Genomic DNA, 57,214 nt, shown 5'->3' on the forward strand with positions numbered 1-57,214 from the left:
GCAATCCGCTCGGCATCAAGGGCTGCGGTGAGGCGGGTGCGATCGGTTCGCCACCGGCACTGATGAACGCGATCACGGATGCGATCGGCAACAACATGCTGACGATGCCTGCCACGCCGCAGAAGGTGTGGATGGCAGCGCAAGCAACCCATTGAGGAGGAACGGCCATGTATCAGACGAACTATCACCGCGCCTCAACAGTCGATGAGGCCGTCAGCATGATCGCGGGTGCAACGGAGGGCAAATATGTCGCCGGCGGCATGACGTTGATCGCAACGATGAAGCAGCGGCTTGCCGCACCGAGCGATCTCGTTGACCTGCGCCATGTTGAGGCGATGAAAGGGATCAGCGTCGAAGGCCGCAGGGTGCGGATCGGCGCGGCAGTAACGCACGCGGAAGTGGCTTCTTCTACAGCTATTGGCGCGATCTGCCCCGCTTTGTGCAAACTCGCCGGACGGATCGGCGATCCGCATGTGCGGCATATGGGAACCATCGGCGGTTCGATCGCCAATAACGATCCCGCTGCCGACTATCCGGCCGCGACGCTGGCGCTGAATGCCCGCATCATTACGAATAAGCGCGAGATCGCAGCCGACGATTTCTTCACCGGCCTTTTCGAAACGGCGCTTGAAGACGGCGAACTGATCACCGCAATCACCTTCGAGGCACCGGAGAAGGCGGGTTACCTGAAGTTTCCGAATCCGGCGTCCCTTTATGCCATGACCGGAGTCTTCGTCGCGAGGGGACTGGGCGGCGTGCGTGTCGCCGTCACAGGAGCTGGTTCCAACGGTGTCTTCCGCCAACCCGCCATGGAGCAGGCGTTGAGTGCCAACTGGTCATCGGGCGCGATAGCGGGCGTCAATGTCGATCCGGCAGGATTGATGTCGGACCTGCATGCCAGCGCGGAATATCGCGCCAATCTGGTGAAGGTGATGGCGAAGCGCGCCGTTGCTGCGGCTGGTTAGCACGCCAAAAGGGAGCCGGCTTCGGGCTCCCTCAATCATACGAAAATGCGCTCCGGACGAGCGTAGCTGACGTGTGGTCGCGTACTTTTTATCTGGAATCATTCAAAAATATGGGCCATTTGCCGCAGTTGATGTTAAAGCGTGATGTAAGGGTTGACGCGCGATCGTCCGCTCAGCAAAACCGTCGCGCGATACTGGAGCACATGCATGGATTTCGAAGGTTTTTTTAGGAGCGAGCTGGACGGGCTTCACGCCGAAGGCCGCTACCGCGTTTTTGCCGATCTCGAGCGTCACCGCGGCCACTTTCCGCGCGCCACGCGCCATACGGCGGACGGTGCGAAGGACGTCACCGTCTGGTGCTCCAACGACTATCTCGGCATGGGCCAGAACCCGAAGGTGATCGAGGCGATGAAGAACGCCATCGACCACTGTGGCGCGGGTGCGGGAGGCACCCGGAATATCTCTGGCACCACCCACTACCACGTCCTGCTCGAGCGCGAGCTGGCCGACCTGCACGGCAAGGAAGCGGCACTGATCTTCACCTCCGGCTACGTCTCCAACTGGGCAACCCTCGGCACGCTCGGCGCCAAAATCCCCGGGCTGATCATCTTCTCCGACGCGCTGAACCATGCCTCGATGATCGAGGGCATCCGCCATGCGAAGTGCGGCAAGGTGATCTGGAAGCACAACGACGTGGCCGATCTCGAAGCCAAGCTGGCGGCCGCCGATCCGAAGGCACCGAAGCTGATCGCGTTTGAATCCGTCTATTCGATGGATGGCGATATCGCGCCGATCAAGGAGATCTGCGACCTGGCCGACAAGTATGGCGCCATGACCTATCTCGACGAAGTCCATGCCGTCGGCATGTACGGCCCGCGCGGCGGCGGCATTGCCGAGCGCGAAGGGCTGATGGACCGGCTGACGGTGATCGAAGGCACGCTCGGCAAGGCCTTCGGCGTCATGGGTGGCTATATCGCCGCCTCGGCGGCACTGTGCGACTTCATCCGCTCGTTTGCCTCCGGCTTCATCTTCACGACGGCGCTGCCGCCGGCGCTGGCGGCCGGTGCGGTGGCCTCGATCCAGCACCTGAAGGTCAGCCAGATCGAGCGCGCCCGCCATCAGGACCGGGTGCGCAAGCTCCGAACGCTGCTCGATCAGCGCGGCATTCCGCATATGCCGAACCCGAGCCATATCGTGCCGGTGGTGGTCGGCGATGCGGCGAAGTGCAAATGGATCTCCGATATCCTGCTCGACAATTTCGGCGTCTATGTCCAGCCGATCAACTATCCGACGGTGCCGAAGAAGACCGAGCGGCTGCGCATCACCCCGACGCCGCTGCATTCCGATGCCGACATCGAACAACTGGTCACGGCACTCCATTCGCTCTGGTCGCGCTGCGCGCTGGCAAGGCAAGTCGCGTAAAGTCGATCAGCTTTTCCGTTGAATCAGGGCCGCCGTTAGGCGGCCTTATCGTTGAGCGCAACCAGTTTCGCTGCGAGCCTGCGGGCCTCGGCGTCGGCCGCAAAGACGTCATCCATCGTGTGTGCGCCGTCCGTGGCGGTCATCCTGTCCATGACTGCTTCGGCAATATCGGCCATCTGCAGGAAGCCGATCCGTTCTTCGACGAAGGCATGAAAGGCCACTTCCTCGGCGGCGTTCATAATGGCCCCTTGCAGGCCGCCTCGCTCCAATGCCGTGCGCGCAAGCCTGAGAGCGGGGAAACGCTTTTCGTCCGGCGCTTCGAAGTCCAGACGAGAGAGTTTTGCAAAATCCAGGCGCTCGACATTCAGCTTCGGCCGACGCGGATACTCCAACGCATAGCCGATCGCCGTCCGCATATCCGGGCTGCCGAGCTGGGCGATGATGGATCCATCCGTATATCCGACCATGGAGTGGACGACGGATTGTGGATGCACGACCACCTCGATCTGGTCCGGGCGGACACTGAAAAGGTGCTTAGCCTCGATCATTTCGAGTGCCTTGTTGAACATCGAGGCGCTGCCGATGGAAATTTTCAAGCCCATCGACCAATTCGGGTGGGCGCGTGCGGTCGCCGCAGTCACATTTGCCATCTCGGCACGCGACCATGTGCGGAAAGGGCCGCCCGAGGCCGTCAGGATAATCCGTTCGACGGCGTGCCGCTGATTTTCGTCAAGTGACTGGAAGATGGCGCTGTGTTCGCTATCGACCGGGATCAGCCGCCCGCCGCCGTTCTGCACTGCCTTGACGAAGAGATCGCCCGCCGAAACAAGGCATTCCTTGTTGGCGAGGGCGATCGTTGCGCCCTTGCGTGCTGCCGCCAGTGTCGGCACCAGCCCCGCCGTGCCGACGATGGCGGCCATGACCCAGTCCGCTTCGATGTCGGCGGCTTCCGCCAGTCCCGCAGTGCCCGCCGCAACTGCGATTCCGCTGCCGGAGAGCTCGGCTTTCAGCGATTTGTATTTGCCGTCGTTCGCAGTAACCGCGAGCCGGGCGCCGGTCGCTTTTGCCTGCTGTGCAAGCAGCTCAACGTTTTCATTGCCGGTCACTACGGAAATTTCGTAGTTCTCCCGGCCGCCGAGCTGCTGGATGACATCGAGCGTATTTTGTCCGATCGAGCCCGTCGAACCAAAGATGCTGAGGCGCCGCGGCGCATTTCTGCCGGTCGTCATGCCGATTTTTGCCGAAAATTTCCCATTAGCCTCTGGCTCTACAAGGCTTTGAAATGGGCGGCAAGTGTGCAGTGCAGCACTTTTCTACCGTTGAGTGGTTTACAGAACGAGCCTCGGATGTGATCCTGATGACAATTCCTGCAGGATTTCCACAGGATGCCGCAGTTGTTCAGCAGTCGCCTGCGACTGCTGCCGCGCTGCATGGCAACGGCATCTTATGCCGGGCCAGTTCATAAAAATGGGAGGAGTGAGAGGACGCGCGAAAGCGCGCATCGCGCGGGTTTTTGCGCATTGCGCGCTTGGCGCGATTGGATTTTGATGACTATGTTGAAGAGAGCATTATTATTGTCAGGCCTGTGCCTTTTGGGGGCTCTTCCGGCCAAGGCGGACAATCTTCTGATCTGGACTCCAGTGCGGGTTTCCGAGCAGTCTTACAAGACAACGATGGGCTTTCGTCTTCCATCCGAATGGGAAACGAGTGCCGGCGCCGACCTGGCGCTCGCGTCGACCGATGGCGAGGCCATCCAGCCCGGCTCCGAACAGGCGACGCTTTGGGGGAAGATCACAAAGGCCCGCGTCACACCGACAGGCAAGGCGCAGCAGGATGCAAGCCTCCGGATCGATACGCTGCGCGGCAGCGGTTCGCTGATGCTCAGCCGCTCGCGCAGCTTCATCCTATCGGACTCGCTCGACCTGCAGACAAGCCGGTTTGTCAGCGTCGATTACGATGCTGTCGAAACACGTCAGACGTCGGTGACGGCAACCCAGGCCCTGAAACTGATCTATCCGGGGACTGGAACGTCGATTTCTGCAGGAAGCAGCGTGACGGATTTCGGCAGGGATTTTTCGAGTTCAGTCGGTGTCAGCCAGACTATTCTTCCGAACCTCAATCTCAATGCGGCGGTCACCAATCCGCTTTCGTCCGGCAGCTCGGCCAGCGTCAACGTTAATTACCGGGTAAGCTGGTAGGTGCCTTTCGGCGGCTGAAACCAAGCTGGCTGTTTTCGCGTTTCTCCGCAATCCAACAGGAGGAACGACCATGATCTTCAAGGAGGCTACATTCCACGGGAAGCAGCCTGGAATAGCGGCGGAATCGGTCAATCATGCATCGCTTGAAAGGGCCGTGGCCGGCGCGCTTGCGACGGCTGGCGGCATCGACGCTTCGGACGTCGAAGTGACGGCCGAAGGCGACGACATCGTGCTCACCGGCGCGGTTGGCACCGTCGATGAAATCGAACGCGCAACGGCTGTCGCACGAGGCGTTCCGGGCGTACATGCTGTTCGAAACCGGATCTTGCTTGGCTGAATAGGCCACGAAGTGCCGTCAGCCATAAACAGACTACTGGAAAGTAGGGGCTCCTTGGCAACAGCAGTTTGCGCCCAGCCGAATCAGCCGGCAAAGCGCTCGGCAAGGAATACCGAGCCGCTGCCGGCCCCGCTGGCGCGGTCGGTCTTTTCGGTGGTGATCGGACCGGACGACTGATGAGCGATTGCGAGCAACAGGCCGCTGATCGCGATATAGGCAATTGCTAGGATGGTCATCTTTGTACGCATGACGAAACACTCCCATTTCGCTCCCAACGCCGGCCATGTTTCAAAGTTCCCCCAACGACATCGTGAGCGTGATGGCCGATGTTGCTTTTCCGTCACTTGCCGGGGGAAATGGATATCGGGTCAGGCCGATTTAGGCTGTGCCCTCGAAATGCCCGTTTGCGATGTGAGCAGTGTTGGCTGCCCGCACTTGCAACCAGGCGCGCGGCGTTACGATGTGCAGATAAGTGAAGACAGTTTGGATCATTCTTCGATGAGACACGTTATGTGTTTCAGAGTTTGTTCTTCGCCGGCTGAGCCCAATGCTATTCCCAGCCATGATTTTAGAAGGAGACCATGATGAAAAAGACCATTGTGATGATAGTTGCTGCGGCATCGCTGGCCCAAGCATGCGTGACGGCTGCAACTGCGGCCGACGTGATCCGGACCTACCAAGAGCCGGACGTGCGCGGCGGGGTCAAGATTGGCTTCCTGACATGCGATATCGGCGGCGGCTTCGGCTATGTACTCGGTTCAGCGAAGGAGGCAGATTGCGTCTTCACATCGAGTGCCGGTCAGGAGATTTCTGACCACTATACAGGCGACATCAGAAAACTTGGCATAGATCTCGGGTTTACGACCCGCAGCCGTCTTGCCTGGGCTGTCTTCGCGCCGACTGCCGGCTATCATCGCGGCTCGCTCGGTGGCCTTTATGTCGGCGCCGCGGCGGAAGCGACGCTTGGCGCAGGTGTCGGTGCGAATGTCCTGGTCGGTGGTACTGCTGGATCGATTCATCTCCAGCCTCTCAGCGTAACAGGCCAGCTTGGTCTCAACATTGCAGCGGCCGGCGCGTCGATGACGCTCACCCCGGCCTGACAAGTTCCGTTCTGCCCCTTCCGTCACAACGGGGGGGGCTAGGCTAACCCAGATGAGGAGTTTGATGTTTTTAGTCGGCAAATATAGCAAAAGCGACCGCTGGACCATGCAAGGCTTGCGGTCCGGGCTGTTTATGTCGGCTTGTGGTGAAGTCAAAATCGTAAGCGCAACTGACCACACGTGGTATCTTTCGACGTGCGGGAATCAACAGCAGCGGCATTAGAAGCTCTTTGCGGCCTCATGTCACGTCCTGAAATGTGCTGATATCGCACTGGCGCCTTACGAATTAGGATATACTATAGTTAGTTTGATTGGAGCCAAACGACCGGTGGATGCACATTTTTGTGCATTGCCATAGACGGCCGACAGGTGTCCAATCAATCCACGAAACATATTGATTCTCAACGAAATGTCGTTGCCATTGCAGTGGTTCGGCTATTTCGGGAGCCTGTGGCATAAACCTTGAATGGAGGGCCCATGCTGAATGAATCCGTGTTCGATGCGTTTACGCGTAACTATGAAACGCGGCGCGAAACAGAGATGTCCATCGCAGAATACTTGTCGCTCTGCAAACAGGAGCCGCTTGCCTATGCCAATGCGACGGAGCGTCTGCTTGCGGCGATAGGCGAACCGGAGGTATTGGACACCGCCAAGGATCTGCGCCTCGGTCGGGTCTTCATGAACAGGACAATCCGGACCTACCCAGCCTTCGTCGGCTTTTACGGCATGGAGGAGACGATCGAGCGTATCGTTTCCTTCTTCACGCATGCCGCGCAAGGGCTCGAGGAGCGTAAGCAGATCCTTTATCTGCTTGGTCCGGTCGGCGGCGGCAAGTCTTCGCTCGCCGAGCGGTTGAAGCAGTTGATGGAAGTTCATCCAATCTATGTGCTGAAGGCAGGCGACGAGGTCAGCCCTGTTTTTGAAAGTCCGCTCAGCCTCTTTGATCCAGCCACGATGGGCTCCCTTCTCTTTGAAGAATTCGGCATCCCAATGCGGCGGCTGACCGGACTTATGAGCCCATGGTGCCTAAAGCGGCTTGACGAGTTCGGTGGCGATATTTCCCGTTTCCGCGTCGTCAGATTGCAGCCTTCACGGTTGCGCCAGATCGCGATCGCCAAAACCGAGCCCGGCGACGAGAACAACCAGGATATTTCTTCGCTGGCCGGCAAGGTCGATATCCGCAAGCTTGAAACTTATTCGCAGAACGATCCGGACGCCTACAGCTATTCCGGTGCACTCAACCGTGCCAACCAGGGCCTGCTCGAATTCGTCGAGATGTTCAAGGCGCCGATCAAGATGCTGCATCCCCTGCTGACAGCGACGCAGGAAGGAAATTACATCGGTACCGAAAATATCGGCGCCATTCCCTTTTCGGGCATTGTTCTAGCGCACTCTAACGAGGCCGAATGGCAGAGCTTCAAAGCAAATAAGAACAATGAGGCCTTCATCGACCGTATCTGCGTCATCAAGGTGCCCTATTGCCTCCGCGTGACCGAGGAGAAGAAGATCTACGAGAAACTGATCGAAGGATCGGAACTCGCGGATGCTCCCTGTGCGCCGGGGACGCTCGAGATGCTGGCGCGCTTTTCGGTGCTTTCGCGCTTGCGCAAGCATGAGAACTCGACATATTTTTCCAAGATGCGCTCCTATGACGGCGAAAGCCTGAAGGAAACCGACCCGCGCGCCCGCAGCGTCCAGGAATATCGGGATGCGGCCGGCGTTGACGAGGGAATGGACGGAATATCGACACGTTTCGCCTTCAAAGTGCTTGCTTCGACCTTTAATCATCACACGAGCGAGGTGGGGGCCGATCCGGTTCATCTGATGTACGTTCTGGAACAGGCGATCCGCCGCGAGCAGTTTCCCGACGAAGCCGAGAAACGCTACATGGAGTTCATCAAAGCCGAACTTGCGCCGCGCTATGCGGAGTTCATCGGCAACGAGATTCAGAAAGCCTATCTGGAATCCTATGCGGATTACGGACAGAACCTCTTCGATCGCTACGTGGACTACGCCGATGCTTGGATCGAGGATGTAGACTTCAAGGATCCGGATACCGGCCAGCTCCTCGACCGGGAGCTGCTTAACCAGGAACTAACGAAGATCGAAAAGCCGGCGGGTATCGCCAACCCGAAGGATTTCCGTAACGAAATCGTCAAGTTCTGCTTGCGGTCGCGGGCGAACAACGCCGGGAAAAACCCGTCCTGGACGAGCTATGAAAAGATCAGGGAAGTGATCGAGAAACGCATGTTCTCTCAGGTCGAGGATCTGCTGCCGGTCATCTCCTTCGGCACGAAGAAGGACGGCGAAGCCGAGAAGAAGCACAGTGAATTCGTTTCGCGCATGACCACGCGCGGCTACACCGAAAGACAGGTTCGGCGCCTCGTGGATTGGTACATGCGCGTGAAGCAGGCAAGTTAACGCTCACGCGGGAGCCATCATGCACATTGTCGACCGCCGGCTGAATCCGCGCGGTAAAAGCTTAGAAAATCGTCAACGGTTTCTTCGGCGCGCGAAAAGCGCCGTGCAGCAGGCGGTGAAACGTTCTCTGCAAAGCCGTAATATTCGGGATGTGCTCGACGGTGGCGAAATTACCCTGCCGATTGACGGTCTGACAGAGCCGGGTTTCCGTCGGGGCGAGGGCGGCATCAGCGATCAAATTCTGCCGGGAAACAGAGCTTTTGTTGAAGGGGATATCATTCCCCGGCCGCCGGGCAGAAGCGGGGGGAGACCGAAAGAGGCAGGCGAAGGCGATGGCGAGGATGGTTTCCGTTTCGTGCTGACGCGCGAAGAATTCCTCGACGTCTTTCTCGACGATCTGGAACTGCCTGATCTTGCCAAGCGGCGGTTGACCGAAACCGAAGAGGAAAGTCCCGTGCGGGCCGGCTATTCGGTGTCCGGTTCGCCGTCCAACCTCGCCGTCGGCCGCACGACGCGGATGGCTATGATGCGGCGGATCGCGCTTCGCCGCCCGCGCATCCAGGAGATGGAGGCGCTTCGGCGCGAGATCGAGGAATGCGAAGACGACGAGAAGCGCGGGGCTCTTGAGGCTAAGCTCAAGGCGTTGACGGAAAAAAGCCGCCGCATTCCCTATATCGATCCGCTCGATGTGCGCTATCGCCGCTTCGAAACCGAACCGAAGCCGGTGGCGAAAGCCGTTATGTTCTGCCTGATGGACGTCTCCGGTTCGATGTCGGAGCATATGAAGGATCTTGCGAAGCGGTTCTACCTGCTGCTCTACCTTTTCCTGTCGCAGCGCTACAAGAAGGTCGAGATCGTCTTCATCCGCCATACGGACAAGGCCGAGGAGGTAGATGAGGAAACCTTCTTCTATGGTCCGGCGACGGGCGGAACGCTGGTATCAAGCGCGCTTGCGGCGATGCGAGCGATCGTTGCGGCGCGTTTCGACCCAGCCGAGTGGAATATCTATGCCGCCCAGGCTTCCGATGGTGACAACTCCTATTCGGACGGTACCATGACGGGGCAACTTCTGCGGCACGAGATTCTGCCGCTGTGCCAGTATTTCGCCTATATCGAGGTCGGCGAGGAAGATAGCGACTCCTCTGTCTCCCGCTCGCCGCTCTGGACGCTTTACGAAGGTATCCGTTCGGAACAGGTACCCCTTTCCATGCGCAAGGTGTGCCAACGAAATGAAATATTCCCGGTCTTCCACGAGCTTTTCCAGAAGCGTGATGCACAGTCGAAGGTTGCGCCATGACGACTACGGCCATGTCAAAGGAGCGACTGCTGTTTAACGGTTCCGACTGGGATTTTCCAACGCTGCAGCGCATTCATGATGCCTGCGAGGAGATCGCGCTCGGCGAACTCGGCCTGGATGTCTACCCAAACCAGATCGAGGTCATCACATCGGAACAGATGCTGGATGCCTACTCATCGACCGGCATGCCGCTCTTTTATCGTCATTGGTCATTCGGCAAGCATTTCGCTCATCACGAGGCTTTCTACCGCCGTGGCATGCGCGACCTTGCCTATGAAATCGTCATCAATAGTTCGCCCTGCATCTCCTACCTCATGGAGGAAAATTCGGCGACGATGCAGACATTGGTCATCGCGCACGCCGCTTTCGGGCACAACCATTTCTTCAAGAACAATTATCTCTTCCAACTCTGGACGGATGCTGATGGCATTCTCGACTACCTCAATTTCGCCAAGGCTTATATCGCCCGCTGCGAGGAGCGCTACGGTGAAGTTGAGGTCGAGCGTACGCTCGATGCCGCGCACGCGCTGATGTCGCATGGGGTGCACCGGCACGCCGGCAAAACGAAGGTCGACCTTCGTGACGAGGAACGGCGGGAACAGGAGCGCCGTGTCCATGAGGAGCAGGTATTCAACGATCTTTGGCGCACTGTTCCCGCCGGCAAGAAGCGCACGGCAGCCGATGTCGGCTTGGAGAAGAGACGCCTCGCCCTTGGCCTTCCTCAGGATAACATCCTCTACTTCCTCGAAAAATCAGCGCCGAGGCTGCAGCCGTGGCAGCGTGAGATTCTGCGCATCGTCCGCCATGTCGCGCAGTATTTTCACCCGCAACGCCAGACCAAGGTGATGAACGAGGGAACAGCCACCTACGTCCACTACCGGATCATGAACAGGCTTCACGAGCGCGGGCAGATCAGTGATGGAAACTTCCTCGAATTCCTGAAGTCGCATGCCAATGTCGTGTTCCAGCCCAACTACGACGATCGCCGTTTCTCGGGCTTCAATCCCTATGCGCTGGGTTTTGCAATGATGCAGGACATCGAGCGGATCGTGACTGCGCCGACAGAGGAGGACAGGGCGTGGTTCCCGGACATTGCCGGACGCGGCGATGCAATGTCCGTATTGCGTGACATCTGGGCCGATTACCGGGACGAGAGTTTCATCAATCAGTTCCTGAGCCCCAACCTGATCCGGCAATGGCGTCTCTTCCATCTTTACGATGATCCGGAGCAGGAAGAAGGAATCCTGGTTTCAGCGATCCATGACGAACGCGGCTATCGGCGCATCCGCCGTCAGCTTTCCCGCGAATACGACATCGGCTGGATCGACCCCGGAATAGACATCGTCGATGTCGACCTTGCCGGTGACCGCCGCCTTCTCTTGCGCCACAATGTCACGAACGATTGGTTTCTTCAGGAAGCCGATACGAAGCTCGTCCTGCAGCATCTCGCCAATCTTTGGGGCTATGATGTTTTGCTTCAGGAAATCGATAGTTCAAATGAAGTGGTGAAGGAACACACGGCGAGCCCCCGCAAGCCCATTCAGTGATACACCATTGTCATTGAGGGTTCTCTCTGGACGAAAGTGTTTTGGTGATCCCGGCGCGATTCGAACGCGCGACCCCCAGATTAGGAATCTGGTGCTCTTTTATGAGTTGATTACCTCATACCGAAGCGTACCGCCCCGGCACCCCGTCGTGAATGGGCAGCTAGGCCATACTTGGCCTTGCTGTTCCCAAGCCAACGCTACGAGTGAATGGCCCTGTCAAGGCCGTAGAGCGTAGCGTGCCTTTACAGGGACAGCCACGAGTGGCCGAACAAAATAAGTATCCGCCTTAGGCGGATTCCGTTTGAATACCCTTGTCGGTTCACGCGAATTTCGTGACGGGAAGGGCGGCTGCGTGCACGGGTTAAACGGTGTCCTGCCCAGCACGCCGTCTATCAGAGGCAATCGTCCCTTCCGGCAAGGGCAGGTCACTAGGCCAATAGCCCAAATTAGTAGGTACGAATTCGTCACTTGCCCACAGTGTTTTTGCAACAAACTGGAGTGGGTTACTGACGTTCAGCGAGAAACCTGCTTCAGTAATCTTCGAAAGTGCCTCGTATCGATCAAGTGGCTTTCTCTCTCGGATCATGAACTCACGAGCGAGACGTGTAACCATCCGATAAGTTGGCTCTTTTTTGATCGCGCGGGTATGGGAAGTGCGAGAGGAGCTTCCTTTCTCGCGAATCATTCGCTCAAGGGAACGAACGATCTCCTCTTTCTGAGCCGCTTCGTCTGCCAATTGTGCGATGATACCGCGTGTCTTTTTGATGTCAGCTTTGATCGAATTAACGGCTGAAACAAGCTCTCGGCTGTCGGCATCGTCAATCGTCAATTCAGTCACCAGAAGCTCCATCAGTCGCCCGAATCGCAGAACGTACCGGCATTCTAGTGACTTTTTCGACCATAGGATAGCGCAAGGCGAGTGTTTCGCTTCATCAGAGCGCTACAGCCTCGTTATATTTCTGAGCGTCAGATCGCTATCTCAGTGTCGCAAAGCCCTCTCAAATATGGATTTTCTGGAGAAGAAGCCATCGTTCCGACTGTTGTTTATCAGACGTCGGTTTGCTTAGGAAGCTCCTCGCAAGGAAATTTAAAATAAATACCCTTGGGAAATTGAATCCAAGTGCGGATACGCACGTAAATCACAGAGTGGGAATTTCCTTCATGCCGCTCCCGCTGCGGAAAAGGGAACTTTAATGTTGTCGATCTGGGGATGATGTACTAGCGTTCGGGTCGAATCGATTTGGGCAAGACCCGGATCGGTTTAAAAAAATGGGCGGCCGCGCTGGAACGCATGCCGCCCGATATCCGTCATCCACAGGTCTGGGAAAACCGATATGTCTCATTAGCTACCACAATCTCCAAATCTACTCAACGGCAGAACCGGCACGTCACTCGTGTCCCGCCTCATCGACAGCGCTTGTCTTAAATGGGCGGTGCGACCCCGTTTGCGGTCTGCCTTCATTTTCATCGTCTCTCCCGCCTTGCTGAAGGCAGGAAGCGAGAAGAGTGCTTCGCGCTAATTTGGAGTTCAAAACTGATGCAAAGTCCGAATGGCCATACGGCCCCACAGCTTACTAAGTTTTATTTGAACAACGACACTGTCGATTGGGGTCCCCCACCTGATGCGCTGATCCGGGAGCCGGGAAGGCAGGTCGCATTCATGCGGTTGTTACTGACCCATTCCTCGATCGCGAACCGAGAACGAGCGTTTTGTCCAAGAGGCGTTGACGACAGCAAGACTTCGCTCCGCGACGAACGACCCAACTGCAATCTCTGCCTTTTTCCGCTTTTCCGAATTCCACGTGTCGGGGGCGCATCATGAGGGCAAAAGCTCATGCACTCCAGCACGTTCCGATGCATTATTCAGTCCGTAAAGAGGATCACCGAGCCTTTGGTGGAGAGACCTCCGTTCTCTACTTGAAGAAAGCGGAGGGTAGTTGGTTCCGATACGAGCCGCTCGTAGATTTTAGTCATGCACACTCTCTGTCCAGTGATGCATCAAGGCGCAAGGCTGCGCGGGGCTTTGGCTTTCTCTACGACTATGTCATGCAAAGTAAGGAACGTTATGTCGAGCGGTTTGGCGACGACTGGGCCAGCAACTGGAGACTGATTTTACAGGATTTCGCCAATTCAGTTCGCCACGGCACAATTGAAGCAGATTTCACTGACTTGACAGGTCTCTTTTGGCCGCCAATTGCCTCCGAACCGGTTCTGTCCGGTCTAGGAACGTGGCTGGATAAGTTCTTCGACTGGATCATTGATCAGGAGAGAGCAGAAGAGCTAGCTGAGGTCTTGCCCTTTTTCCAGGGAATTAATCCGGGGACTTTTGGAGTCGCTACCAAAGTTCAGAAGGCCAAACGATACCGTTTTCTCGCGCATCTGAAGCCGCAGGCTCGACCTGCTCGCGAGAGAGCGGCGTTGGGGTCGGGAATTTTTCGGAAGCAATCACGCCAAGGTTACGAAGGTCCCAATTTGAATGCTGTGCCATTATCTCCCGTATACGCTTTTCCACGCGAGCACCTGGTGTCCTTTATTGATCGTGGCTTCATAAGAGGCGGCCGAATAACTGATCCCCTTGAGAGAGAAGATCACACCGGCCGCATGTACGCGCTCATTTCGACGGGTGGACTCCGTGGAAGCGAAAGCCTCCATATGTGGGTCAACGATCTTCAGGTTCTAGACGGTTCGGTCAAAGGTTTCCTCCGGCACCCTGAAAAATTCGTCGAAAGCTGCGGCAGAAGCAGGGCGCAGTTGCTTTTAGAACGTTACGGCGACCGTCCACGAACGGAAGGTTTCGGCCGTGAGAAAGTCGGATTCAAAAACCCTCGTTTGAACAAACAGCATTGGGCAACAATTCATTGGCTGCCGGTGGACGGGCTCCAAGATTACTTCGTGCAACAACTTCGCTTCTATGTGGGGGTTTATCGGAAGGAGATGATGGATCGTCGCCGTAAAGAGGGAAAAGGCGATCATCCTTTTTTGTTGGTGAGTAGTCGCAACTGCCCAGAAAAAGGTCAGTTTGTCGGCGATCCGATATCTTTGTCTGCAGTGGCGGGACGATGGAAGCGAGCGATTGAAGGCTTAGACGAGGGTCTAAAGTATGGAAAAGAGTTCGGCACTACGCGACATGGTACCAGACATCTGTTTGGCCAAACCCTGGAAGGAATCGGAACGCCTATCCAAGATATAGCGGCTTTCATGAACCATCGGTCTATCTACAGCCCCCTCCCATATCTTGCTCGTTCAGACGAAGATGCGCACGCGGCTTTCGAAGAAAATCGGCAAAATCGTCCCGAAGTGTCTGCTGCCTTGGGAAGCTTTAAACAGGCGCACGGGAGGTAGCAACCGTGGAAGTCAAATTCAATGAAAGTCAGGAGTTGGAAATCGAAGATTGCGATCTCGATGAGCTGATCGAAGCTGCCTTCCGTGACCTGACTTCCATAGACGTAAGAAAACGCAGACAACTCGCCCAGTATCGCGACGAAAGTAAGTTGCTCGAAATCAGCGAAAAGGCATCATTTCTCGCTGGTATGAACGCTGAGGGTTTGGTGCGTCTTCCGATACGTGCCTTCGGAAGGGTTGGCGATCACTTGCCAGGCAGTGCCGTTGACTCGATTACATCGTCGTCGCCTCTTGCCAAGTCGTTGCTCACCATCTTGGCGGCACATGGCGTTCCTTCGAAAATCATTGGAACGCTAACTTCTAACATCAACAAGGATTATGAGGCCGAGTTTCATAGGGTCATCGCTGGTTTCGCCATGTCGATCACTGGGGCACGGGATTGGGCCGATCTTGGGGAAGCAGGCATTTCTAATCTTCTACGCGCTTACGCGGTGCCCAAGACCCGTAGCTTTAGAAGAAAGGATTTGTGGGGGTCACGGTTTGATGTAGCGGGGAGGTTCCTTCGAGAAATTGCTCGCGTGTTCGGTCAAATTCTCGGCAGCCCTCGGATTGCTGGATTTTACCGTGCAGACCGCCATCGCAAATACACTCCCGAAAATGAATACGGATCGGTATCGGGGGTATTTGAAAACCCTCCGCCTCACTTGAGCACTTGGATGGAGTTGTACGGGGCGTGGAGGAGAAGTGTTACAGCCGTATCGAAAGCACCCACGTACGCAATGGGCAGGTTGCTGCTTTGGCTAGATCAAGGATTTAAGGTTGAGGAAGTCGAGAATCCGAGACTGTTTTTATCTACCAAAAGGCATGCTAAGCTCATCGACTTCATATTCGAACAACGCAAACTTAATAAGCAAGATAGATACAGCTCTGCAACCCTTAATGAGTTGAATGAACTTAACCGATTTTCAGAATTCATTTCTGAAAACACGGGGTTGATTGACGACGGAGAGCGCGTTTTTCATTTGGTAGCCCCGAGCGATATTCATGCTTATAGCACCGGGCTCAGTAACAGTGGGAAAATCAATAACTCAGGCGAAGGATCGTCCTTACCTCTTCCGCCTCTCATATACGCCATATTTCAGAGTCTTCTTCTGGAAGGCGAAAACGGCTGGCCGGGCACCCACGAGTATTGTCGCTTTTTTCTTGAGGGAAAAGAGCGCTACTGCCCGGTACTTCCGAATCTTCTTTTGCTGTCGTTCGAACTTCCAGGACGCTTCATCCAGCTCATCAGTTTAGATAGCGGCGAAGGGGATGTGGAGCGGTTTGATGGACGTTCTTTAATCTGGAAGAAGACAAATACTTCCGTCCATGCGGGATTTTGGCTTAAGCACCGACGGACGAAATCGCGTGGATATGCACGAAAGACAAGAAACGACAAAATCACCGGCTTCTTTTTCAATACCAATAAAACGGGAAAGCCATTTGTGGTTCCGTGGCAAAATGCGGCAGCTCATCGTATTTGTCATGATGTCCGAGAATTTTGTGAAAGATGGGTTCCAATACCCGGTCCGCTTTCTCCGAAGATGTACCGAAAGGAACTAAAACGAAGCGACGAAGAGTATGCCGAAAAACTATCAGATATCTTTCCGTTGTTTCGGTTGCCCGCTAAAGATAGTCAAATAGGAGGACATCCACCAAATTCCCACGTGAGGCGACGGTTTTGGCTCGATGCAATGTTAGAAGTTCAAAACCGGTATAATTCGAGCGTGCCACCGGCGGCCGAGCTTCACTTTGTCACCGTTGACCGCAGCGGTAAGCCTATTAAGTGCGAGTACATGCCGCACGGTATGCGTTCGGCAGGCATTATCCGACTACTGAGGGAAGGCGTTTCAATCACAACCGTCAGCAAATTGCTTGTGGGTCACGCAGGCATTTTGATGACGCAGCGGTACAATAACCCCGATCCTGCTGATGTACACGACACGTTGGAAGGGAATCGACTCGCCCGCGAGCCGAAACGCGGAAACCTGACGGAGTCGTTACGACGAATGTCCTTCGAGGAGGCCAGCCGTCGCACGGTGAGCGGCTCAGAAGAGATTCTGAAAGTCGCCTATAATAACAAGGCGATGTGGGTAGAGCGAGATGTGGGGTTGTGTCCGTGGATGGGGCAGCGTTGCAGCGACGGTGGAGAATGTGTGCGGCGGGACGTGCGAAAAGGCATCGACAAGTCAGTCTACAAAAGCGTGGATGATGGCAACTGTCTAGCGTGCAGGCATTTGATAACCGACCCGGACTACATTGACGGCATATACGCGAAGATAGAGGTTCTCACTCGACGATATGTTATTTTGACACGCCGATACAACGAGGCTTCAAAGAAGCTCTTTGAGCTTGAGAAACGATATTCGGAGGAAGATGTCGGTATAGATGAAGCGGCTGAGTTGGATCGCCAGAAGAGAAAAATAGAAGTTGATCTGAATGATAACATTCAGGCGCGGACTACTATCTGTGAGACCATTGCTTACGGTCAGCGTTACATCGAACAACTGAGACTTGTTGAAAAATTCGATGATCCATCGGACGTGTCGGATCGAAAAGTCGTCCATCCGGATAACGCGCTGTGCGAATGGAGCCAGGTCCCCGAAAAAGACGAATGGGTATTCCTGTCTGATTTCGAGCATCTCACCCGCATCATGCACAGCTCTACCTTCTTTACGAGCGCCTACGATGCTGAGGCTGAAGCCAGTTTCAAACTGATGTTGGACCAACTCGTTTTAGAGGCCGGCTATCGGCCGATTTCATTGAACCGCCGCAGTCAGGAAGAGCAAAAGAATGACTATCTCCGGGCGTCCAGGCTGATTCTGAACAACATAAGCCGACAGGAACTCATAGCAATGGAAGCAGGGACCCTTACTCCAAACGACCTGGGGTTCGCGAAGTTTTTGAAGTCCCTCAAGTTGGAAAGATTGTCAGCGCCAAGCGGCGCTACCAAGTCGCTTTCCAAACATCCTACGAAGTCATTGGCGGGCGCGTGACCAATGAAAAAGCAGAAGAACACGGAAAAGGTCGCTGAAATTATCTCAACGGCGCAGAAACTCTCGGCCCTTGTGATCGAACAGGAGGCAAAGAGTGACATTTCTCGGAACAACCTGGAGCAAATCGCATCAATAGCCGAGCTGCTAGTTGCGAACCCGCGTCCCATGGAACCAAGTTATGACAATGTGCTGGAGCGCGGTAACGTTGTTTATACCCAATTTCCGGCACGGCAGACTTTGAAAAATCGGTATCGGATGATGATCGCAGTCTGGCGCGGAGCCTATCACAATATTCTTCATCTCTTGGCCGAAGAGACAATGCAGAAGGCGATGAACCAGGCAGTTCCAAGTGGAATAGGGTCGAACGCTGGAGCAACTATTCATATTCTTAGAGAATATATAGTTCGCATGAGAGCTGATATTGACCAGCTGAAGCATGATCTGACGGCGGCACAATCTAGGCTTTCAGTTTCGAAGCAGGAGGGCCAACTGAGGCAGAACGGACAGCGGGGGCTAGATGGCGAAATCGTCGGCTTCTTGCCCGTAAAAAAATGGCTGCTACAGCTAAACAGTCCCGACTCTTTGCTTGAAGAGGACGTAACTGGTTTACGGCTAAGCAGGTTGGCTAGGCCGGGTCGACTGGTGTTGGACAGCAAGGTTCTCGCTGCCCTTAGATCGCTGTGATGATGCTGTCCGACACAACGCGGGTTTCATCCTCACACAGGAAAATGGTGTCCACGAGAGGATTCGAACCTCCGACCCCAGGATTCATACCACTTCGACTTTCGCCGCCGCACAGCGTTCGTGGTCTGGACTGTCCCTTCACCATGGGTCCGAGAACCTTTAGGTGCTGCCCATCCAGTCTCTACACCTTCACCAGATTTCTCCGGGGCTTGGCTCGGGATTGGCATGCTGAAAACAGCGAAGCGTTCCCCGACTTTGAGCAGATCGATTGCGTAGTTTCCCGTCGCAACCCCCAATTTCTTCAGGAATCCTGTGCTCTATCCTGCTGAGCTACGTGGACACTGAGTTTGCTTTTAGACGAGCCGAAAAAAATCGCAACCCTGGTGATCACGGAAAGCTTCGGAAATGATGACGATACGGGAACTTCTTGAGCACGATCCGGAATTCAGAGCGGCAGTTAACCGAATCCAATATCAGCTTTCCACTTCGACGGCGGCATCAAGTTTTGCCAATTTGCTCGAAGAGTGGGATCGGGCAAATCGTTCGGGCGATCCGGACACACTGGTTGCTAAGTTTTTAGATCAACTTATGCCAAGCTTGCACGAAACGCTTTCGCAGAAACCAAACATCGACCATCTCAAAAATGCGGGTCGCGATCCTCTAAGGGGCCTTCTCCAAGGTGACCGGTCTGATGCCGAGATTTCCTTAGAAGGCTGGGACGCGGCGGATGCGCGAGCGGAAATCGGAGGAATGTTTGAGACGCTCAATCGTTTTGGTTTTCCGGAGAGCTTGGGACCAAATTTCTCCGATCCTCGCGTTGTTTGGCTTCAAGAGCATGCTAACAGTGAAGAAATCGAGCATATGAAGCCCGACGAATTCGTCTACGAACTCGATTCCTTCATTGCAAATTTGGCGGATACCCGGCTCGTTTTCTTGAAAGCTGGGTTGAGGCCTACTTGATAACGTTGGGCAGCCATGTGCTGAGGGGAAATTGGGCGATGATCTACGTGGAGGATATATGATCAACGATGATCGCATCTGCACCATAAGAGACATTATCTCTGATTACGTCAAAAGCCCATCGCTCCAGCATCTCCGCGATCCCCATTCCATCCTTAACGTTGCGAAAGCTATTGTAAAACAACTTGATCGTGAGAGCGGGATTTGGAAAAAATGGGAGGGAGAGCGAGATGCCCTTCTGAAGGCGTCCCTTGGATGCTGGATACCTGTCGAAGAGCTTCAGAGTTATCTTAACACCCTTCCCGGGCCTAGACTTACCACGACCGATGTCTCTCAACGTCAACGTGCCTATTACGAGGAGCCTTACTTAACATATCCGAATGATGACGTGAAAGAAGGCTGCCTCATCTTGTTTAATGAGGAGAAGGCATTGGGCACCGAATTGCCAGCAATCATTGGGAGGCTTGCTGAACACGTCGAAGCGGAAGAGGAACGTCTTCGCCTTGAGCGTGAAGCCCGCTACAAAGCCATACGCGAGAGCGAGAGGCTAGCGGCCGAACAGCGGCTTTTATCCGGAGCTGACTGTAAATGGACGCATCTGAAAAAATCACCCGAATGTTTTTGCCGCGCAAACGGTCGGACTTACCGCCTGACGCCGACAAAGGACAAGCGGTGGAACCTCCATCGGGTCGACGGCCTATCCCCAGACGAGAGGGGCAATCTTATCGGCACCTATGGGGGTAGGGGTGACGCTACCAAGGTTGTGGCGAAAATCGCATACGAGACAGAATATCGATGAGGCTTTGGTGGTCATAGCAGGTTCCCAGCAATTACGGCAGCGCTGCAGCGCTATTTCCACTCCGATGAATGCTTGCGGGCCATTATCGTCCCACCATCCAATCAACGTCAGATAATCACCACGCGCTAACGGTCTAACTGAACATGAGCCGCACTTTTTCCCGACAGGAACTCTATGACCTCATCTGGTCAACGCCAATCCTCCAACTCGCTGAGCGGTTCGGAATATCTGATCGGGGCTTGGCGAAAACTTGCGAACGGTTCCATATCGCGGTGCCAGGTCGCGGGTACTGGGCCAAGGTCGAAGCCGGTCAGCCTGCAACGAAAACACCTCTTTGGAAAACCGACAACCCCGCCTATCAGACCATCGAGATCGGCGGGGCCCAGCATCAAGGCAATCCGCAACTGGCGTTTGCCGCTAAGGCAGCCCAGGAGGCTGTACTAGCCGCCAGACAAGAGCCTGTCGCAAAGCTCAAAAGACCTGAAGTCCGGAAGGCCGCTGTTGAGCCCAGTGCGGCAACCAAGCGCGAGACGGAGGTCGAGTCACCCGCGCCAGTGACGTTCGAGTTAGTAAAGCGGCCCCATGCAACGATCATGGGCGTCGTGCTCGAACTCCGAAATGCAATTCCCGACCGTGATGGCGGGATTTTTATAAAAGGTATTCGAATCCACGAAGGATCGCGGACGAGGACCATCGCTTTCCTACACCACCTTGCTCTTGCCCTCGAACTTCGCTCGGTTTCAATCGGTCAAAGCGAAACGGGACTTAGAGCAGAAATCCTTCCGGACATTGTACGCTTCGAAATTCTTGAGGGACGCACGCTTGAAAAACATGAGCCGACGCCCAGCGAGCTAAGAAAGGATATGGACTTTCAGCGGCGGCGGGATTTGGCGAATCGTCGCGGACAATGGTTGCCACCCGAACATTTCTATCCTGAATACGACTACCACTACTCATCCAAACTTTCTTTCGAGGTCCATAACTGGGCGGATGGGGCGAGAAAAAAGTGGTCCGATGGCAAGCGGCAGAGGCTTGAGGGTGTTCTTGATAGTATTGCTGACGGCGTTCTCTATCACCTACACTTTGACAAAGCTCGCCGGGAGAAAAGGGAAGAAGACGAGAGACGGTGGCAACATATGGCCCGCCGTCGCGAGCTTCAGAAGCGGCGGAATGATCGGGAGCAAAAACGAATTCGCTTCCTTGCTGAACTCGCGGCCTATCAGCAAGAAGCCGCTAATCTAAAAGCTACGATTGCGAACGCTTCCACGGTGTTGGCGCAGTCTGAACCGGAATATCGGCGAATGGTTGATTGGGCCAAAGACCGCCTTGCTTATTTGGAGGCACAGAATGCGGTCGGCCCCCTCGCATCCAATCTAAAATTGCAGAATTTGTTTCCAGAGAATGATGAGCTGTTCGATCCTGAGGGCGATCCTTCTTGAAACTTGCTTTCACCGCATAATTAGGGCCCACCTAACCGTCACATGATACGCCGGAGATTATGGAGGGCCTTGCGCTCGGTATGCCGGGAGCATCATGTCGGACTAGGTCATCCGGCGGCCCTGGGCGGTCTCGCAACTAAGTTTTTGGCCCTCAGTAATTCCCAAAAGTCCGGAGCGCTGAACCGTCAATATGTGGACGACCTTTCCTATGACCTCGGTTCACGAGGTGCGAGAACACAAAATATCCATGCGGGTCAGCCGTTAAAGTTGTATTCTGCCCAATATCGAATCGGGAGGGCGGTCATGCGGTTAAAGAGTGTTAAGTTGTCTCATTTTCGAGGCTATCGAGACACGGTGGTAATTCCTGTCGAGGAGGCGATGACGGGCATCGTTGGTAGGAACGATTACGGCAAATCCACCATCCTTGAGGCGTTGGCTATTTTTTTCGAGATTGACGGTGCCAAGCCGGACAAGTCCGACGTGAATTGTTTCAGTCTCGCTGATGGCGTCGAAAGTTTCGAAATCGCCTGCGAATTTGACGACCTACCCGGTGCCCTTGTTTTGGACGAGAACGTCGAGACAACGCTGGCGGGCGAATATCTCACAAACGCTTCTGGACATTTGGAAGTAGCCAAGAGCTACAAGGCAAGTTCGGGCAAGCTTGAGAGAACTGCCATTCGGTGCATGCACCCAGCGGATCAGGCGCTGAGCGGTTTGCTCGCCCTCAAGATGGCTGATCTTAAGAAATTAGGTGACGAGAGGGGCGTATCGACTGATGTTCCGGACAAACGCGTAGCATCCCAGTGGCGAAACGCTATCCGGATGGCCGCTGGCGAAATTGCGCTACAAGAAACGTTACTCGATGTGGACAAGGGCCTCTCTTCCGAAAGCAAATCGATCTGGGGGAAAATCCAAGATCAGCTTCCCACCTTCGCCCTCTTTAAGTCGGACAGAGAGAGCAGTGACGGTGATGTCGAGGCGAAAAATCCGCTCCAGCAGGCTGTAAAAGATGCTCAGGCGGCTTTGCAGGATCGGATCAGTGCACTTGAGAAAGATATCGAAAAGAGTGTGCTTGATGTAGCGGGGCGTACCCTCGAAAAGCTGCGGGAGATGGCTCCGGAGTTGGCGAGTGAGCTTGTGCCCCGTTTCAAAGAGAAACCAAAATGGGCATTCAGCTTCAGCCTGGATGGTGAGAACGGCATCCCTATCAACAAACGCGGAAGCGGCGTCCGTCGTTTGATCCTTCTGAACTTCTTCCGCGCGGAAGCGGAGAGGGTTGCAACGGGTACAAAGCGAAATGTGATCTACGCTATCGAAGAGCCAGAGACGTCTCAGCATCCGAATTATCAGATAATGTTGATGAAAGCGCTCCTTACGCTTGCTGACCAGCCCAATCGGCAGATTCTCGTTACAACACATGTCCCAGCACTCGCCGGGTTAGTGCCTGTCGAGGGAATCCGGTTCGTAACGAAGAATGAGGCAGGAATCCCCATTGTGAAACTCCCTACCAATGACGTTCTCAGAGAGGCAGCGGAAAGCCTTGGTGTCCTTCCAGAAACGGGGATGGAAAGAGCGAAAGCGGTTGTTCTGGTCGAAGGAAAATCGGACGTAATATTCCTGAAGCACGCGGCCCGCACTCTGAAGGATGGTGGCCACGTTAGCGCAAACCTAGAAGACGTCGGCGTTGTCCCGATCCTCATCGGCGGCTGCGGCAGTGTTAAACACTGGGTGACGCTTAACCTCGCCAACGATCTGGGCCTCCCGTGGTGCGTATTCCTTGATTCTGACATCGGCGGCGACGCCGGACAGGTCAAGTCTATCCAAAAGCGCCGACAGGAAGTTGAGGCATCGGGACGACCATTCTATTCGACGCGAAAGCGGGAGATCGAAAACTACCTTTGCCCCGACCTGATCCAAGCGCTTACTGGCGTGCAGGTAACATTTACGGAAACTTGCGATGCGAAGAAGATCATCGGCAACGCCGCCGGTGTTAAGCCCGATGATGTGATCGAACGGTTTTGGCCCCATATGACGGCCGACAAGATCATTGCTCGCTCACAATTCCGAAACGGCATTGAGACGCGGTCGGAAATGAAAGACGTAGTCGAGAGCCTGCTCAGTTTGGCCTAACGGATTTAGCGAAATTGTATTGTTGAAGGTTCACCAGCTCGGAGCGTTGAGCGAACTGGCGCGGTGGTATATCGCTGTCCGAAGCGGCTGGGTTGGCCACGCATGTATCGAGTCGATTGGCGGTGCAGGCATTTTCGCAGTCAAGAATGACGGGACAGGGTATGGGTAAATACGACGATCTTCCTCGCGAGCAGTTAATTGAATTGCTCAACAAGCGTGACCGAACCAAGAAGCTGGGATTGGTTTGGGAGCGGGATGAGATCGAGGCCGATAATGCGGTCGATGCCAATTTCGTGGCTGCCAGCATCATTCCGGAGCTTTCAGACAAGCCTGCTCCGTGGCGCAACATGGTGATCGAGGGCGATAACTACGATGCCTTGCGCTGGCTCCGCATGACAATGGCTGGACAGATCAAGTGCATCTACATCGACCCGCCCTATAACACCGGCACAAAGGATTGGGTCTATAACGACCACTACGCCAACCCCGAAGATGCCTATTTCCATTCGACCTGGCTAGAATTCCTGTTCCGCCGCCTGACGCTGGCCCGCGACCTCCTGGCCGAGGACGGGGTGATCCTCGTCTCGATCAATGATGATCAGCGGGCCAAGCTGGAACTTCTGATGGACGAGGCTATGCCTGGTATGCGGTTGGGCTCGTTCGCTTGGCGAACGCGACAGGGGTCGAATGCCGACCATCGGGCATTTCTTAGTTCGGATCACGAGCATATATTGATCTATGGAAAAGATGGCTTTCGTTTCACCGGAAATGAAAAAACCTATGATATGTATAAGTTTTTCGATGCTGCGAAAGACGACTGGTTCCGGTTAAGTGATTTGACACTCGGCTTCGACTACCGAGAGCGTCCCAATCTGTATTATCCGCTTCATGATCAAGCTAACGATATCTGGTACCCGGCAAATCCAAATCGGGTTTGGGTTTATCCAAGCAGAGTCCGCTCAAAGTCTGCCAGAACTAGGTTTATCGAAGACTGGATAGAAGCAGGGCACATTCGTTTTCCCGAGAATGCCGAATTCCGAGTATTCGACACGCTCGATGATCTTCAAGCCGCCTTTGCCAATGGTGAACTTCCTCAATCTGGACGAGCGCCAATGATCCGTCCGGAGTTGCCCGATTTTAACTTTTGGATCGGGAAGAAGATCGGTTATGGCACACCAGCTTTCAAACGCTACAAAAAAGACCTCCGGAATCTTCGGCAACCTATTTCCACATGGATAACTCCGCGCTCAGAGGCTGGCACGACAACGGAGGGTGCGAATGCACTCGTAGTCGGCACCAACGATGAGGCCGCCAAAGAAATCAAAGCCGTTTTCGGTTCCAAAGCATTCAACTATGCCAAGCCCGTCTCCCTGATCCGTGAACTGGTCCGGCAGTCCACCGGCCCCGGCGACATTGTGCTGGATTTCTTCGCCGGGTCCGCAACCACTGCGCAAGCCGTCATGGAATTGAATGCGGAGGATGGCGGGGATCGGCGGTTCATTATGGTGTCTTCCACCGAGTCGACGGCGGAAGAGCCCGACAAGAACATCTGCCGCGACGTAACGGCAGAACGCATCCGCCGCCTGATTGCCTCGGAAGACAAGAAATTCGCGGACCTTGCCGCCGAATTCGCGTATCTGCGTTGCCGCGAGATCGAGTTTGAAGACCTGGACCAAGACCTTACGCCCGCCGAGGTCTGGGCGGCCCTCGAAACCCTGCATCGCCTGCCGCTGACCCGCTACAGCCAAGCGCCGTGGCAGGAGCACAAGACGGAAAGCCAGACCCTGATCTTTGCGGATCGGGTCGGGACCGAATTGCTCGACCACCTGAGCAATGTGGCGGCGCGGCGCGAGAATGCCTTTGTCTATGCGTGGGCACCGGGCCAGATCACTGCTGTTCTGGGCGATGCGCTGGACGTGCGATCCGTGCGAACTGAACTGGTCGGGAGGTTCCGCCAGTGAAGAATGATGCAGATTTCCGCCTGTCACTGGCCCCGTATCAACAGAAGGCCGTGGATGCGATGGCCGAAACGTTGCGCACCGTCTCTGCCCTGCATGAGCGCGAACCGCAGCACCGCGAACGGATTTCCCGCGAACTGGGGGTGATCTTGCTGCAAGCGCCGACCGGATCGGGCAAGACCCTAATGCTGGGGAGAGCCTTGGAGGCCGTACGGGGGCAGCTTGATGCCAAGACCGTCTGGTTCTGGTTCGCACCCTATGCGGGACTTGTGACGCAGACCCGGAGCGCCCTGACAGCCCAATGCGGTGCGTTGCGTCAACGCGACGTCTATGCCGACCGCGAGGCAAGCGCTGCGCGTGATGGTGATGTATTCGTTCAGACCTGGGCCTCGGTCGCCGTCGTCAGGAAGGAAAGCCGCAAGGTCCGCACAGACAAAGAAGCGTCTCTGTCGGTGGACAGTATGATCGCCGAACTGCGCGAACGGGGTTTCCGAATCGGCGTGGTGATCGACGAGGCGCATCTTAATTTTGGCTCGGGCGCTGCGGCGACGGCGGATTTTTTCCTGAATGTACTGTCACCCGACTTCACCGTGCTGGCCACGGCGACGCCAAACGATGCCAAGCTGGAAAAGTTTGAACGTGACGCCGGATTGAAAGTGGCGAGCCGGGTAACTGTTTCGCGCGATGCGGTGGTGAAGGCGGGGTTGAACAAGATCGGCCTCATGGTGGGGGTGCTGCGATTCAAGGAAGAGGACCGAGCGCTGATTGACACCGAAGTGGCGACCTTGACGGCGGGATGGTCGCAGCATTCGTTCATCAAGGACAAGCTGGCTGAGAAGGGCATCAGCCTGACGCCGCTGATGCTAGTGCAGGTTGAGGATCAGCAGGAAGGGAAGGAAGACCCGGTTGGGCGGGTTAAGGAGCGGCTGATCGAGGTTGGCGTGCCCGAGAAGGCGATTGCCGTTCACACCTCGGGCGAACCTGACCCGGCCTTTCATACGCTGGCCTATGACCCCGAGATAGAGGTTCTGGTGTTCAAGCTGGCGGTGGCGACAGGGTTTGATGCGCCACGCGCGTGGACGCTGGTTTCCGTGCGACCTTCGCGTGGACGCGATTTCGGCTTGCAGATTGTAGGCCGGATCATGCGTGTGCATCCCCTTGTGCGCCCGCTCCATGGGACCGAGCCGCTGCTGGATCGCGGCTATGTTTTTATGTCGGACCCCGCGTTGCAGGTCGGGCTGGATGAGGCCGCCGCCGATCTTAAAGCGGTGCGCGAGGGAATTGCCGTACTGACTGACACACTCGACGTGAATGTGTTGGGGAACGATCCTCTGGCGGCAGAGAGCTACGAGGCAAGAGCCCTACCGCCCCCGCCCGTGCAGGCCGTATCGGGCGAAACCGTGGCAGATCGGGTTGAGCGGCAGGTATCGATGGGTCTTCTCAACCCTGGCTACGCGACCGCCTCAACATTGCGCCAGCAGAGTGCACTGAGTGCGGTTGAAGGGTTTTCCGCCCCGTCTCAGCCGCCCTTGTTTCCTGAACTCCCCGATGTGCTTTCGCCACGCGTGACATCCGCTCAGCCAGCGCCGCAAGAGCATCAGGTCAAGTATCTGCTGCGGACAGACTTGGGCATCCCGACCGCGCTCATAAGGGAAGAACTTCCGAACCTTTTCGACATTGAAGGCGACCTCTGCCCTCAGATCGCCCGCGAGTTTTGCCGCATTGTGCCGATGACGTCGATGTTGCTTACAGTGAATAGCAACGCCGAATTGTCCATGCGTGACCTGTTCAATGCTAGTCAAACCGATCAGCGCAATCTGAGCGTCAGAATGTCTGCGGCCCGTATCGCAGAACAAGCCCAAGCTCAACTCATGTTCAATGACGGGATCGACCCTCGCCGCATCCGTGAAGCAGTAGAAGCTGAGCTTGCACGGCTGTGCCAAAGGGACGGTATTGCGGCCACAAGCCGTGACATTCGCAGAACGATTAACCTGGCCATCCTGCGGCAGCCGCAGGCGTTGAAAGAGGCCGTCCGCATAGCGCAGGGCTATCACATCCGTCTCGAAGGGAACGAGCCGATACCCACAGAGCAGTTCGGCCCCAAGGATGCCACCAAGGCAAAGAAGGGGGCTTACGGAGCCTTCATTGGCCGCTTCAACCGACCAGAGCGGGCTTTCGTTGAGATGCTGGATAACGACGATACGGGGCGTATCAAGTGGTGGCTGCGAAATTCAGAAAACGAAAGATGGGCGACTAGGCTTATATTGCCGACCGGCAAACGATTTTTCCCGGATTTTGTTATCGGAATAAACGGCCGGAAAACCAAAGACAGTATTGCACTGGTCGAAATTAAGGACGACGGAGACACTGGTAGGCTTCATTCTGACAGCAACGCCATCAAAATCCGATCCGAACACAGCGAATATAAAAAGGTATTTTGGTCGTTCCGCGAGGCAGAAGGAGTGTTTCTGAAGGCTGCTTGGAATCAATCTTACAATCGTATATTCAGCAATGGCCCATTCGAGATAGAGGATATGGTTCTAGTCCAGTAGGACTAATCCGGCGACCAAAAGAGGCAGACAGTATCGCTCAAGAGCACTCGGGACGCTCTTAAACGGCGTAAGAATGCCGTTTATGCTAACAGAGAGGTTCACCTCTGCTACAGTGTTCGTCCAAAGGCCAACCACTGAACCCATTCTCCTCATTGGCCCGCGGAGCCCTCATTTCGTTAATCAAGAGATCACGCGGTCTCCGTTCGACAGTCCGTGCTGTCCGATTCAAGCGGCCGTTGAAAGCCGACGTCGAGCGCCCGATAGGTTAATTCTCATCTGAATCACTTCCCTGCTCAGGCCCCATGCATCTGAAAGCCTCGCAATCGTGTATCCGCCGCTTACCATCAGTCTGTGGGCGCGAACGGCTGCATAATCCGATAGGAGCAGTGTCGGGCCAAGGCGCTCCGCCTCAAGCTCGTGAATCGCTGAGAAATCTCGGAGCCCATCCTGGAGGAAGGGGTTTGCCGGTGGGTGACGTAAGAGAATATGAGCCAGTTCGTGCGCGATGTCCGATGCTTGCCGCTTTGGGTCGTTCCCATCATTGGTCACAACGAAGGCGGCAAGCCCATCGAAACATACGGCGGCAGAGAAGTCGTGGCCGCCCTTCTTCTTGTATAAGAGGTCCTTCTCAGCGCAATCTGGCAACTGTGAGAGCCGATAAATCGGTACGCCCAGATGTTTTGCAAGCAGCCATGGACTCATCGGGTCGCCCTCAGACAAACCAAGTTCGCCTCTTAGTTCCACGGCCCATCGATTGGCCTCAGCCACAAATCCTTTACGCAGTTTACTCGCTACCAACCTGTTTCTCCTTGCGGAACTGGGCGTAGGCTGCCTTGAGCATGACCTCGATTGCCTGAGCGCCCTCCGGCTTGAGATTCTTGTCAGCTCTTAAATGAGCGACGATCTCGGCCAACGGTTCGGGGGGGTTATGGCCATCGTCGTCGTAGTTTATGAAATCGTTTGCGCTTAATCCGGACCACCTGCAGAGGGCTGCTAACGTATCGACATCTGGCCGTTTTCCTTGCGCAATCCTAGTTAAGGTCGACGCGCTTACCTCCGCCTTTTCCGCGACCGCCTTCCAGGTCAAATCCTTTGCATATCGATGTGCATCCAACGCGTTGAAGAACGCTTGATTGTGGAATTGCTCTTTCATTGTAATTTCACTCTTGCAATCTCCGCTCTATCTCGCAATATTGAGGTCGATTGCGAGTCTGCAATCAATAACCTAACTCGCAACCGAAAGGAAAGCGAAAATGTCGACTGGCAAGAACCAGTATGTCGTCCGGAACGGCGACAAGTGGGGTGTTCGTGGTGAAGGCAATCAGCGCCTGACTCGCGAGTTTGACACCCAGAAAGAGGCGATCAACTACGGTCGTGGCATCGCGCAGCGCCAGGAATCGGAACTGCGTATCCAGGGCCGGGATGCCCGCTTCCGTGAAGCCTACAGCTACGGCAACGACCCCTATCCTCCCAAGGGTTGATCGTGCATTTTCGTCCGTCGGCCTCGCTATCGAATTAAGCCGTGGCGGGGCCGCCGAAAGAAATAGGAGAAAAACCATGAACTTTCTGCATAACGATCTGGGTTACCTCCACGGTAACAAAACTGTCGAGGTTACGCTCGACAACGCCGCAAATGTAAAGCTGATGGATACTGGCAACTTCAGTCGGTATCGCGCGGGCGGCGGCCATAGCTATTACGGCGGTCGTGTTACGCATTCGCCGTTTCGCGTAGCGGTTCCGCGCGGCGGCCACTGGCACATAGCAATCGACCTTCGCGGCTACGCAGGAAGCGTTCGCGCTGGCGTCCGGGTTCTCGGGTGAGATCAGCTATGAAGAAATTCACGCCATTTCGCCCACTGAAACCGTTGAAGCCGATGGACCGCATGCAGAATATGCGCACTCTGAGACCCTTAGGTGCTACGAAGTGGGTCAAAGCGCATTGGCGCTATGACTACAATCGCCGGGCTTGGGAATGGGTGCTCGGTCATTGGAGCAAGTAAGAAGTCGAAAGGCCAAACGCGGGGTATTTCGGCCTTTCGACACTCTCCGACTTTTCGTTGTTCTGGCGTCCATTGAGACCAAGCGACTCTCCGTCCTCTTCGACTTTGGTCGCTTCGTAATGGTCTGACGATGCGCCAAGATGCGTCGCAGCCAGGGACACTCTGTGACCTATAAAATCACCACTACAATGTCCGCTGTTTCGCGACCTAAGCTGACGCGGAAGCCTTCTCGGATTGGTTTGGCGGCGAATGGTTCGATCCACAGGACGCTGGGCGAGGTCAGATGGCACGGTGGTCGGGCGTGCAGAGCGGGATGCACGGTGGTAGCACTGGTTGCTGACGACTGCGAAGGGACCCATCAAAATGTTTAGGACCGTTTGTCGTTTCAACTTAGCGGAGTGATATCCTTTTCGAGTTCGGCTACTTCCTTTCTGATCAGTTGAAAAAATTTACGATTAATCCGCTCGATAGCCCAGTTTGCCACCACCGAACGGTCGATGACCATCATGGTGGCGATCAGATCGATCTTCTGATCGGTGGAATATTCGTCAAACCTGGGAATGTAACGTGATGAGGCAAGGTTGAAATTGATCTCGTGATACGCCTTAACAAATCGCTTTGGAGTGCCCAACTGCTCCATCCCCAACTTACGCCATGTTTTCGCAATAAAGCTGTCGAGCCGCTGAAGCTGCTTTAAATCGTCCGTCATCGAAAAGAAGAACATCCAGCCCATTCTTCGGCCATCAAAGATGCATCCGGTGATTTTGAGATTCAAACGGGTGAGAATTTTGGCGTGATTTGCATTGAATTTTACGCCGGTCATCACCGTCATCACCTTGTCGATGATCCTCCTGTATGAACTTTCTCGCACCGACGTGACTTCGGGCGCGAGATGGAAGCCAAGATAGTCTACTCCTTGGGAGAGCGGGACAATTTTGGTCTTTGTTTTGTCTTCGAGACGATGACACTCCAGCCCAATCTGCGCCAACCGCCCTTTTATCAAACGAAAGTTCCGCTTAGCATGTGTCGTGGGGCATACGATCAAAATGTCGTCGACATATCGGAAATATGCAAACCGCGACCGGGCGAATTCATCAAATTTCAGCATATAGATCGACGACAGCACGTTAGAGATGCTGAGGCCCTGAGGGATGCCAATCGTGTTGGGTCGGGTTTCCTTGCTGGCTGAGGTTGGAGTGCTAACCGCTTGCATGATTAGATTAAGGAGCGGCTTATGACGAATGCGAGTTCTTAATCGGCGAAGTAGCTCGTCGTGACGCACAGAGGGATAGAAGTTCTTTATGTCAATTTGAATGAACGAGTAGTCATCTCCAAGTGGCGCGATCAGAGCAGCCACTTCGTCTACGATATGATGGGCGGGTGGGACCCTAGAGTCAGGGAAAACCGACATCAAAACATTCGTTAGCGCACGTAATGCGACCCGATCTCTTACCGTGGCAACAGAAATTTGCCTTGGCGGTTTATCGGGGCCTTTGAGTACGAGCTTTTGTTTAAATGTCGTGAAATTGTACGACCCAGCGAGTGCCCTGTCAGAAATTCGATTTACCCACAGATCGAGGTTTGCCGCGACTAACGATGGATGAACGCCATCCTTTCCAACGGTATTCGAGTGGAGAATGCGTTCATTGAATATTTCAGCCAGGCGTTGGGGTGCGAACTCGGTATTGAAGTTTTCGAGCGCGGTCACTTGCAGACCCATCCAGAGAGCAAAGGCCAAGCGAGAAAGATCAACGGTGCTGCAAACAGGAGGGTGACGCAAACATAGTAAAATGTGTGACGAAAAATATAAGATCGCCACATGTAAGGCGTTGGAATAAGAGGAATATCCCCCATGTTCAGCTTTTTTCCCTCCCAGTACGTATGGTTTACGATTAGATCATAGTAATCTTTTTCGGAGTGGTTCGGATAAATCTCAAGAATTTCCAGATATTCTGTCAGCCTGTCGTCGGCTCCAAGATTTTTGCTCTGAAGTTTCTGAAGCTTTAGATAGCACTCTCGAAAGATGTTGGCGCGGGTTTCGAAGCGAAAGCCACCAGCGACAAGGGACGCAACCAAAACCACGACCGACGCCGATAGGTTTATTCCCTCAAGCATTGGATAGGTGATCACATAAAATTTTGAGAAAACAGATAGTATTACTGTGAATAGGGAATAGTAAGTAACGGAAATATAGCTGACGTTCTGATTTCGAATAGCTTTTCGCTCGGCAATCATTCTTACGCGGGAGGTGATCCAGATGCGGTCGTCAACGTTGCTCAATTTCGTTCCCGTAAAATTCGTGAAAGGTGTCCGGACGCAAAGATTTCATAAGGATTAAGCACTCCAAGGAGTGCAGCTTTAAGCTCAGGCATGCCAGTCTTGGTAACAATGACCCACAGTAGTGAATCAGTGGCTTTCACCACTCCGCCCGGACGGAAAGTATTTATCTGCGATTTTCGATGGTTTCAACCGTATCGTGCATATTTTGATTAACTTGGTTGGTTCGTAGTCAAGAGACACTATGGGTCCTCGGGTTCGACCCCTACATGAAGTTTCTGAAGTCATAGACTGCGTTCACCATATTCGGGTTCTGCTGGATGATATCGGCAAACGCTTTGGAATATCCGAGCGTGACCGGCAGCTTTTTATAAAGCGTGTTGTTGTTCCAATCCATTTTGGTCAACGCAACGATACGCTTTCAGCCAGGCCGTAACGGTTGGTTCTAGTCGATTAAATATATTGACCCCAAAAATCACGGTCATCTGACTCTGTAGGAGTTCCTACGGGGCGCGAGTCCATGAGTGCTTCGCCCTCATCGCTGTCTAGGAAATGGTCCAAGGCGAGCAACGCCTTCTTCAAAGGTGAAAGCTTTTTCTTGTCCCAGGCCACGGAATAGCTCTCGTCTTTATTGATGACGTTGGTTTGAATCGCGTGTTCGAATTCTGGACGGTCATTAAACCAGTCGATCCTACCTGCTTTGTCATAGTGGTCCATGATAATATGGATTTGTACCAGACGCGCGACCGACGGAAGCGCGGATGTAACGTCAGAAATCAGCTTATCAAAGATTTCTTCGGGATCGTCATCGCCTGCTGCAGCCTTTAAGATCGCTTTTACGGCCTCTTTATCCTTCGCCGCTTTTAGCTTCTCAATGAGGTCGTCTCTTGCATCAACGAGCTTTTCGAGCCCTTCGATTTCGCCCTTCCGCTCCTCGATTGTGTCTAGCGCAGCCTGGTGATCGGCAGCCGACACCTTCTTCGCTCCTGGGAGCTTGCCGATGAGCTTCTTTGACCCTTTAACCCACTCAGCCTTCTTACTCTCCCAGACATGGTCATCGCGTTTCTCTAGATCGATGTCAGTGGCTTTCACAGCCTTCCGGAGATCGATCACAGAAGACTGCTTGGTGATGTCTAGCGCTTGAATCAGACCGAGCGTCTTGGTGACTTCGCCGAAAGCTACAGGCGGCACTACTATGGGCAAGGTTCTGTGAGACTGGGCCCAGGCGGCACCAAGCTCCATCAAACAGAAGGGGCTTTCCATGTATGATGGGGTCATAAGCAGGAACACCAGTTCTGGTTCCTGGATTTGCTCCTTCATGTACTTGTTGAAATCTTCCGTCATCGGCACGCCATGTCCTTCGACGCTTGAGCAGAATATCTCATCATGAGGCACGCCAATGGCTTCCTTCAGGAAATCTGTCAGGAGCTTGGCAAGCTTCGTGTCCGCAACGGCATGACTTACAAAAATGGCGGCCATTCAAAATCTCGGAATCGGAGTGACAGTTTTAGTGCCGCTTACATATCATGCTGCGTGACCTCTGCCACACCTCAAATCGGAGCGGCTTCGACGATCTGATATTCAGACCTTGTTGCGGTTTGTTGTCGGGAGGGGAGCGTGATCCGAAACACAGTAATCGCCTTGGTTTTCGTGCCGACTATCGAATTGTTGTCATGCAGCTGTGCGACCGCAGGCACCTTGGACATGCAGCTTTTCGGGCACCATGTCGTGATCACCAAAGGTGACGATGAACAGGATAGCCTCAAGATCGACGACCGCGAGGTCCTCAAAAACTACTATGTTGATATCGACGAAATGCACGTCATCGACGGGATGGCAGTAGCTGTCGGAACCTTTTCATTGGGCGGCAATGCGTGCGAGGGTGGCACCTTTCGTGGTCTCCTTTCCGAAAGGGCAAAAGCCTCGGGTCGACGGTCCGCTCGATAGTTGCCTTCCGGTGACCGTCAAACCATCGGATGGCAAACTCACTCTCTCCACTCCGCCAACGCCGAACCAACCGGGGCAGAAGTGGGAGTGGACGGCCAGCGCCGGGTTCAGAGAAGTCCAAGGTGATACCTTTGTTGCTGATACTTCCAAGGGCTGGGACCAGCTCAGGGAGCGCTCGGTGACGCATCCGGGAGGGCTGCTGAATTATGCGGAGGTGGCCGCAGAGATCAACCGTCCCGCAGGAACCGACAAGGCGCTGGTCAATGATATCCTGCTTGGTGTGGGGTCTGGCGAATTCAAGGGCGACCTTTTCGTCGGCACAGCTTGCTCGCGGCATTTATGCATGGATCAAGAGGCAGTAGTTGTCGCCGACATTGCTTCGAGGACCGTCTATCTCGCTTGGAAACCGTCTGGTCAGAAGATCACGGTGAACCCGGCCGTGAAGACATGGCCTGAAAAGGCGAAAGCGGAACTTCGCCAGTGGGCAGCGAAATGGAAATAATGCGACAGTTCCACCGAGCGAGCGGTCCGGTGGTTCCTCGGCGTCGCTGTAGCCACAGCAGCGGTCGCTTAGCAATCAGGTTCGTCTGTCATCGCTGAACGATGACCCGCGTTCCCGGCTCGACCATCTCGTAAAGCTCCTCGACGTCCTCGCGGTACATCCGGAAGCAACCGCTCGATGCATTGGTGCCAATGGAGGAGGGGTCGTTGGTGCCGTGTATGCGTAGTAGGCCGTCGGCAAGGTAAATCGCGCGGGTTCCAAGCGGATTTGCGGGGCCAGGCCTCACAACCGCTGGAAGCCTTGGGTTCTTCTGGCGCATGCTCGCCGTCGGCCGCCATTCGGGATGCTCTCGCTTAGAAACCACCCGAGTTGTTCCGTACCATTTCTTGCCTTCACGGCCAACGGCAATGGGGTAAGCGAACTGATCACCCCATGACGTCGTGTAAATAAGCATATGCTCGCGCGTGGCGATCACGATGGTTCCTCTCGCGTTTCGTGTCGATGGTTCCCGACGCTCACGCAGGGGTTCCTGATAGCGAGGCACTGGCTCGTAATCGAGCGGCGGTGGATAGGGGCTATACGGATCGTCGTAGCCGTAGCCACCGTACTCGTCGTATCCATCATATGGCCCATAGACTTGGGCTCGGGCCTGAAAGGCGGTCAGAAAAAGGGCCGCAGCCAAGAGAACCAGCAATCTCATTTCGTCGCCATCCGCTTGTTAAACAAGCGTGATTGGGCCGAACTCTGTGGCGGCACTATGACCGCTGGGTCTCAAGAACATCGAAACGGTGCTGTCGCTCATGATCGAACCGCCTCCTTCATTTCCGCTTTCGCCGAGATCGCCAGCTGGCATCGATCAATGCCATCGGGTTGATTCATCGGTGCGCATCCCAAAGTCGCTCTGCGACGGGCTTTGCGAGTGAGATACTTGGGCCTACTGTTAAGGACCGCCTGACGGTCGACTTCCTCGCTGCGTGCACAGGCTTCACAAGCGACGACAAGAACCTGACATCGAACCTGCCAATGTGATCATGCCTTCTTCCGCCCCCTGAGATCGGCCTCCACGCTCTTCCGCAGAGCCTCCATGATGTTGACCACGTTCGAGCCCGAGGCTTCGGTCTCAGCCTTGCCTTTCGCCACTTTCTTCTTCGGCTTCAAAGCCTTCTTCTTCTCGGCAATGATCTTCAGCAGGCTTTCCTGGATCGGGTCAGCCACCATGGTGGGCGACCACTTCTTGGTCATCTGCTTGATGAGCTGCTGCACGAGCGGGATCAGGTCTGGGTCCGCTTCTTCGTCAATATCTTCGAAGTAGCTTTCCTCCGGTCTTACCTCGTCGCCAAAGCGCAGCGTCCAGAGAACGATGCCTTCGCCGCGCGGCTCAAGGACGACGGCTCGCTCGCGGCGGCCGATCACCAGGCGTGAGACGCCGACGACTTTGTCGGCCTCCATGGCATCGCGGATGACGGCGAACGCTTCCTGTCCGACTGGATCGTCGGGCATGAGGTAGTGCGGCTTCTCCAGGTAGACCCATTCGATGCTGTCTTGTGGCACGAATTTCTCGATGTCGATTGTACGTACAGTTTCAAGAGCAACGGAATCGAGATCGTCCTCCGTCAGGATGATGTAGTCATTTTCCCCTCGGGCGTATCCCTTGGCCTCGTTCTCGTCTTTCACTGGCTTTCCAGTAACCGAGTCGACGTACTGCGATACGACACGGTTGCCGGTCGCCTTGTTCAGGGTGTGGAACCTGACTTTCTCGGATTCCGACGTAGCGGGGGACATTGCAACGGGGCAGGTGACCAACGAAAGCTTCAGGTAACCCTTCCAGTATGGACGTGGTGCCATGACCGATCCTCCTCAGCTAGCCTTGCGGTGAGCGGCAGCGCCGGAGCGGGATTTCGCGTGCGACGCCCTGCGGGGGGAGGCGCTTGCATTCGCGTTGGCGGCCGTGCGCTTTGGCTTGTCGGCCGCCTTCATCATGCCAGCACTCTCGCGTAGAGCCGCAAGGAGGTCGTTCGGCTTGGAAACCTTGACCGGCTTCTTCTTCGGGAGCGCACGGCCCTCCATCTTCGCCTTCACCAGTTCGGCAACGGCATTCTCGTAGCGGTCGTCGAACTCGGCTGGATTGAACGTCCCCTTTTTGGTTGAGATGATGTGCTTGGCAAGGTCGAGCATTTCGCCCGCGATCTTCATCTTGGGCATCTCCTCGAAAGCCTTTTCCGAGGACCGGACTTCGTAGTCGTAATGCATCGTGGTCGCGATCAGCCCTTTTCCATGAGGGCGGATGAGCACGGTGCGCATCCGACGAAAGAGAACCGTTTGCGCGATTGCGGCAACGTTTGACTTCTGCATGCCGTCGCGCAGAGCGACGAAGGCATCTTCCGATACCTTGTCGGTCGGCGTGAGGTAATACGGCTTGTCGAAATAGACGTCGTCGACGTCGGAGCAGGGGATGAAAGCCTCGATCTCCAGGGTCTTGTTGCTCTCTGGGATGACGGCTGCAACTTCCTCGGGATCGATCATGATGTACTGGCCGTTCTCGATCTCGAAACCCTTGGTTTGGGCTTCGCGGGGTACGGGATCGCCGGTTTCACCGTCGACGAATACGCGATTCACCCGGTTGCCGGTGGCTTTATTGATCGTGTTGAACGCTATTCGCTCTGAACTGCTTGCGGCCGTATAGAGGCCGACACCGCAGCTCACTTCGCCGAATTTGATGAAGCCCTTCCATTGAGCACGGTGACCACCCGGCATGATGCCTTACTCCCGAATCACTGAGTCGCGACTCAATCGTTCCGGAGGCGATTCGTTCCGAATCGAAGCCCTTCGTTTAAAGATTTTCGCTGAGCCGCTTCTTCGGAGCGAACAGTCATGCGTAGCTTTTCCAAGCTGTCTTCGTTCGTGACGCCGTGCTGAAAGAAATAGATGATCTGGGTTGCGAGTTCGTCGCAGGCGTCGTCACCCGTTATGTGCTCGGTCGCGCAGACATGATCGAAGACTCTTTTGCAGATCACAATATCTTCGTTCTGCAATGGTGCATCGTTCGCAGCGAAATCATCTCTGGTCATGGTTCAGCACTCCCGAGAAGATGGTCTATTTTCGAAAATCGATCCTGAACGCAGGATGAAAAGAAAATCACTCAGCGTCCATGCAGTGCTTTAATCTGCTCGTATAGCTCTTCTACATTTTTCGACGCTTCCCGAGCGGTGGGTGCCCAGCCGCTGTGAGGCAGGATGTTCTGCCTCTGCCAAGGTATGGTATTGATCGCCCATCGCCACTGGAGGGCACGCGACGCGGTAGTCAGGTCGAGCAGGATGCGGCCGAACTGCAAATCGCCATCCCAGGAAACGAAGTCCTGGTGGCCTTCGCCCGGCCATGTCTCCCGCCATTTGTATTTCGGCTGATATTCTTCCGTCATTGTCTCAAATTCGTTTTCTTTTTGAGTATTCCCTGATGTAATCATCAGTTGGCAAAGTCTCCAGCTTCAAAGCCTCTGCTCTCTTCCGACAAGCTGGTTCGTTCAAGAGCCCGCAAGCCGCGCGATCCGGCGCAACTAATCCTCCCCTCGATCCCATGCCAGGACGCATCGAGCCGTGCCCGTCGCGACGAAGTCCCCTCTCGGTGAGGCTTTGGCCTACATCACCAAATACTGGGACGGCCTTTGTATGTAATTGACCGACGGCCGCATCGAGATCGACAACAACAGCGTCGAGCGGACGATCAGACCGATTGCCCTACTCTAGTGTCAAAATCTCCTGGTATTCCTGATGATCTGTTCGGCGAAGAGGTCGTCTGCTCGCGGGCACCTTACGGGCCCTAAGCAGACGTTTGACGCGCAGTGCCCTGACCATTGAGGCTACTTATATCTTCTGGCGTGAGATTTGAATAACGATGCCCCACTTCGCCGCCGAAGTATTCGAGCTTTAGGCCAAACGACCGGCAGAACATGGCCAGCTCTTGCTCATCGCTCGCGCGAGAGACTGGCGGGGTCAAATCTGGTATTGCTACAAACTTATCTTCACCGGACATAAAATTAAATCCGGCCCTTGCGCGATAAAGGAAATACGCCGTCTCACACGCCCAGACACGCTGTGCCAGAAATGCTCTGTCAATTTGGTCTTGGGCTGACATGGCCGATACAACGCTTCTGTGATACTCAAATTGACCAACAACATTGGACGAAGCCAGGGCTCCCTTGTCGTAAAGGGAGATGAATAGGACTTCGTCACCTAGCTGAAAAAACAATGTTTCAGACTGCATGTTGTGAACGAAATCGAAGGATGGGAGAGGAGTAAGTGCTTTCATCCGGAGCACCGTGCCGAAAGGGTTGGGAGATATTTTTCCTCCCTTCGACCAGACTTCGTATAAACGTTGGAACAGCCAGATTTCGCGTCCGAAGTCCTCGACTTCCCAGAAATAGGGAGATGTTGGCGAACGAATATCGAGCTTGAGCGAAGCGTTTCGGTGGATCAGACCGATATGAATCTTGAAGGCCCAGAGGTAAATCTCTTGTAGACTGGCGGTTCCCCGTGAAAGTCGATCCTCTATCACACCAAAGCGAGCGTTGTGTTCTTTCGCGGCGGGCACTTTGGCGTTCTTGTAAGTGATGGTGGTGCCGTTCGGTATATTGTAAGTTTCGTTCTCCAATTTGAACCGCTTCTGCATCCAGCGTGGCAGGACATGCTCTTCGCTTGACGTTTCTTCCCCGCTAAACATGCATTTCATTATCGGCTCTCAAACGACTAATCTTTGAAAATTTTTCTGTGACGGAATAGAGCGTCAGGGAAGCAAGTTCTATCTAAATTGCTGATTCGCTATAGGAGATATCGCGACTCTGAAACTGAATGCCTGCGTTTATTTCGGCTTTTCGCATTTGGCGACGCATTCGTTGTACCATTTCTGGCACTGGTTTAGGGCCTCTTGATCGCCATCTTTGACAGATTCCTTGCACTGATCAAAGTCACGCTGACATTCTTCTTGGCAGCTTCCGGTTGGCCCAACAGATGTGAGCCTGCCGCCCACGCAACGGAACGAACAGCCAGCGAGCATCGCAAGAATAACAAATGTAAGGACATTTCGAGCGTTAAACATCGTCGTTTCCTAAAAAGCAGGGATGCTACGGTAGCCAATGATCAATTTTGTCGCGTCCTCATTCTCGATTGATTTGTCATCAAGTTTGGCGGCCAGCTTGAACAAAAGTTTCCCAAGGGGCATAGCATTCGGATTATCGGCCCGGCATAGGATGGAAGAGGAGGAAGCCATCATGGGCTCGCAGGCAAACAGTCCTAATTTTGCAGCTTCGAGACTTAGCGCTGCGCCTGAGTTGATCACGTTTGAAGTTGCATTGGTTGCCTCGGGGGTCGCCTGGCCAACTAAGGGCTTGCGAGCGTTTACAGCTTCGTAGAACGCCTTCGCGGCTGCATTCACCGCCGTTAACTTGGCTTCGACGACCTTGTAGTCGCTTTGCGTAGCGGCAGTGATGACCTTATATGCACTCGCTCGGACGGAGGGTTGCACGATCTCACTTAACCAAACTTCTTGAATTCCTTCGTTTTGGGGAGTTGGGGTGACTGCTAGGTCACCTTCCTTAATTCTAGATGCGCCTTGTGCATAGGAATAGACGGGCCAAAGTGCTCGGAGGTTATTCAGCCTTGCTGTCTGGTCGGCATACGACGCTTCGCTCAGGAAAGTGATATAGTCGCGCCATACTTTTACCAGGTCGAGCCCTGAGGCTTTGATGCGTTCCCGCACCTCGCCTTTCTGTCCATCTGGCACCGAGATCAAATCCCCGGACAGTCTCACCAGTTCGCCGTAGCCAGAGACAACCCTTCTGTATGTGCTAACGGCTTCCAAACTCACTCGCACAAATGCGTAAAGGGAATTAACCTTAGCCAAGCCTTCGATATCGACTTCCAGTCCATTGGCGACCGTTGCAAGCTGCGTAACGGTGCGCCTCTGTACGTTCAATTGTTCATCGCCGTCCCCAACTTGGTCGGTTGCAAACACTTCCTTTTCGGGGATATCTGCTTTTTGCACATAGATCGATGCAATCATTCCATCAGGTATAGGATCGCTCAAATACGCCGATAAGTAGTAATATGCAACCGGTAGCAGTGTGGCTTGCTCTGATCCACGCGACGCACTACCGGAGATAGCTTCTGCCATGATGTTCGCGGCGACGTATTCCGAAAAGCGGTCGCCGCCGCGCTGCCACAGCGCGAAACCATATAGTATCGTCAGGTCTCTGTCGTACTGCCCAGTGGCGCGTTTGTAAGCTTTTTGCGCATTCCCAAGCCGATTCAGCATTTCGCGTGCTCCGTCGACCGAACGGTACAGAGCTGGTCGCGCGAAAACATCACGCAGCAGTTCTGCTTTTTCCTGGCGGGCTTGGTATACTTCGTTGTAGCGATCGAGGTAGACCAATTGCGCTGAATAATAAACAGCATAATCAAATATTTGAGCGGAAAGCGCTTTCTCGTATCCGTCCTCCATTCCGCGAACCATTTGGCGACGTGACCAGATATCGTTCACGAAATTTAGTGCATATAGCACCGAACCGAATGCGAGAAACATTCCGAGTACAGCTGTGAGACGCGGGATAAACGGTTTCAGGGGTAGCTTCTCAATGTACAAACGGCGGTAAATCAACCAGATCGTGTATGAGAGCGCACTGACGACAACGCAGAATATGACGACGCGTTTTAGTGCACTTCCCAGCTCGCGAGTATTTTTATCCAAGACGACATCTAGTGTGCCAAGGCGTGTTTCGAGGATTCGGTCAGCCTCTTTAAGTTGCTCCTTCAGGACGCCATCAAGTTGAGCTACCGCTTCATCTGTGGCCGCGACAAGTTGATTAATGAAGAGGTCGCGCTGGCTATTGGCAATTTCCGTCGCCTTATCGAGAAAATCACCTTGTCGAGCAACAAGCAACTTTTCGAGTTTTTCGAGGCCGCGATCTACCGATTGGTTCACTTTCTCCGAAAAGTTGTCAATAGATGGCCCCGTGATAAAGCTGTTAACGGCATCGCCTGCAAAGTTCAGATTTACGATGCCTCGGCTCCCTCCGCAGGCGACTGCACATGGAAGTTTCACCCCTCCAATTTTGATATTTCCCAGAAATGAATGAGATACTGTTGGCTCCAAAAGGGCGAACAGTGCTGCCAACGCCATCGCCCATTTTTTCATCGTGATCCCCCCTCAAGGACACGCTACATTAGTATACGCTAACACTCATGGCTGTAGAATGCAAATAGCGCGACCTGCGATCACACTTTGAGGTAAAAGCAATTTGCACTGGATATAAGCCGCGTGATCATGCTGTTGAAGTAATCCGCCCAACGCATTTTTACACTTCGCTGCCTTTGTTGCTTCTGCCAACTAACATGAAGGGGCTTAGAGTGTTTTCACTCCTCGCGCTGGAATATCGCAATACCAAGGGCGAGACTTACAGAATGGTCCACTCCTTCGGCATTACCAATATTCGGATCATCGGGTTTATCTCGCTGCTTGCTAGAATTTTCCCGTAGTGGAAGATTGAGTGACAGAAGCCTCTCGGTTAGCGCCGGGAGGCTTTTCCTTTAAAAGGACCAGCCCGCCAGTGCCGCACGCAGGATCGAAAACCAGTAGGGCAAATAATCGGGCGCTTGAGGCGCAAGAATAAGGCTGCACATGACAAGTGCAAATCTCGGCGCAATGGCGACCTTAAATCCCACCCCTCGTTTCCATATAAATTCCATATTCAGCCTCGTCACATCGGTAAGGACCGACATCCAATTATCGTGTGGTGATGACCACGATTATCCCGAACATGGTTGTTTTGTAGAACAGGCCAGGTGGTTTGGCATTCTCGCATCTTGCAAAATAGGGTTTCATCGTCTTGGAGGAGGCTTCGGCAACCATGAAGCAATCGGAAAAACAGTACCTGGAATCGCTGGTTGCCACGACGAAGGCAACTCTCGAACTCTTCTCGAACAAGAAAAAGTCCACTCGGGAGAAGATGGTGGCTCGTGCCTTCCTCCGATGCTTGGGTGTTAAGTTTTCAGAAGACGAGATTGTGGTCGGCCCCGAGGAGCCTGTCGATATCTCATTCAAGAAGGCACGCTTTCAAATCAGGGAAATGCTCGGCGACCGAAAAAGAGGTCTCGAATTACATGAGCAACTGGAGCGCTATCAGAAGGCAAAATCGATCCGCGACCTCACGGACCCATGGCTTAGCTCCGAGCCGCTGTCGTTCACTGAAGTTTCGCGAGACATTGCAGAGAGCCTGTCCGACAAAGCATCAAAGTACGGCGCGGCGGCGTGCGCCAAGCTCGATGCATTGGTCTACGTGAACATTCCCGGCCGTCACCTGTATCCATTGATCCCGACACTGGGCGCGATAGCAGCGGAGGAACTGGATCGGCAGGGGTGGCGGTCGGTCTCGATGCTGTTCATTCCTTTCAGTTGTGTGCTGGTGTCAAAGGCGGACTGCCCGGCGTTCTTGAGGAAGAAAACCGGTCGCGTGCGCATGAAATGGTCTCATCCAGGCGGGTGGTTCGATCCATAAGACACCGGAGTCTGGAGAAGACCGCTGTTCGGGGCGACCTACTTTTGTTCAGATATGTCGTCGACGCAATTTGGTAGCTCTCGTGGCGACCTCTGACCAGTATCGTTCATTCGAACTGACCGCGAGGATCGCTTCTGGCGTGCGGCAAGAGTTCGTAGCTTTCCAAGTTGGCCATATCGAGAAAGTATCGAGCCTTACGCTTGGGCGCTGCTCGAAGCCAATCCGCAAGTTCCAATTGTGCAAGCCTTAGCCAGTCTGGAAAATCGCCTGGCCCCTGAAAATCGCCTTCAATAAGGCCCATAAGGGCATTCGTATAGATAATGCGACCAACGCCAGGGAATTCATAAATCGCCCTGTCGCGCTTTCCCTGTAGTCGCTCCTCGATTAGCCGACATCCGAGACCGAGTATCAATTTGTCTTCAGGAAATCTCTCATCTTCGAGAAACCAGTGCACGATTTCTGCTCGTCGCTCCCTGTCGCTCAAGCCATGGTGGGCACCAAGGCCCATGTTGCAAATCGTACAACATGGGACCAGTTTACACTGGCCGAAGTGCTCCTGAATCTGTTTCTTGGTAACGAGACCGCCGTTGGCAAACCGGTGAAGAACATAGACCGGCGGTTGGTGGTCAAATTTGCCATCATTCGGCATGCCGCAATAAATGCATCGGTCACCAGGGGCCGTCGCATAAACCCGGGCAAAGCGGTTCTCGGCCTCGCTCCGGTTATATTTCTGTTTGAGCCGCGTCCCGATCACAATGGCTACATCGCTATGCCGGACAACAATGATCGCGTTCTTATCGCATCTAAATTAAGGCAACGCTAAATTGCGCGAGCGGGGAGCGACGCCTGTGGTAGCGAAGCTACGGTGCCCCCGGTATCTGAGAGAGAGGGCGAAGACATGCTGCAGCCCCGAATCTCAATGGCATTTTGCGCTATATTGTCCGGAACGGCGATCCTGTTCGACGCTTATGAAAGCCGCATTATTTGCCACGCTCAGGCGGTGGTGTGATTGAAACAGAGCGGGCCTAAGGCTCTACGGCTGGCTCAGGAAGGAGCATGGCTGTGGGGGACCTGCGTGAATGTTAGACGTTTCGCCGTTTACGATGTACCACCAACCGCGAAAATCTTGAGTAACGTTGTCGGATCGAAAGCGCTCCACCTCTTCCAGATACTGGCCTAACATCATGGTGACGTCGCTGCTTGTTGGCGCATCGTCGAAGTCGAATTCGGCGAAACCATCTACGGGCCTGGCCAATCTTTCATTTAAGTCGCCGTATGCTTGACTCATTCATTGATGGAGCACTCATGCAGAGAGAAGACGATCCAAAGCTCGTGACAAAGGAGGCTGTACAAGCCATTTCTCTTTGGTCGAAGGATGTGTTGGAAAAGTATGCCGCCAACATTCCTGAGACTCAGCTCGTTTCTTTGGCAACCAAAAAGTCGGTTGCCAAGCGCTTGAGCGAAAATGGCGCGAGGAAATTCACGACAGTTAGGTCTTTGCCCCTGCTCGTATCTTCGGAGGTCCTTAGCTACTGCGAACGCATAAGAATTTATCCATTCATCACGCAGTACCGCGTAGAGGTGAACAAGGGCTCACCAGAAATGATCGCTGCTTGGCAACTGCATAGCCACAGTTTGCGGCAGAATGAGCTGTATGTCATTCACGAACGAGGTGGGGATATCCTCAACTTCGTGCATCATGTTGCAACGGACTTCGGTTTGGGGACCCAAAATCGCGCGAAAGAGTTCGAGAAACGCTTCAAGAAGCAGTTCGATTGGCGTCTTCGCGACAGGCATCGCGTCGTACATGCGCACGAGAGACCCTCAATGACCTCCCGCTTGGCCGACTTGATGATCGCAACGGACCAGTCGACGACGGAAGACCTCAAAAGCTACATGATGGGGCTTCTCGCCAACCTGTCCGAGCTGCTGCCGGGCGAGCACACTGACGATCCGAAAGAAAAAATGAGGCGACTACTTTCCGTACGCGATATGTACGTCAAGGCCGCAGAAGAGGAAGCGACGCAGATGACCGAAATGTTCGTCGAAGAGATGCAAAAGACCATCAACCCGTCGACGGGCGTCGCGGCAAAGTGATGCTTGGCTGACATCATTGGCAATCATAATCCAGGTTAACGAATGGACAACTTCGAGGGCAAGACGACAGCGGAGCTTTTAACCATGCACGCTGCGATCATGGAGGAGCTGCGTGGTCGAAATGTCTTGCGAAGCGCAAACAATCCTACGGGCGACCTAGCGGAATACCTCTTCTGCGCTGCTTTTGGTTGGCAGCAAGCAGCTAATTCGGTCAAAGGATATGATGCGCTCGATGACGACGGCATTAGATACCAGGTCAAAGGCCGCCGAATCCATCAGCGAAACAAGTCGCGCCAGCTCTCAGCGATCCGCGATCTGGACGGCTTCGATGTCTTGGCTGTCGTTCTATTCGATGACAACTACAATATCACCAAGGCTGCGCTGATACCGGCTGCGACCGTTCGCGAAAAGTCCGTCTACGTCCAGCATACCAACAGCAACCGGTTTTTGGCGAGGGAAGGCATCTGGGAAGTGGTCGGTGTCGTTGACGTAACCGAGCGTCTGCGAGCCGTCCCTTGAAGCTGAGAAGGTTTAGGAAGCTCCTTTGCAAGACGTTTGCGATCAAACGATTTTGGAGTTGTGCCGTTGTGGCGTCGGCCTTCATGGTGTGAAGGAGTCCCGCCTGAGGCACTGCAGTCGGTGCAGTGGAGTCCACGAGAACCAACCAGTCGCCGACGTTGCGCACCCGTAGCACTCCAAGAGAGATTATAGACGGCATGAAAATAAACTGCGGTCTTCATTGGATAAAGACTAGAAGAGTTGCAGAACGAGCTGCACCCTGACCACAATGGAATGCAAGGATCGGACAATCATGAGCGGAAACGACAGGCTCAAGGACTTCTTTGCCTCAAAGAAATTTGATACGGAACACGCGTTGAACATGTATGCGAGTGGTTTTGTTTGCCTACCGGCATCGGAGATATACAACGACGAACTACTCGCAACGCACGCGAAAATTGTAAGCAACTGCCACATCTACATTGTTGGTCTCGCACCAAAGGTGAATTTCGAAGCCGCCAATCAAGTGGGAGAGACACTCAACCTGGTCTTTACCGTGAAGGGTGAAGAACACGTAGTGAGCGGAAACATTCCTGCTGGCTCTCAGCTTATGCAGGACGAAACGGGAGGCTGGCTCGTTCTTACTGAAGACGGCAGCAAAATCTGGCCGAATATCGACGAACTCCTGGCCAGCGTCACTCAGAAAGCCGGTGGCTTGGGTTTCAAAGTTCTTTATATCGGTCAAGCGTTCGGTGAGGATGGGTCAAGAAACGCTATCGACAGACTGAAAAAGCATGAGACCCTTCAAAAGATTTCGCTCAAAGGCATACCCGATGCCTTTGTGCTGAGCTTGATATTGCTCGAAGTTGAACGGGAAAACAGGCTTATTACGATGTTCAACCCCTGGGCAAAGGAGGGTGACGACGGCAAGGATCGGATTGGAATGGGGCTCGATAAGCTCTTCGAGACGACCGAGGCAGAGCGAACCTCTCTCTTCGAAGCTTCGATGATCCGGTACTTCAAGCCCGAGTTCAACGTCATCTTCAAAGACAGCTTTCCCTCAACCAACTTGAAAACGCTCGCTGACTGTTATGAGAAAGACATCGCGACTGTTGTTGCGGAAATATGCATCGATGAGCTGCCATTCCGCCTCCACAGCGACGCTGTAGCGCCGACACACTACCACATTGCAAGGCATGATCTACACAAAGACGAAGATCGAAAAGTGTTCTTCAGCCGCGACATCGATTGAGACAAACTCAGACTAGCCTGGCGGAGGCGACGAGTGCTGATAGGAGAGGGAGCGAATGATATAATTTTAGGTAGTTCATAAAGAGCGGCTTTGACGCCGAGAGCGTGCCGCTTATGAACTAAATTGGGTTCTTTCGTGAACTTCCTTTTTCTGCTACAAGCCTCTATGAATCAACAAGTTTTCTTGAAATCGACAACTGGATTGCATCCGTAGTGGTTCTAGAAGAAACAATCTTACCAATCTAAATTTTGCTCCATGATCAAATTTTTGGAGCTTGAATCACGATGCTTGACTACCTCTCATCATTCACAGCCTTTTTGACCGGCGCATCGTCCGCACAGCTTATGGCCGTTGTCGCCCTTGGTGGACTTTCAGTCGCGGCACTCGGTCTCTACGTGGCTTTGATCGTCATCAAGGGAGCTAAGGGATGAAGAACCCCCGTCTTCAGAAGTTTGTCAAACTTCCGAGCTACTGGATTGAGAAAGAAAACGGCCTTCGGCAGTTTACCTGGGCCAACGGCGGTTCGGATAATACGGCGGCTCTTTTGTCTTTGCTCGCGGTCGCGCACCGGGCCGATGAAGAGGGAGTCGCACGCGCTACTTACGATCAGCTGGAAGCAGCGCTCGACATAAGCCGCGCGAAGCTAGCGGCTGGTCTCAAGATTCTTTTCGAGAAGGGATTGCTGGAGCGCGAGCCAGAAGGTCAGAGCACCTACAGGCTGCCTCGCTATGGTGAACAGGGTACGGGCGTAGGCCAAGGATGGGGGAAGCTCCCAGCCAGAGCGATGTATCATGATGGCCTTCTGAAGGGATTTAAGGACTTTCGACTGCGGAAAGCGGTCGAACTTCACGCGGTGAAAATCTATCTGCTGTTTGTCGCTCGGCGAAAATTCGGCATACAACCATGTTGTGCTGAGCTGGCCAAAGATTTCAGAGTACAGCGGCGTTCCCGCCGATCAGATTAAAGCAGCAACAAGCCTTCTGATCGAAAACCGGCTTATCACAGTTGATAGTGGGCGGGAATCGAGGGCAGCCGACAGATACAGCCAGCCAAGCGTCTACCGAATTGTACACGTCGATCCGCACGTCAACAATGGAACGACACGCGCCAACTACGACATGGATGCAGGATTTACCCAGATAGAACCCGGCGTTGCGCAGGACGCATTTCGTGATCTGATCGCGAGCGAGGCGCAGAACGTTCCCCTCAAACGACGTGCTTGATTTTCCCCGGTTCAAACCGAAGCTCACCTTTTTCGTCGATACTTATCTCAATCGGTTCACTCTGTGGGCAACGTATAAAAACACTCCAGCCGGGATTTATTGCATTCCTTTTTACTCTCCGTTGAATGAGAATCAGGTAGGGAGCGACAAAGCTTGCTGATTGAGGGCGAAGAGCCACATGCTATGAGTCAACGACACGATCCACGGGCGGCTGCCAACCTTTTGCTTGATGAGGCTGACAGGCTCAGTATCAAGGTATCGAATCTTGTCCTCCAAAAGCTGCTCTATTTCGCCCACGGCATCTGCCTCATCCAGACAAGGTCCCCGCTCGTTTCCGGCTATTTCGAGGCGTGGCAGTACGGACCAGTTCACCCGGTAGCTTATAAGGCTTTCAAGAGCGCAGGCTCCAGCCCGATTGACTTTCGCGCGACCGCACAGGACGTCCTGACAGGGCGACCGAAAGAGCTGACGAGCATCGCAGATGCCCGTCTCATCGGGATCATGCAGCAAGTCCTCAACTCCTACGGCCGGATGTCGCCACGACGATTGGTCGATTTGTCGCACGCAAAGAAGTCGCCTTGGGACTTCGTTGTTAGCAAAGCAAAAGCTGAGGTTGCATTCGGCCTCAGAATCCCAGATGATCTTATCAAGGACCGATTCCGGTATCATATTGTCTCAGTCGGTCTTGAGCCAGATGCTGGAGACATGAGTGACGATACCCCTTTTGCCTGATATCGACCTTGCACGCATCGCAACTCTCGATGACGATTTGAAGCGCTCGCAGTTGAAGCTGATGAAGGGTGGCTTCTCCACCTTTTCATACAAGCCTGTACGGGGTTGCTTCAACGACCTGTTCAACATTGCTCCACCCATGTTTGGGCCGACCAATCCCACCCCATTCCACAAAATCAAAGATCGGCTCGCCAAGGAGTGCAAAGCAGGAGCGGAGCTTGACAATAATCTGCTCATCGCTGAGGCTCTTCATGAGTATGCTACTTCGCAACGCATCAGCGGGCGACACCACGAATTCTTTCCGATGGCGATGGGCGTGGGCAGGAAAGTCAGCTTTTGGCTGCCGATGATCCTGGCTATCGAAACGCAGGCTCACGTAATTTTCATTGACCCGAGGCGAACCAAAGGCCTGACGGCAGCGGCCCGCAAGTTTGCATTCTCTATGATGCACGAGCGCATCCGTGTCGCAGACCCGGATTTCGCAGATGTCCGCTTGGGGATTGTCCGCTTCGCTGACGGCGATGATGATCAACGTATAGCGCGTCTCTACACGGACAAGGATGTCGACCTTTATCCGTTGGATGAGCTGGAGGCCATGGTCGCCTCGACCTATCGTATCTGGCAGGAGGTTATCGAAGAGAGGGAAGCCGAAACTCGAAGGAAACGTACTGGCACGGGCGATCTTCTCTAATCATCCTACGCCATCGCCACTGATCAACCATCGTCGGAAGCAATCCCCTCCTGATGGTCGCTTTGGGGCCGCTCGGGATACGGAAGCCTACCGCTTTGCGTGCTCGCGAGTGTCGAAGTCCGGCCAAGCCTTCCGATCATGTGATCACCTCAAGGCTCCTTCGTCGCGAGAAGCGCACCGCAAGTGATCGATAAGCGCAGCGCCATGCATGCGGCGACAGGATGCACACTGTTTGCAGGGTAGATCGTCGCAAAAATCCGCCGCGAAACTCCAACTTTTGCGACAAAGTTTTGCGGCGAGAATGATGCCCTAAATGATTGAGACGAGACGCGAGACCTGAGGGGCGGCTGTAATCACGACAGACTTGGGCGGTTCCGCCGAACCAACTATCTAAGGCTACGATGGCAAAAACTGCTTCGCGTCATAAGCAATCAACCCACACGCTTCGCAACCGCAAGCCCGCCAAAGGTGAGAAGGACCGCCGACGAGCGGCCTTCCGCGCTCTTGACCAGTTTGTTCAGGCAGCAGCCGCGTCCGGTGACGTTCCCGTGGTACGAATTCTCCCGAGAGATACGGTGCCATTCACCTTCAGCGGCAAGCAGGAATTTGTGACGACGACCGATATCAATGCCTACGCACAACACCTGATGACACGGCAGATCACCGAACGGGTCACCCGCGAGAAGGGCAAGGTCTACGGCTTCTATCTCACGCCGCAGTCCATGGCCCGGATGAAATATTCGGGCTTTTCCTCCTTCGCACCGATCCAATCCGTATCGAACGAGGTTCGCACTCGCCAGAAGCCGGTTGGTAATGATCCCGGACCAGTGGCCGCTCGTAAACCGACGCCGCCGCCAACAACCGGCCTTCCGACCCTACCGGAAGCCGAAAAGTTGTGTCTGCCTATTCTCTTGAAGGCCGATAAGCCTATGAAGTTCAGCAGGTTGACGACACTCGTCGCGGAGCAGCTGCAGTTTGACCCGACTCTTATCTCCCTGCCGCTGCCGCGAGACACGAACCAGACGTTTCTGCTGCGCATGCAGGTCGCTACTGAATACCTGATCAAGAACGGCTTTTTGGACAGGTCCGAGAAACTCTACAGGCGCACCCGACTTGGTGAAGACCGTGCGGCGCGGGACGAAACCAGCTTCGCCGGTTTCGTCGAACCATCCGTCAAAACGAAGGTCGCGAGCCTCCTCAATCTGCCAAAGCAGGCCAGAAGTGCCTTCCGCGCGATCAGCATCGATGTCGACAGGGTGATTTCGACCTTCGAAACAGCTGAAACTCACAAGCTGCTCGCTGTCTACCAGAATGCCGTGCGCATCCTGGGTGAGCCAAACCGGACCCAAGAGCATCTGACAGCCAGAGCCGTGCTCGACGCACTGCAGGTCGAGTTCGACAAGCGAGCAAAAACCGTATCCGACAGCGAGCGGTTCAAATGGCCGACGACCGAGGCACGGTCGGGCGACGGATCGCTGCAGTTCTCGAAGACGCAACCCGAGGGCATGCTCGCCTACCTCGAATACCACGTCGGACGCACCCACGGAGCCCACAGCAGGGTGCGCCAGAGCATCCTGACCCGCATCTTCGAAAATTCCCTTCCTCCGGTATTCGAAAGAGCCTACATGGACGAATGGGGACCGAACGGCTCGTCGGCGCGACTTCGAAAAATGGCAGAGAGCATTGCCGCCTTTGCCCGAAACGCCAAACGACGCGATGCCGATAAACTCGACGAGGCAATCCGGCATTGGGAACAGGACCTCAAATACCTCCACGACCGCTATTATGTCGGCAAATTCTCTTTCGGCTGGCCGTCGACCGCTGTCGAGGCCGTAACCGTGACGAAACGATAGGACAGACGATGGGGCGCGAAATTTCGTTCGAATGGGTCAGCGAAAGCAAGGCTGTCGACCTCTTCAAAAAGAGGATTGAACGCGCTGTCGAAAAGCGTGGCGCTGCCGCTGCTGAAGGCCAGACACTCGACAATCTTTGGGACTGGGTCGAGATCGAAGAAGCCACGCAATCTCGGCGGTTCGCCTCGGTACCGATGGCCAAGGGATGGGCGGAAGCTGCGCATCGCCAACAAGGTCATCGACGGCCAGCCAGCCTACGAATTTACCAAGGTGAAGGAAGAGCTAGTCCTACGACAAAGCGAGGCCGGGCGGATTCAGATCAAAGGCGACTTTCCTCGATGATCGCTCTCTCAGGACGGTGACGATCCTGAAATTCACCTCGAAAGGCAACGCCAAGGAGCATTTCGCCTTTGGCCCTCACGAGAAGGAACAAGCGAATACGAGAATCGCCAATTGTGCAGACGTCGAAGCCATCACCGTGTTGGGGGCGACCTCATAGTGCGGGCAATCCCCAGTCGCAAAGAAATCCTCGATTAGAGCTGTGCTCGTCTATAAATCGATGACAAAATTGGACCGAAATCCATTTATCTCTCGCTCGCCTCCGTAGCCACGAGGATTGCAAATAATTCGAGTGTCGCCAGCCAAATAGTCTCGGGCCCTGTGAATATGACCATGCACCCAGATAGACGGCCGTCGCCGCGCGATGAGACCGGATAGATCACTTCCGAAAGCCGCGTTAGTTACATGACCGTAGAACCGGGAGTCGAAGCTTTCTGTGAGCGGTGCGTGATGCGTCACGACGATTGTTCGGCCCTCGAATGGCTTTGATAGTTGTTGATCGATATACGATCGGCTCGCGATGTGGCGCTGAAGGATTTCGCGAACTGTGATAAGCCCATTTTCACCTGGGCGGCGTTCATCGGATCGAAAAATGCAATGGAAGTCCGCCATCTGCGACGGCACAAGGCGGTAGGCTTTAACCCTTCGCTCCTCCGGCGGAATATGCTCGTCGTCGCCGACCGAGACCGCAAAGTCGGTCCAAAGGGTAGCGCCGACAAAACGGCAACCAGCGAGCTGGATGCTCTGATTTTCAAGGAGATGGATACGGGTGCCCTCGACCTGGCGGCGTGCTCTTTCCAGCGCAAAATCGATGCTGGCGTTGTAATAGTCATGATTTCCCAAGACCAAGATAACGGGCATTCGCTGCTCAATATGTGAGCGTCCGGTGAACTCATTTTCGCGTGGTTGAGGGAGCGAAGCTATAGGACGCGTTTCATTTCATCTGCCATGACGCGCTCGATGATCTCGGGGTCGCATTGTTCGTCGACGAGGAACTGGTGGATACCACCATCCCACGTCCTTATGTCGGTTAGGAGATTTTGAAGTTCGTCGATACCATTCTCGGTCAGACGCTTCGTGCCATCTTCACTGCCATCGCTGACGTAAACCAGTTCGCCCTCGGAGATGTTGTCCGAGTTGGCGGTCACCTCTTCGATCAGTTCGAGGTTCTCGCCGATCATGACGGCGACTTGCTTGAGCGTGTAGATGAACCTCGAGCGTGCCATCACGCAACCTCGCATCGGTCTTTCGCTGGCGTCCAGTTCCAGGGCAATAGGTCCTCAAGTCGGCCCTTGGGGTGATCCTGGATCCGGGTCAGGACGTCTGTCAGATAGACCTCCGGATTGTGGCCGTGCAATTTGACCGTTTCGATGATGGTCAGGATGTTGGCGATGCGCTCACCGCCCTTATCCGAGCCGGCGAAGAGCCAATTTTTCCTTCCAATTCCAAGTGGACGCATGGCTCGTTCAGCTATGTTGTTATCGATTTCGACACGGCCATCGTCGATGTAAACGCTCAACGCTGCCCATCGAGAGAGGGCATATCGCATTGCCTCGGCCAGCTTCTGCTTCTGCGGCAACGTCGAAAGCGTCTCTTCGATCCAGACCTTCAGTTCTTCCAGAATGGGCCTGGCGTGTTGTTGGCGCAGTGTACGCCGCTGGTCGGCCGGCATGCCGCGGATACGATCCTCGATATCGTAGAGCGCGCCGATGCGCGATAGCGCTTCGTCAGCGATCGGCGATGGCTTCAGCTTGATCACGTCATGGAACTTGCGGCGCACATGCGCCATGCAGGCGGCCTCGACGATCTGGTTGCCGTAGAGCTTCTTGTAACCCCCATAGCCATCGGCATGCATCACACCGCTGAAGTTTGCGAGGTGGTCAGCCGGATGCATGCCCTTGCGGTCAGGGCTATAGTAATAAGCGATGGCACCGGGAGTGGCGGCTTGATAGCCACTGCCGTCGAAGACGTAGACCCAGACCCTGCCGGTTTTTGTCTTGCCCCGTCCGGGGTCGAGAACATCGACGGGGGTATCGTCCGTATGTATTCGGTCAAGCGCGGCGATATGGGCCCTGATAGCAAAGACGAGCGGCGCAAGCAGACCCGATACGCGGCCGACCCAGTCAGCCATTACGGATCGGGAGATGTCTATCCCCAACCGATCGTACATCTCGGACAGGCGGTAGAGGGGGATGTGATCGTCGAATTTGGCGATCATGATATGGGCGAGCAGTCCCGGTCCGGGTTTGCCGCGCTCGATCGGCAGGGTCGGCATCTCGCCAGCCACCGTCGTATCGCACTCCCTGCAGATCATGCGCTTTTCGACATGGCGGACAATCTTGACCGACGCCGGCACGTGCTCCAACACCTGGACCACCCTGTCGGCGGCCTTCAGGAACGATGTGCCACCACAGGTCGGGCAATTGCAGGGGGCCGCATAGACCAACTCTTCGGTGGGAAGACCATCGGGCAATGGTTTGCGCTTCGGCTTGTCCGGCGCGTCGTCCAACTCCGGCAGAGGAGTTTTCCCGGAGCGCATTTCAGCCTCGGCACGGGAGGCCTCAATCTCCTCCAGCATCAGTTCGAATTGCTCTATCTTCCGGTCGATCTTTTCCGAAGACGCGCCATGCTGCCGGTGTCGGAGCAATTCCAGTTGTGCCCGCAACAGCCCGATTATGGAGTCGCGCTTGATGACCTCGGCTTCCTGGCTCTCAAGTTTCGCCGCCTGTTCCGCGACGAGTGCGCGCAAAGCAGTTAGCTCGTCCTGACTGTCCAGCGGCGCTGTTTCCATACCCGCAAATCTAGCCGATTTGCCCCTGGCACGCCACCAATATACCCCGGATGCCCCTGCAAAATATAGCTTTTATCCCGTTCGACCGGGAGCGGAAGTCCACGCCGGGCGTCGCCAATCGATCCCCTCAACGAGCATCGAAAGCTGCGCCTGCGTCAGGTGCGCCACGCCCTCTTTCGCCGTCGGCCAGGGAAAGTATCCGCGCTCCAAAATCTTGTAGAACAGGCAGAACCCTTGACCGTCCCACCAAAGAAGCTTGATCCGATCAGCGCGTTTTCCGCGGAAGCCGAAGATCGCGCCGGAGCCCGGTGCCTCCTTGATCGCCGTCTCGACCAGCGCCGATAGACCATCAATGCCACGCCGCATATCCGTCACCCCGCAGGCCAGATAGACACGCACATTCCCCGAAGGCCCGATCATGCCGCCTCCAGACAGGCCACCAGCGACATAAGCAGCTTCAGTTCAACGTCAATCGGAACCTTCAAGCACCGACCGTTTCGGAGCAAGATCTCGACAACCGCTGGCCTCGGCAGCGTGGTAGACGCCTGGCTTACGCCCACCTCCTCGGTGATCTCAACCGGAAGGAACATCGCCGGTCGGTCAACATAGCTGAATGACTGCCGCCACAAGCGGATCTGCCCAGGATGAATGTCATGCCGGCGAGCCACATCACCAATGCGAGCGCCAGGTTCATCCGCCTCCGCCAATATCCTCAGTTTCGCCTCGTCCGACCAGCGCCGTCTGCGCTCAGTACCGGACATGATCTCAATTCGAGCCATGAAACCTCTTTGATCTGGTATTAATGTCAGCACTAATGCTGGTTCTAATGCCAGAACATCGCCTGATTTGCCCGATCAGCAAAAACCGCTCACCGGACGCTCACCTCAATATTACGCCGCAGGTAAGCGATACTCGTTGAGACAACGTCCGAAATGTCTCCGGCGCAGATGCAAATATCGGCATCCGGAACATGAAGGGGGGTGCTCCAAAGAGTGTCCATAGGGGAGTAGTGGATGTCACTGACGATCCATGCTCGCATTCGACCGTTCCTTTTGTAAAGTCAAAGGGATAGGGATGACGCGCCGGGATATCCGCCGCTGTCCGTTTAATTCAGAATTTGTCAGAAGACTGGTCGTCAGCCAGGTGTCAGAGACATGCGAACCGCCCGTGACGTTCTATTCATCATGGGAAAATACGCCATTGAAGGGCTCACGCTTTGTTCGCCAGGCGCGTCCGGATCACACAAAGCGTCATGGGCGACCGCAGCATGAGAGCCCGACTCTCTCTGTTCGGCCAAGGAAATGCGAACAAAAAGGATGCTCAGCATTTCCTTATCTCCGTCTCGTCTGCAGCCGGTGCGCCTGGCCAAAGCTTTTCCAACTGATCTCCTTGCAATCGTTTATGTTTGGCCAGTTCGACAGCGAACATCACCAGCGTGTGTTGAAGACCGCTGAGCATATCTCTTGCCCGGGCGTACTCTGTCTGAAGGATTTCATCGACTTCCATCCTCAGTCTGCGGTCTTGCCAAAGCTCCGATGGGCTATTCGTATTTACGGAGCCCGGGAGAAAATAGGGCGATGTCCCAAATCCATATTTCGCGACCATTTCGACAGCGACTTCCGTAGCCATCGCGAAATCGCTTTGGCTTGCACCTGATGCCATGGTCGAGCGGTCTTTGAAGAAAACCTCTTCCGCAGCCGACCCAGCCAAGTGCATGGCGATCAGCTTCATCATTTCCCATTTGGTTTTAAAGGGTAGCTTCGGATATTCGATCACGGTGATGCCGTGAGCGTCGATGTCGGTCGCGAAATTCTGGACGTTATCGAAGACTTCGACTCGTTCAACTTTCCCAACCTGCAAGGCATGGGCAACAAGTGCGTGCCCGGCTTCGTGGATGGCGACCTGAAGCTGATATCCTTCGTTTAAAACCGGCAGCGGCGCGATCTTTCCTTTGAGATCGTCAATTGTTACGGCCCGACCATCCCTCCGCGCAATTCTGCGGGCATCTCGTGACAGGCGTTCCAAATCAGCTCCGCTCAATCCCGGCAGCCTGGCAGCGATTTCCTTCAGAGAGGGGTGTTCCGCGAGCGAAGGAAGGTGGAACGCGAGGATTTCGGCGCGAGCGGGCGCATCGGGCAAAGGAAAGTGAACATGTTTTTCGAGCCGACCGCTTCGTACCAGTCCGGGATCGATTTTCTCCGGGTGATTGCAAGCGCCAACAACGACCACACCTTCGCGTCCCTCGATGCCATCGAGGCACTCAAGAAGAGCGTTCACGACC

55 protein-coding genes, 1 tRNA gene and 1 pseudogene (2 of these 57 only partly in view) are annotated in these 57,214 nt (G+C 54.6%); 33 read left to right on the forward strand and 24 right to left on the reverse strand.

Annotated elements, in window-relative coordinates:
* From ACZ9BX_RS17400 to hemA, 3 genes are all read left to right on the forward strand, one after another.
* A protein-coding gene (locus ACZ9BX_RS17400) for a xanthine dehydrogenase family protein molybdopterin-binding subunit (protein ID WP_476219159.1) crosses the window boundary here: on the forward strand, positions 1-155 show its final stretch. It extends 2,191 nt beyond the left edge of the window; 155 of the gene's 2,346 nt are visible here — the last part of the coding sequence; its start codon lies beyond the left edge, outside the window; the stop codon is at positions 153-155.
* 12 nt (positions 156-167) lie between these two features.
* Positions 168-965 carry an FAD binding domain-containing protein gene (locus ACZ9BX_RS17405; protein WP_476219160.1) on the forward strand — a complete coding sequence of 266 codons (798 nt, stop codon included), beginning with the start codon at positions 168-170 and terminating at the stop codon, positions 963-965.
* Between the two features lie 207 nt (positions 966-1,172).
* The gene (gene hemA, locus ACZ9BX_RS17410) at positions 1,173-2,387 is read left to right on the forward strand and encodes a 5-aminolevulinate synthase (protein ID WP_476219162.1); all 1,215 of its coding nucleotides are present in this window, start codon (positions 1,173-1,175) and stop codon (positions 2,385-2,387) included.
* A 35-nt stretch (positions 2,388-2,422) separates the two neighbouring features.
* Here hemA and dxr read toward each other — a convergent pair whose 3' ends face one another.
* Complete coding sequence (dxr, locus tag ACZ9BX_RS17415) at positions 2,423-3,616, reverse strand: 1-deoxy-D-xylulose-5-phosphate reductoisomerase (protein WP_476219164.1); 1,194 nt, start codon at positions 3,614-3,616, stop codon at positions 2,423-2,425.
* 318 nt (positions 3,617-3,934) lie between these two features.
* Between dxr and ACZ9BX_RS17420 the strand changes: the two genes are divergently transcribed.
* Both ACZ9BX_RS17420 and ACZ9BX_RS17425 read left to right on the forward strand, forming a co-directional pair.
* On the forward strand, positions 3,935-4,585 hold the full coding sequence (locus tag ACZ9BX_RS17420) for a hypothetical protein (protein WP_132567788.1): 651 nt from the start codon (positions 3,935-3,937) through the stop codon (positions 4,583-4,585).
* 70 nt (positions 4,586-4,655) lie between these two features.
* On the forward strand, positions 4,656-4,922 hold the full coding sequence (locus ACZ9BX_RS17425; protein ID WP_476219166.1) for a BON domain-containing protein: 267 nt from the start codon (positions 4,656-4,658) through the stop codon (positions 4,920-4,922).
* An 83-nt stretch (positions 4,923-5,005) separates the two neighbouring features.
* Here the strand turns inward: ACZ9BX_RS17425 and ACZ9BX_RS17430 are convergent, their stop codons facing one another.
* The gene (locus ACZ9BX_RS17430; protein WP_165928298.1) at positions 5,006-5,170 is read right to left on the reverse strand and encodes a hypothetical protein; all 165 of its coding nucleotides are present in this window, start codon (positions 5,168-5,170) and stop codon (positions 5,006-5,008) included.
* Positions 5,171-5,506: 336 nt separating this feature from the next.
* On the opposite strand from ACZ9BX_RS17430, the gene ACZ9BX_RS17435 reads away from it, so the two are divergent.
* The 4 genes from ACZ9BX_RS17435 (at position 5,507) to ACZ9BX_RS17450 (ending at position 11,287) form a co-directional block, all read left to right on the forward strand.
* Positions 5,507-6,022 carry a DUF992 domain-containing protein gene (locus ACZ9BX_RS17435; RefSeq protein ID WP_476219169.1) on the forward strand — a complete coding sequence of 172 codons (516 nt, stop codon included), beginning with the start codon at positions 5,507-5,509 and terminating at the stop codon, positions 6,020-6,022.
* Between the two features lie 477 nt (positions 6,023-6,499).
* The gene (locus tag ACZ9BX_RS17440) at positions 6,500-8,443 is read left to right on the forward strand and encodes a PrkA family serine protein kinase (protein WP_476219171.1); all 1,944 of its coding nucleotides are present in this window, start codon (positions 6,500-6,502) and stop codon (positions 8,441-8,443) included.
* A gap of 19 nt (positions 8,444-8,462) precedes the next feature.
* Complete coding sequence (locus ACZ9BX_RS17445) at positions 8,463-9,740, forward strand: YeaH/YhbH family protein (RefSeq protein WP_476219172.1); 1,278 nt, start codon at positions 8,463-8,465, stop codon at positions 9,738-9,740.
* Positions 9,737-11,287 carry a SpoVR family protein gene (locus ACZ9BX_RS17450; protein WP_476219174.1) on the forward strand — a complete coding sequence of 517 codons (1,551 nt, stop codon included), beginning with the start codon at positions 9,737-9,739 and terminating at the stop codon, positions 11,285-11,287. Before ACZ9BX_RS17445 ends, ACZ9BX_RS17450 begins: the two co-directional genes overlap by 4 nt.
* A gap of 42 nt (positions 11,288-11,329) precedes the next feature.
* Here the strand turns inward: ACZ9BX_RS17450 and ACZ9BX_RS17455 are convergent.
* Positions 11,330-11,430, reverse strand: a tRNA-Arg gene (locus ACZ9BX_RS17455).
* Between the two features lie 218 nt (positions 11,431-11,648).
* Positions 11,649-12,125 carry a hypothetical protein gene (locus ACZ9BX_RS17460; RefSeq protein WP_476219176.1) on the reverse strand — a complete coding sequence of 159 codons (477 nt, stop codon included), beginning with the start codon at positions 12,123-12,125 and terminating at the stop codon, positions 11,649-11,651.
* Between the two features lie 980 nt (positions 12,126-13,105).
* Here ACZ9BX_RS17460 and ACZ9BX_RS17465 point away from each other — a divergent pair.
* The 9 genes from ACZ9BX_RS17465 to ACZ9BX_RS17505 all read left to right on the forward strand — a co-directional run bounded on the left by ACZ9BX_RS17465 (position 13,106) and on the right by ACZ9BX_RS17505 (position 28,186).
* A complete protein-coding gene (locus ACZ9BX_RS17465; RefSeq protein ID WP_476219177.1) occupies positions 13,106-14,629 on the forward strand; it encodes a site-specific integrase in 1,524 nt (507 codons plus the stop codon).
* Positions 14,630-14,634: 5 nt separating this feature from the next.
* Positions 14,635-17,664 carry a VPA1269 family protein gene (locus tag ACZ9BX_RS17470; protein WP_476219179.1) on the forward strand — a complete coding sequence of 1,010 codons (3,030 nt, stop codon included), beginning with the start codon at positions 14,635-14,637 and terminating at the stop codon, positions 17,662-17,664.
* Between the two features lie 3 nt (positions 17,665-17,667).
* Positions 17,668-18,348, forward strand: a complete 681-nt coding sequence (locus ACZ9BX_RS17475; RefSeq protein WP_476219181.1) for a hypothetical protein — start codon at positions 17,668-17,670, stop codon at positions 18,346-18,348.
* A 405-nt stretch (positions 18,349-18,753) separates the two neighbouring features.
* Positions 18,754-19,308 carry a hypothetical protein gene (locus tag ACZ9BX_RS17480; protein ID WP_476219182.1) on the forward strand — a complete coding sequence of 185 codons (555 nt, stop codon included), beginning with the start codon at positions 18,754-18,756 and terminating at the stop codon, positions 19,306-19,308.
* A gap of 58 nt (positions 19,309-19,366) precedes the next feature.
* Positions 19,367-20,107, forward strand: a complete 741-nt coding sequence (locus ACZ9BX_RS17485) for a hypothetical protein (protein WP_476219184.1) — start codon at positions 19,367-19,369, stop codon at positions 20,105-20,107.
* Positions 20,108-20,250: 143 nt separating this feature from the next.
* Complete coding sequence (locus ACZ9BX_RS17490) at positions 20,251-21,546, forward strand: hypothetical protein (protein WP_476219185.1); 1,296 nt, start codon at positions 20,251-20,253, stop codon at positions 21,544-21,546.
* 303 nt (positions 21,547-21,849) lie between these two features.
* Positions 21,850-23,676, forward strand: a complete 1,827-nt coding sequence (locus ACZ9BX_RS17495; protein ID WP_476219187.1) for an AAA family ATPase — start codon at positions 21,850-21,852, stop codon at positions 23,674-23,676.
* Between the two features lie 161 nt (positions 23,677-23,837).
* A complete protein-coding gene (locus ACZ9BX_RS17500; protein ID WP_476219188.1) occupies positions 23,838-25,637 on the forward strand; it encodes a site-specific DNA-methyltransferase in 1,800 nt (599 codons plus the stop codon).
* The gene (locus tag ACZ9BX_RS17505) at positions 25,634-28,186 is read left to right on the forward strand and encodes a DEAD/DEAH box helicase (protein ID WP_476219190.1); all 2,553 of its coding nucleotides are present in this window, start codon (positions 25,634-25,636) and stop codon (positions 28,184-28,186) included. The genes ACZ9BX_RS17500 and ACZ9BX_RS17505 overlap by 4 nt, the downstream gene beginning before the upstream one ends.
* Before the next feature lie 225 nt (positions 28,187-28,411).
* Here the strand turns inward: ACZ9BX_RS17505 and ACZ9BX_RS17510 are convergent, their stop codons facing one another.
* Together ACZ9BX_RS17510 and ACZ9BX_RS17515 are read right to left on the reverse strand one after the other, a co-directional pair.
* A complete protein-coding gene (locus ACZ9BX_RS17510) occupies positions 28,412-28,984 on the reverse strand; it encodes an ImmA/IrrE family metallo-endopeptidase (protein WP_476219191.1) in 573 nt (190 codons plus the stop codon).
* Positions 28,971-29,339, reverse strand: a complete 369-nt coding sequence (locus ACZ9BX_RS17515; RefSeq protein WP_476219193.1) for a helix-turn-helix domain-containing protein — start codon at positions 29,337-29,339, stop codon at positions 28,971-28,973. The genes ACZ9BX_RS17510 and ACZ9BX_RS17515 overlap by 14 nt, the downstream gene beginning before the upstream one ends.
* Before the next feature lie 100 nt (positions 29,340-29,439).
* Here ACZ9BX_RS17515 and ACZ9BX_RS17520 point away from each other — a divergent pair, with 100 nt between their 5' ends.
* Together ACZ9BX_RS17520 and ACZ9BX_RS17525 are read left to right on the forward strand one after the other, a co-directional pair.
* A complete protein-coding gene (locus ACZ9BX_RS17520) occupies positions 29,440-29,667 on the forward strand; it encodes a DUF2188 domain-containing protein (RefSeq protein WP_442081882.1) in 228 nt (75 codons plus the stop codon).
* Between the two features lie 76 nt (positions 29,668-29,743).
* Complete coding sequence (locus tag ACZ9BX_RS17525) at positions 29,744-30,007, forward strand: DUF1883 domain-containing protein (protein WP_476219196.1); 264 nt, start codon at positions 29,744-29,746, stop codon at positions 30,005-30,007.
* Between the two features lie 564 nt (positions 30,008-30,571).
* Here the strand turns inward: ACZ9BX_RS17525 and ACZ9BX_RS17530 are convergent.
* From ACZ9BX_RS17530 to ACZ9BX_RS17545, 4 genes are all read right to left on the reverse strand, one after another.
* A complete protein-coding gene (locus ACZ9BX_RS17530) occupies positions 30,572-31,894 on the reverse strand; it encodes a reverse transcriptase domain-containing protein (RefSeq protein WP_476219198.1) in 1,323 nt (440 codons plus the stop codon).
* Positions 31,891-32,466, reverse strand: coding sequence for an SLATT domain-containing protein (locus ACZ9BX_RS17535; RefSeq protein WP_476219200.1), 576 nt, complete (start codon positions 32,464-32,466; stop codon positions 31,891-31,893). Before ACZ9BX_RS17535 ends, ACZ9BX_RS17530 begins: the two co-directional genes overlap by 4 nt.
* Positions 32,467-32,728: 262 nt before the next feature.
* Positions 32,729-32,860: a hypothetical protein gene (locus ACZ9BX_RS17540; RefSeq protein WP_476219201.1), complete on the reverse strand. Its 132-nt coding sequence runs from the start codon at positions 32,858-32,860 to the stop codon at positions 32,729-32,731.
* Between the two features lie 56 nt (positions 32,861-32,916).
* Positions 32,917-33,942 carry a toll/interleukin-1 receptor domain-containing protein gene (locus ACZ9BX_RS17545; RefSeq protein ID WP_476219203.1) on the reverse strand — a complete coding sequence of 342 codons (1,026 nt, stop codon included), beginning with the start codon at positions 33,940-33,942 and terminating at the stop codon, positions 32,917-32,919.
* Between the two features lie 219 nt (positions 33,943-34,161).
* Here ACZ9BX_RS17545 and ACZ9BX_RS17550 point away from each other — a divergent pair, with 219 nt between their 5' ends.
* Positions 34,162-34,410 carry a hypothetical protein gene (locus ACZ9BX_RS17550; protein ID WP_476219205.1) on the forward strand — a complete coding sequence of 83 codons (249 nt, stop codon included), beginning with the start codon at positions 34,162-34,164 and terminating at the stop codon, positions 34,408-34,410.
* A 10-nt stretch (positions 34,411-34,420) separates the two neighbouring features.
* Entirely contained in the window at positions 34,421-34,912 is a 492-nt protein-coding gene (locus tag ACZ9BX_RS17555) for a hypothetical protein (RefSeq protein WP_476219207.1), read from the forward strand.
* Positions 34,913-35,000: 88 nt separating this feature from the next.
* Here ACZ9BX_RS17555 and ACZ9BX_RS17560 read toward each other — a convergent pair whose 3' ends face one another.
* The 5 genes from ACZ9BX_RS17560 to ACZ9BX_RS17580 all read right to left on the reverse strand — a co-directional run bounded on the left by ACZ9BX_RS17560 (position 35,001) and on the right by ACZ9BX_RS17580 (position 38,375).
* Positions 35,001-35,612: a L,D-transpeptidase gene (locus ACZ9BX_RS17560; RefSeq protein WP_476219209.1), complete on the reverse strand. Its 612-nt coding sequence runs from the start codon at positions 35,610-35,612 to the stop codon at positions 35,001-35,003.
* Between the two features lie 329 nt (positions 35,613-35,941).
* Entirely contained in the window at positions 35,942-36,757 is an 816-nt protein-coding gene (gene ku, locus ACZ9BX_RS17565; RefSeq protein WP_476219210.1) for a non-homologous end joining protein Ku, read from the reverse strand.
* Positions 36,758-36,769: 12 nt separating this feature from the next.
* The gene (gene ku, locus ACZ9BX_RS17570) at positions 36,770-37,666 is read right to left on the reverse strand and encodes a non-homologous end joining protein Ku (protein ID WP_476219212.1); all 897 of its coding nucleotides are present in this window, start codon (positions 37,664-37,666) and stop codon (positions 36,770-36,772) included.
* A 32-nt stretch (positions 37,667-37,698) separates the two neighbouring features.
* Positions 37,699-37,980, reverse strand: a complete 282-nt coding sequence (locus tag ACZ9BX_RS17575) for a hypothetical protein (RefSeq protein WP_476219214.1) — start codon at positions 37,978-37,980, stop codon at positions 37,699-37,701.
* 71 nt (positions 37,981-38,051) lie between these two features.
* Positions 38,052-38,375: a hypothetical protein gene (locus ACZ9BX_RS17580; RefSeq protein ID WP_476219215.1), complete on the reverse strand. Its 324-nt coding sequence runs from the start codon at positions 38,373-38,375 to the stop codon at positions 38,052-38,054.
* 118 nt (positions 38,376-38,493) lie between these two features.
* Between ACZ9BX_RS17580 and ACZ9BX_RS17585 the strand changes: the two are divergent.
* Positions 38,494-38,649 (forward strand): annotated as a pseudogene (locus ACZ9BX_RS17585) (IS66 family transposase); the annotation flags it as partial.
* Positions 38,650-38,728: 79 nt separating this feature from the next.
* Here ACZ9BX_RS17585 and ACZ9BX_RS17590 read toward each other — a convergent pair.
* Together ACZ9BX_RS17590 and ACZ9BX_RS17595 are read right to left on the reverse strand one after the other, a co-directional pair.
* Positions 38,729-39,628, reverse strand: coding sequence for a hypothetical protein (locus ACZ9BX_RS17590; RefSeq protein WP_476219217.1), 900 nt, complete (start codon positions 39,626-39,628; stop codon positions 38,729-38,731).
* A 384-nt stretch (positions 39,629-40,012) separates the two neighbouring features.
* On the reverse strand, positions 40,013-42,097 hold the full coding sequence (locus ACZ9BX_RS17595; protein WP_476219219.1) for a hypothetical protein: 2,085 nt from the start codon (positions 42,095-42,097) through the stop codon (positions 40,013-40,015).
* A gap of 212 nt (positions 42,098-42,309) precedes the next feature.
* On the opposite strand from ACZ9BX_RS17595, the gene ACZ9BX_RS17600 reads away from it, so the two are divergent.
* Positions 42,310-42,438, forward strand: a complete 129-nt coding sequence (locus tag ACZ9BX_RS17600) for a hypothetical protein (protein WP_476219220.1) — start codon at positions 42,310-42,312, stop codon at positions 42,436-42,438.
* Between the two features lie 371 nt (positions 42,439-42,809).
* Positions 42,810-43,457, forward strand: a complete 648-nt coding sequence (locus ACZ9BX_RS17605; RefSeq protein ID WP_476219222.1) for a DUF1780 domain-containing protein — start codon at positions 42,810-42,812, stop codon at positions 43,455-43,457.
* 106 nt (positions 43,458-43,563) lie between these two features.
* Here the strand turns inward: ACZ9BX_RS17605 and ACZ9BX_RS17610 are convergent, their stop codons facing one another.
* Entirely contained in the window at positions 43,564-44,211 is a 648-nt protein-coding gene (locus ACZ9BX_RS17610; protein ID WP_476219224.1) for a hypothetical protein, read from the reverse strand.
* Positions 44,212-44,762: 551 nt separating this feature from the next.
* Here ACZ9BX_RS17610 and ACZ9BX_RS17615 point away from each other — a divergent pair.
* The 8 genes from ACZ9BX_RS17615 to ACZ9BX_RS17650 all read left to right on the forward strand — a co-directional run bounded on the left by ACZ9BX_RS17615 (position 44,763) and on the right by ACZ9BX_RS17650 (position 51,803).
* Positions 44,763-45,554 (forward strand): hypothetical protein, encoded by a 792-nt coding sequence (locus ACZ9BX_RS17615; protein ID WP_476219225.1) that lies wholly within the window; start codon positions 44,763-44,765, stop codon positions 45,552-45,554.
* Between the two features lie 42 nt (positions 45,555-45,596).
* Complete coding sequence (locus ACZ9BX_RS17620; RefSeq protein ID WP_476219227.1) at positions 45,597-46,073, forward strand: hypothetical protein; 477 nt, start codon at positions 45,597-45,599, stop codon at positions 46,071-46,073.
* A 292-nt stretch (positions 46,074-46,365) separates the two neighbouring features.
* Entirely contained in the window at positions 46,366-47,304 is a 939-nt protein-coding gene (locus ACZ9BX_RS17625; RefSeq protein WP_476219229.1) for a hypothetical protein, read from the forward strand.
* A gap of 284 nt (positions 47,305-47,588) precedes the next feature.
* Positions 47,589-47,735, forward strand: a complete 147-nt coding sequence (locus ACZ9BX_RS17630) for a hypothetical protein (RefSeq protein WP_476219230.1) — start codon at positions 47,589-47,591, stop codon at positions 47,733-47,735.
* Entirely contained in the window at positions 47,732-48,268 is a 537-nt protein-coding gene (locus tag ACZ9BX_RS17635) for a hypothetical protein (RefSeq protein WP_476219231.1), read from the forward strand. Before ACZ9BX_RS17630 ends, ACZ9BX_RS17635 begins: the two co-directional genes overlap by 4 nt.
* 442 nt (positions 48,269-48,710) lie before the next feature.
* Positions 48,711-49,259: a type VI toxin-antitoxin system SocA family antitoxin gene (gene socA / locus ACZ9BX_RS17640; RefSeq protein WP_476220057.1), complete on the forward strand. Its 549-nt coding sequence runs from the start codon at positions 48,711-48,713 to the stop codon at positions 49,257-49,259.
* Complete coding sequence (socB, locus tag ACZ9BX_RS17645) at positions 49,237-49,950, forward strand: type VI toxin-antitoxin system SocB family DNA replication inhibitor toxin (protein ID WP_476219233.1); 714 nt, start codon at positions 49,237-49,239, stop codon at positions 49,948-49,950. The genes socA and socB overlap by 23 nt, the downstream gene beginning before the upstream one ends.
* 575 nt (positions 49,951-50,525) lie before the next feature.
* Positions 50,526-51,803 carry a hypothetical protein gene (locus tag ACZ9BX_RS17650; protein ID WP_476219235.1) on the forward strand — a complete coding sequence of 426 codons (1,278 nt, stop codon included), beginning with the start codon at positions 50,526-50,528 and terminating at the stop codon, positions 51,801-51,803.
* Between the two features lie 549 nt (positions 51,804-52,352).
* Here the strand turns inward: ACZ9BX_RS17650 and ACZ9BX_RS17655 are convergent.
* The 6 genes from ACZ9BX_RS17655 to ACZ9BX_RS17680 all read right to left on the reverse strand — a co-directional run.
* Complete coding sequence (locus ACZ9BX_RS17655; RefSeq protein WP_476219237.1) at positions 52,353-53,003, reverse strand: metallophosphoesterase family protein; 651 nt, start codon at positions 53,001-53,003, stop codon at positions 52,353-52,355.
* A 59-nt stretch (positions 53,004-53,062) separates the two neighbouring features.
* Positions 53,063-53,368, reverse strand: a complete 306-nt coding sequence (locus ACZ9BX_RS17660; protein WP_132568906.1) for a hypothetical protein — start codon at positions 53,366-53,368, stop codon at positions 53,063-53,065.
* Entirely contained in the window at positions 53,368-54,933 is a 1,566-nt protein-coding gene (gene tnpC / locus ACZ9BX_RS17665) for an IS66 family transposase (protein ID WP_132568907.1), read from the reverse strand. Before tnpC ends, ACZ9BX_RS17660 begins: the two co-directional genes overlap by 1 nt.
* A gap of 72 nt (positions 54,934-55,005) precedes the next feature.
* The gene (tnpB, locus tag ACZ9BX_RS17670) at positions 55,006-55,353 is read right to left on the reverse strand and encodes an IS66 family insertion sequence element accessory protein TnpB (RefSeq protein ID WP_006204819.1); all 348 of its coding nucleotides are present in this window, start codon (positions 55,351-55,353) and stop codon (positions 55,006-55,008) included.
* Positions 55,350-55,712, reverse strand: coding sequence for an IS66-like element accessory protein TnpA (tnpA, locus tag ACZ9BX_RS17675; protein WP_132568908.1), 363 nt, complete (start codon positions 55,710-55,712; stop codon positions 55,350-55,352). The genes tnpB and tnpA overlap by 4 nt, the downstream gene beginning before the upstream one ends.
* Before the next feature lie 541 nt (positions 55,713-56,253).
* Positions 56,254-57,214: the final stretch of an AAA family ATPase gene (locus ACZ9BX_RS17680; protein ID WP_476219239.1), read on the reverse strand. It continues 1,028 nt past the right edge of the window; the window shows 961 of its 1,989 coding nt (coding positions 1,029-1,989); the start codon falls outside the window, past its right edge — the gene reads right to left on this strand; the stop codon is at positions 56,254-56,256.

Source organism: Rhizobium sp. USDA 3886 (genome assembly GCF_056279785.1).

What these genes read in the sequence shown, in the direction of transcription:
- ACZ9BX_RS17405 (WP_476219160.1), top strand. Translation starts at nt 168, where the DNA reads ATGTATCAGACGAACTATCACCGCGCCTCAACAGTCGATGAGGCCGTC.
- hemA (WP_476219162.1), top strand. Translation starts at nt 1,173, where the DNA reads ATGGATTTCGAAGGTTTTTTTAGGAGCGAGCTGGACGGGCTTCACGCC.
- dxr (WP_476219164.1), bottom strand. Translation starts at nt 3,616, where the DNA reads ATGACGACCGGCAGAAATGCGCCGCGGCGCCTCAGCATCTTTGGTTCG.
- ACZ9BX_RS17420 (WP_132567788.1), top strand. Translation starts at nt 3,935, where the DNA reads ATGACTATGTTGAAGAGAGCATTATTATTGTCAGGCCTGTGCCTTTTG.
- ACZ9BX_RS17425 (WP_476219166.1), top strand. Translation starts at nt 4,656, where the DNA reads ATGATCTTCAAGGAGGCTACATTCCACGGGAAGCAGCCTGGAATAGCG.
- ACZ9BX_RS17430 (WP_165928298.1), bottom strand. Translation starts at nt 5,170, where the DNA reads ATGCGTACAAAGATGACCATCCTAGCAATTGCCTATATCGCGATCAGC.
- ACZ9BX_RS17435 (WP_476219169.1), top strand. Translation starts at nt 5,507, where the DNA reads ATGAAAAAGACCATTGTGATGATAGTTGCTGCGGCATCGCTGGCCCAA.
- ACZ9BX_RS17440 (WP_476219171.1), top strand. Translation starts at nt 6,500, where the DNA reads ATGCTGAATGAATCCGTGTTCGATGCGTTTACGCGTAACTATGAAACG.
- ACZ9BX_RS17445 (WP_476219172.1), top strand. Translation starts at nt 8,463, where the DNA reads ATGCACATTGTCGACCGCCGGCTGAATCCGCGCGGTAAAAGCTTAGAA.
- ACZ9BX_RS17450 (WP_476219174.1), top strand. Translation starts at nt 9,737, where the DNA reads ATGACGACTACGGCCATGTCAAAGGAGCGACTGCTGTTTAACGGTTCC.
- ACZ9BX_RS17465 (WP_476219177.1), top strand. Translation starts at nt 13,106, where the DNA reads ATGAGGGCAAAAGCTCATGCACTCCAGCACGTTCCGATGCATTATTCA.
- ACZ9BX_RS17475 (WP_476219181.1), top strand. Translation starts at nt 17,668, where the DNA reads ATGAAAAAGCAGAAGAACACGGAAAAGGTCGCTGAAATTATCTCAACG.
- ACZ9BX_RS17480 (WP_476219182.1), top strand. Translation starts at nt 18,754, where the DNA reads ATGATGACGATACGGGAACTTCTTGAGCACGATCCGGAATTCAGAGCG.
- ACZ9BX_RS17485 (WP_476219184.1), top strand. Translation starts at nt 19,367, where the DNA reads ATGATCAACGATGATCGCATCTGCACCATAAGAGACATTATCTCTGAT.
- ACZ9BX_RS17490 (WP_476219185.1), top strand. Translation starts at nt 20,251, where the DNA reads ATGAGCCGCACTTTTTCCCGACAGGAACTCTATGACCTCATCTGGTCA.
- ACZ9BX_RS17495 (WP_476219187.1), top strand. Translation starts at nt 21,850, where the DNA reads ATGCGGTTAAAGAGTGTTAAGTTGTCTCATTTTCGAGGCTATCGAGAC.
- ACZ9BX_RS17500 (WP_476219188.1), top strand. Translation starts at nt 23,838, where the DNA reads ATGGGTAAATACGACGATCTTCCTCGCGAGCAGTTAATTGAATTGCTC.
- ACZ9BX_RS17515 (WP_476219193.1), bottom strand. Translation starts at nt 29,339, where the DNA reads ATGAAAGAGCAATTCCACAATCAAGCGTTCTTCAACGCGTTGGATGCA.
- ACZ9BX_RS17520 (WP_442081882.1), top strand. Translation starts at nt 29,440, where the DNA reads ATGTCGACTGGCAAGAACCAGTATGTCGTCCGGAACGGCGACAAGTGG.
- ACZ9BX_RS17525 (WP_476219196.1), top strand. Translation starts at nt 29,744, where the DNA reads ATGAACTTTCTGCATAACGATCTGGGTTACCTCCACGGTAACAAAACT.
- ACZ9BX_RS17540 (WP_476219201.1), bottom strand. Translation starts at nt 32,860, where the DNA reads ATGGATTGGAACAACAACACGCTTTATAAAAAGCTGCCGGTCACGCTC.
- ACZ9BX_RS17545 (WP_476219203.1), bottom strand. Translation starts at nt 33,942, where the DNA reads ATGGCCGCCATTTTTGTAAGTCATGCCGTTGCGGACACGAAGCTTGCC.
- ACZ9BX_RS17560 (WP_476219209.1), bottom strand. Translation starts at nt 35,612, where the DNA reads ATGAGATTGCTGGTTCTCTTGGCTGCGGCCCTTTTTCTGACCGCCTTT.
- ku (WP_476219210.1), bottom strand. Translation starts at nt 36,757, where the DNA reads ATGGCACCACGTCCATACTGGAAGGGTTACCTGAAGCTTTCGTTGGTC.
- ku (WP_476219212.1), bottom strand. Translation starts at nt 37,666, where the DNA reads ATGCCGGGTGGTCACCGTGCTCAATGGAAGGGCTTCATCAAATTCGGC.
- ACZ9BX_RS17575 (WP_476219214.1), bottom strand. Translation starts at nt 37,980, where the DNA reads ATGACCAGAGATGATTTCGCTGCGAACGATGCACCATTGCAGAACGAA.
- ACZ9BX_RS17580 (WP_476219215.1), bottom strand. Translation starts at nt 38,375, where the DNA reads ATGATTACATCAGGGAATACTCAAAAAGAAAACGAATTTGAGACAATG.
- ACZ9BX_RS17590 (WP_476219217.1), bottom strand. Translation starts at nt 39,628, where the DNA reads ATGTTTAGCGGGGAAGAAACGTCAAGCGAAGAGCATGTCCTGCCACGC.
- ACZ9BX_RS17595 (WP_476219219.1), bottom strand. Translation starts at nt 42,097, where the DNA reads ATGAAAAAATGGGCGATGGCGTTGGCAGCACTGTTCGCCCTTTTGGAG.
- ACZ9BX_RS17605 (WP_476219222.1), top strand. Translation starts at nt 42,810, where the DNA reads ATGAAGCAATCGGAAAAACAGTACCTGGAATCGCTGGTTGCCACGACG.
- ACZ9BX_RS17615 (WP_476219225.1), top strand. Translation starts at nt 44,763, where the DNA reads ATGCAGAGAGAAGACGATCCAAAGCTCGTGACAAAGGAGGCTGTACAA.
- ACZ9BX_RS17620 (WP_476219227.1), top strand. Translation starts at nt 45,597, where the DNA reads ATGGACAACTTCGAGGGCAAGACGACAGCGGAGCTTTTAACCATGCAC.
- ACZ9BX_RS17625 (WP_476219229.1), top strand. Translation starts at nt 46,366, where the DNA reads ATGAGCGGAAACGACAGGCTCAAGGACTTCTTTGCCTCAAAGAAATTT.
- ACZ9BX_RS17630 (WP_476219230.1), top strand. Translation starts at nt 47,589, where the DNA reads ATGCTTGACTACCTCTCATCATTCACAGCCTTTTTGACCGGCGCATCG.
- ACZ9BX_RS17635 (WP_476219231.1), top strand. Translation starts at nt 47,732, where the DNA reads ATGAAGAACCCCCGTCTTCAGAAGTTTGTCAAACTTCCGAGCTACTGG.
- socA (WP_476220057.1), top strand. Translation starts at nt 48,711, where the DNA reads ATGAGTCAACGACACGATCCACGGGCGGCTGCCAACCTTTTGCTTGAT.
- ACZ9BX_RS17655 (WP_476219237.1), bottom strand. Translation starts at nt 53,003, where the DNA reads ATGCCCGTTATCTTGGTCTTGGGAAATCATGACTATTACAACGCCAGC.
- ACZ9BX_RS17660 (WP_132568906.1), bottom strand. Translation starts at nt 53,368, where the DNA reads ATGGCACGCTCGAGGTTCATCTACACGCTCAAGCAAGTCGCCGTCATG.
- tnpC (WP_132568907.1), bottom strand. Translation starts at nt 54,933, where the DNA reads ATGGAAACAGCGCCGCTGGACAGTCAGGACGAGCTAACTGCTTTGCGC.
- tnpB (WP_006204819.1), bottom strand. Translation starts at nt 55,353, where the DNA reads ATGATCGGGCCTTCGGGGAATGTGCGTGTCTATCTGGCCTGCGGGGTG.
- tnpA (WP_132568908.1), bottom strand. Translation starts at nt 55,712, where the DNA reads ATGGCTCGAATTGAGATCATGTCCGGTACTGAGCGCAGACGGCGCTGG.